Raw genomic sequence first — 57,671 nt, forward strand, 5'->3', positions numbered from 1 at the left:
GTCTTGACGGCATTAAAACAGGCATAACCCCACCGCCGCCATGCGATAGGAATATTTATGAGATGACCAAAACCGAACGTGAGGAATTTGGTATTGGTAGTCTGCCCGGCAGTTTAGAAGAGGCCCTGGCGGAACTGGCCGCCGACGATGTAGTAAAAGACGCTTTGGGCCCGCACATTTTTAGTAAATATGTTGAAGCAAAAACCACCGAGTGGGAGCAGTACCGTGTTCAAGTGCACCACTGGGAAATTGAAGAATACCTTACTCGTTTTTAATGCAAATTTTTATAAATTTAACATGTTTGTTTCCATCCTCCGCCCTGATCCCATGTTGGAACAGGGCCATTTTTTTCGTTTGTTGCTGTCTAAAGCCGTCATAGCTAAAAAATACTAGCTTTTTGTTACGTATGTGTTATACTAAATTATAAAAATAACAGAGTACGAGGAAGTGCTCGTTACCGGGGCAAAGGAGCCTTCATGGCAGTAAGCGATAGCTACTGCCTTGTAAAGGCTTTTTTTGTAATTAGCCCCGGGTGTTATAGCTCAACTCAAAGGAGAGGTGTGGCATTCAGTGACTGAACTTACCAAGGATGATGTGCGCAATCTTGTAAAGGAATATAACGTCAAATTTGTAAGACTTCAATTCACTGATATCTTCGGTGTGTTGAAAAATGTTTCCATTCCTGTGGAACAACTAGACAAAGCTCTTAATGATGAACTAATGTTTGATGGTTCTTCCATTGAAGGTTTTGTCCGCATTGAAGAATCGGATATGTATTTGAGGCCTGACCCGTCCACTTTTGTGGTATTCCCCTGGAAACCCAGAGAAGGTTCGGTTGCGCGCTTAATATGTGATATATACAATTCCGACGGTACTCCGTTTATCGGTGACCCGCGTAATGTACTGCGCAGAGCAGTGGCAGAAGCGGAGGCAATGGGCTATTCAATGAACGTGGGGCCGGAAGCGGAATTTTTCCTTTTTCACGTTAATGAGGAAGGACAACCAACAACAATTACCCACGACAGAGCCGGTTATTTTGATATGACACCGGTGGACCTGGGGGAAAACGCGCGCAGGGATATGGTGATGACCCTGCAGCAAATGGGCTTTGAAATTGAGGCTTCGCATCACGAAGTGGCTCCGGGCCAGCATGAAATTGACTTCAAGTATTCCGATGCTTTAGATATTGCCGATAAAGTTGTAACTTTTAAGTTTGTCGTGCGGACTATCGCCCAAAGACACGGATTGCACGCAACTTTCATGCCCAAGCCCATATTCGGCATAGCCGGATCCGGCATGCACCTAAACCAGTCTTTGATGAAAAACAATAGTAACGCTTTTTATGATCCCGATGCGCCAAACCAGCTTAACGAAGATTGTTTGCACTATATTGGAGGTTTGATTAAACACATACCTGCCATTACGGCTATTACCAATCCAACAATTAACTCCTATAAAAGACTTGTTTCAGGCTATGAAGCACCTGTTTACATCGCCTGGTCTTATAGAAACAGAAGCCCGTTAATCAGGGTGCCTGCCAAACGAGGGCAGTCCACCCGCATTGAGTTGCGCAGTCCCGACCCATCCTGTAACCCATATCTGGCTCTGGCAGTATGCCTGAAAGCAGGACTGGACGGTATCAAAAATAAAATTAAGTGTCCCAATCCCTGTGACAGAAACATTTACGAACTTACCCGGCAGGAACGCAAGGAACTGGGGATTAATACTCTGCCCGATAGTCTTTATGACGCCATGGCCAATCTAGCAGCTGATGATATTGTTAAGGAAGCTTTGGGACCGCACGTGCTGCAGCGTTTCCTGGAAGCTAAAAAAATTGAATGGGATAATTACCGCATGCAGGTTCACCCCTGGGAGCTAGACCTATATTTAACAAAATTTTAACGCGGAGGTGTATTATGACTCACACACTGGCTGTACTCGTGTTAAACAAACCGGGTGTTCTGGCACGTATTGCCGGCCTGCTCAGCAGACGCGTATTCAATATTGAAAGCATCGCTGCCGGCTATACAGAAGAGCCTGACATTACCAGAATAACAATCGCTGTAAATGGTGATGACCGCGTGCTGGAACAGGTTATTAACCAACTGTCCAAATTGGTAGATGTAATTAATATCACCAAAATGGAAGATCGTGATTCAATTGAAAGGGAATTAGCCCTGATCAAAGTTCAGGCTGACCCTGAAAAGCGCCGGGACATTGTTGACATTGTCCAGATCTTCAGAGCCAATATTGTTGACGTGGGCAAAGAAACCATGGTAATTCAGATTATTGGGGACGAGCAGAAGATTACCGCCTTTACGCACGTACTGGAACAACAGGGTATCGTTGAAATGGTACGTACCGGTAAAATAGCCCTTTCACGCCAGCCGGAACCAGCTAAGTGTAAATAAGGGTAGTATTGACACGAATATATAAAGTATGTATATAATAGTGTGATATAACTGGTTTTACGGGGGGTTTGCTGTGGCACAGGTGAAGCGGGTAATGATCAGCCTACCGGAGTATTTGCTTACCGAAATAGATTGTATAGCGGCTTCCGAAAATCGTAATCGCAGTGAATTTGTAAGGGAAGCTATGAAATTGTACATTGCTGAACGCAAGCGCAGTTTATTAAGGGAAGAAATGAAAAAAGGATATCTTGAAATGGCAAGAATAAATCTTGCCCTGGCCATTGAACAATACAGGCTGGAATCAGAGGTTTCCATGGTTTTTGATGGGGCGGTAGCGGGAGGCAAACGTTAATGCAAATACGCCGCGGTGAAATTTATTACGCCGACCTTAGCCCTGTGGTTGGTTCGGAGCAGGGAGGTACCCGCCCAGTTTTAATTTTACAAAATGATATTGGCAATCAGTATAGCCCAACTACCATTGTTGCCGCGATAACCTCTCAAATTGCCAAGGCTAAGCTGCCTACACACGTAGAACTGCCGGCAGGACAAGCAGGATTAGGCAAAAATTCCGTTATACTATTGGAACAGGTTCGTACTATAGATAAAAGCAGGCTAATGGAAAAGGTAGCACTGCTGCAAAATGAAATGATGGTTAAGGTTAACCAGGCCGTTGAAATTAGCCTTGGACTTGTCGATATATAAATTGAAGCACTTTAAACCGTTGCCAGGTGCAGCGGTTTTTTGCGTTTAAAGCATATAATAAATGAGTAACTATAAAAGATATAAGGAAAATTGCGAAGCGCACGGAGGGAAGCACCGGAGCGCCAGATACAAGTAACTTAAAAACTTTTTCAGGATAGGATGGTTATTTAAAAAACATATGGAAAGGAAGTGTGAGGATTGCGTCGTCCTGTAATAGGCATAACCTGTTCTTTTGACTATAACATAAACAAATTTCAACTGGGCGGTGATTATGTGGAAGCGGTGCGGGCCGCGGGGGGAACACCACTAATCCTACCTCATGAAGAGCACTCAATTGACGGGATAATCAACGTAATCGGCGGTTTGCTGCTTTCAGGCGGGGGTGATATTGATCCCTGTTACATAGGCAAAGAGCCCTGGCCACAAAGCGGGAACATTGATCCCCTCCGCGATGTTTTTGAATTAACCATCACATCCAGAGCCATAGCGGAAGGAATTCCGGTATTCGGCATTTGCCGGGGTATGCAAGTGATGAACGTTGCGGCAGGCGGCGACATTTGCCAGGATATTTATCGCAGCCTGCCTGAAGCCCATAAACACACTCAGGAAGCGCCCCGCTGGTATCCAACCCACAATATAAAAATAATCGAAAATACACTGTTGAGAAAAATAATTGGTTTAGACGAACTGCGTGTCAACTCATATCATCATCAAGCAATTAACCTTGCTGCACCGGGATTTCGTATCTCAGCCTGCTCCAGTGATGGTGTAGCCGAGGCCATTGAAGGATTGGGACATGATTATATACTGGGTGTGCAGTTTCACCCGGAGAATATGTTTAAACGTTATCCTATAATGCTCAACCTGTTTAAATGTCATATTGACGCATCAGCACGTTATTTGTCGACGAGAAGTCAGAATCGTTAAAAGGGAAAAGCACTGTTTCTACCGAAATACTTTTTAAATGACAAAACAGGTGATATAAAATGCATGCAATTATCGGCGGTACTGTATTTACAATGAGAGGACCCGTTTTAACCCGGGGTACGATATTAATTGAAAAAGGCAAAATACTTGCTGTTGGTAACGATATTAAAATACCAAAGCAGGCCGATATATATGACGCGACGGGCATGGTAGTCATGCCCGGTTTTATTGACGCTCATACCCATCTGGGGATAGTTGAGGAAATATACAGGATTGAGGGCGATGATGTCAACGAGAACACTGACCCGGTAACCCCGCACCTCAGGGCGATTGACGCTGTTAACCCTGCTGACCTTGGATTTAAAGATGCCCTGGCAGCAGGAATAACCACCGTTGTTACCGGGCCGGGAAGTTCCAACATTATTGGTGGTGAAATGGCAGTAATCAAAACCTGCGGCACCGTAATTGACGACATGATCGTACGCTTCCCGGTTGGGTTAAAGGCGGCACTTGGTGAGAACCCAAAACGCAATTATGGAGAAAATAAAAAGTCACCCGCAACCAGAATGGCTTCAGCCGCTATACTGCGGGAAACCCTGGTTAAGGGATTGGAATATTTAAAGAAAATTAACCAGCCGGAACAAGCAGAGCGGGATTTAAAAATGGAAGCTATTGCCCGCGTGCTGCGCCGAGAAATTCCACTGCGAGTGCATGCCCACCGGGCTGACGATATTATGACGGCATTGCGGATTGGTGCGGAATTCAACCTTTTATTGATTATCGAGCACTGCACGGAAGGCCAACTAATTGCCGATAGGCTGGCATCAGCCGGTATACCTGCCGTTGTAGGTCCTGTAATGGTAAACAGGGCTAAGGTGGAGTTAAAGGAGCGCAGTCTTGAAACAGCTGCAGCATTAGCCCAAAAAGGCGTAAATTTTGCTATCATGACTGATCATCCCGTGGTGCCTATACAATACCTGACCATATCAGCGGGACTTACCGTTCGGGGCGGATTAAGCGAGGAGCAGGCACTAAAGTCCATAACTATAAATGCAGCCAGATTGATTGGGCTGGATAATCGCATCGGGAGCATAGCTCAAGGCATGGATGGGGATATAGTTATTTTAAGTGGTCATCCTTTTGATCTCAGAACCATAATAAAAAGAGTTTATGTTAACGGCAAAGTTTCTTATCAAGATTATTTATAAAAAGCAGGAATCATTTAAGAATATGTAGTACAATATATAGTGACAGCATAATACATTAGCACAACATAGTGTCAAATAATGTAGAAATTTACAACAATCAAAGGGGTGCTGTTTCCTTGAATGAAAAAGTAATGAATGTATTAGTTGTTGATGACCAGCCTGGTGTTAGGTATCTGTTGGATATAGTAGTAAAAGAGTTGGGGCACGATGTATTTACCGCTCAAAACGGTTTGGAGGCGGTTGATCTGGCCAGGTCCAAAAGATTTGATCTGATATTTATGGATGTTCGAATGCCCCTTATGGGTGGATTAGAGGCATTAACGAGAATAAAAGCTATGTCACCGAAAACAGATGTTGTAATAATGACTGCCTATGGATCTGATGATACTATTGAATGTGCTAATAATAACGGCGCATTATGCTGTATAGCGAAACCCTTTGATGTTGAAGATATAAAGAATTTCCTCGATGACTATACAGGTGAAAAATTTAGTAACGATAATTATTATGCTCCTCAAGCAGGATAAAAGATGGTAACCCATCTTTTGTTTTTTGGACACTTTTGGAAAATATACCGGCCATTTGCGGTTAGGGGACACACCTGCTGATTAAACGCGCTTTTCATGTTGCCAAAAATAATATCGTTGTTTATACTTTACGCAATGCAGCTCTCAAACGTCAATGGGTTATAATATAAGAATAAAGCGATTTATTTTGGAGGTCAGTATTGTTTAGTATAAAACTCAAATCCTCCCTGGAAACAAAACATTTAGGCGAATTGTTGGGCAGTTTATTGCAACCGGGTGATATTGTTACTTTGAACGGCGAACTTGGAGCCGGCAAAACCTGTATGGCCAAAGGCATTGCCGTTGGGCTGGGAATATCTGATCATATTACAAGCCCAACGTTCACATTGATTAATGAATATACCGGCAAAACCCCTCTGTTCCACATGGACGTTTACAGGCTTGGGACCCCTGATGAATTGGAAGATCTGGGTTACGAAGAGTATTTCTACGGACAGGGTGTCACTTTAATTGAATGGGCCGGCTTGATAGAAGAGTATTTACCGCCGGACCGGCTGGACATATTCATTAATAAACCCGAAGGAAAAGACGAGTACAGACAGGTGTATTTTGTTGCCTATGGCAGTCGTTTCGCGCACATTGTTAAGGAGTTGAAGCAGTTTGTTCATTCTGGGGATTGAAGCAGCCACACCCGTAGCTTCTGTAGCAGTGGCTGCGGAAGGTAAAATACTGGCGGAAAGAATGGTCAATAATCAACGTACGCATTCTGTAAATCTTTTGCCTATGATCAGAGATACACTACTTGACTGCGGAGTAAACAAAAAAGACCTTTCCGGCATAGCCGTATCTATAGGCCCCGGCTCATTTACAGGTTTGCGTATTGGTATGAGCACTGCAAAGACACTTGCCCAAGTGTTAAATCTAAAGGTTGCCGGAATTCCCACTCTGGATGTTCTGGCTTATCCGTTAAGCGGCCTTGCGGGCTTGATTTGCCCGGTGCTAAACGCCCGCAAATCAGAACTTTACGCAGCCTTATACGGCTGGGATAATGGACAGCAGGTATGCCTTAAACCGGCTTTTGCATCAGGCGTGAAACAATTGGCAGAATTACTGCTGTCATATAATCAACAAGTAACTTTTTTGGGAGATGGATTGACAGAATATCAGAGCGAATTAAACAGTCTGATGGGTGATCTGGCCAGGTTTGCCCCGAAATGCGCATCTTTCCCCAGAGGCGCTGTAGTTGCGGAAATTGGGCTGGCTAGATTCACAGCCGGTCAGTGCGAGAGCCCAATGCACCTGCTGCCAAAGTATGTACGAAAATCGGAGGCTGAAATAAAGTGGCAGGAAAGGTGCCGTTCCGGTCATGGACAATGTTAAATTTGAAAAAATGATGTTTGAACATCTTGATCAAGTGATTTTAATAGAAAATATTTCTTTTCCCACACCCTGGTCAAAAAATGCATTCGATTATGAATTAACCTATAATGATTTTGCTCACTATATTGTTGCTCTAAATGATGATAATCAGGTTATTGGGTATGCGGGGGTATGGATAATTCTGGACGAAGGCCATATCACCAACATTGCCATACACCCCGGCTGGCGCAGCACCGGATTAGGCTTTACCCTAATGCAAGAGTTGATTTCCAGAGCTGCTTTATTGGGTGTTGAACGTTTTACCCTGGAAGTTCGGCCATCCAATAAACCTGCCCGGGCCCTTTATCAGAAGCTGGGTTTTGTGGAAAAAGGTTTGCGTAAACAATATTATACCGACACCAAAGAAGACGCCATTATTATGTGGATGGATTTATCTTCGCACAGCCTGTAAGACCCCGCCCTCTTAGGTCGGGGATTAACAGGCTGTAAGCTCGATATAAGTGCGACTAAGGTTCAGATGGGGTCAAAACCCAACCTGAACCAAGTCTTCTTTATTATCTCAAAAGGATGATTAGAAAGGATTTTAAAATGTTTGGAAAATACAGGTGGCTATTGCGCTTAATTGGTTTGGCCATAATTGCGGTTGCACTTCTAGGCAATTTGCCGGGTGCCTGGCCCATAGGCATAGGGATAGTTGGTTTGGTTGTTTTTTTCCTGGCCGGGCCTACCTGAGGAAGCTGCTAAACCGCGTGACGGTTTGTTAGTAGTTAGTAGACAGGAGTTAGAATGAGCAGTTTATGGATACCGGGGACCCACCCCGGTTTTTTGTACTAGATATTTTATTCTAATGAAATTTATTGCATTGTCACTTCTGGTTAAGTAGGTGTGTTATATATGCGAAAGAAAAGCTTGAAGCTTCCGTCAGCTTCAACTTACAATCAGCCGGCTGAAGGTGAGATAAACATGACGGTTTACCAGGAAGTTTTTAACCGGTATTATCCGTTCGTTTGCCGTCAATTAACTTATTTATTGGGAAACCGGACAGAGGCGGAAGATATAACCCAGGAAACTTTTATCAAGTTATATCATAGCCCTCCGCCGGATTTCCAGAACATCGGGGGGTGGCTGGCCAGAGTGGCAACAAATTTGGCGTATAATTACATGCGCAGTGAAAAAAGCCGCAAACGCAGGGAAGAAAAGGTTAACCATAAGTTCATTTCAGACACGCCCGAGGAACATGCCATAAAAGGTGAAGAAACAGATTATATTAAGAGGGCGCTGGCTAGCCTGGATGACCGAAGCAGGCTTTGCCTGATTATGAAACACTCTGGTTTTTCGTATGAAGAGATAGCATCAGCCACGGGGTTAAAAAAATCATCCGTTGGTACCATCATCGCCCGATCACAGTTAAAATTTAAAAAATTTTACATGCAGACGAAAGGAAGTGATGCCTGATGTGTTATACAGAAGGTATCCTGCAGGCTTATATTGACGGCGAACTGGACGGAGAACAGTTGCGGGAGGTTGATTATCACCTTCAGCAATGTGCGATGTGCCGCCAAAAGGTTGAGGAATTAAAAGCTATTGATAGTTTTATCAGTTTGAAGATGCGTGCATACATTAATGCTGATCCTCAAACCAACGGCAGCAGTACCTGGCACGAAATTAAAAAAACAAAGGGAGATAACGGAATGTCGAAAAATTCATCCGGGTTTTTTAACAGGTCCAGGAGAATGATTGCAGTTGCGGCAGCATGCCTGGCTTTGATTGCTACATTTAGCTTCCCTGGTGTTCGCAGCATGGCAGGCGAATTTTTAACCATATTCAGAGTTGAAAGAGTACAGACAATTACCATTGACCCCAGGGATATGCAGCAAATAGAACTGGCGCTGCGCGAAGGAGCCAGTCAAGTTGACGTTAAAAACTTTGGCAATGTTGAGGTTGCAGAAAAAATTGAAACCACCAGTGTAAGTGCGGCAGAAGCAGCCGAAGCGGTAGATTTCGAGCTTAAGTTACCGAAAATTAAACAATACGGAGACCCTGAGCTGCAAAAGACCAGCGGCTCAACCATGACGATGACACTGAATGTTGGTAATGTCAACAAACTGTTGCAAGCGCTGAACAGCACTAAACTGTTGCCTGAAGACCTTGATGGAAAAACTTTTACCCTGAGTATGCCGGCAGCAATTATCGCAACTTATAACACAGGTGGCGACAAAATTATAGTTGCACAATCCAGAAGCCCGGAATTAAAAGCACCCAATGGAATTGATGTTTTAGCCGTTAGAGATGCACTGTTAAGCATTCCTGCCCTTCCTGCCAGTATTAAAAATCAATTAGAGGCTATCAATGACTGGCAGCATACTGTACTGATACCAAACGTCAACGGCACATCAAAAGAAGTTATGGTAAACGGAAACCAGGGGGTATTTATTGATTCAGCTTCCGGGAATTCAGAAGCCAAATTTAAAACCCTTGTGTGGAATAATAACGGGGTAGTCTATACCATCATGGGCAACAACATTACTGCCGAATCAGCCATTGCTATGGCAGAACAAATGAAATAAAGGTGTGTTCACAGTTGGAGCTAGCTATTGAAACGATAAACTTAACTAAAATATACGGCAACAAAATAGGTTGCACCGATGTTTGCCTCCGGGTTCCCCGGGGGCAAATCTTCGGCTTTTTAGGACCAAACGGAGCGGGGAAAAGTACCCTGGTAAAAATGCTGGTAGGACTGTTATACCCAACCTCAGGCCAAGCCAGACTGCTTGGCTATCCTTTAAACAACATTGAAATAAAAGGTAAAATTGGATTTTTACCGGAAAATTTCCGTTATCACGACTGGTTAACCCTGCGCGAGCTACTGGAATTTCACTCTAAGCTATACAAGTTAAGTAGTTCAAAAAGAAGCAAGCAGATCAATGCTGTTATTGATACAGTAGGCTTGACTGGAAAAGAGCATCAAAAAATACGCACTTTCAGTAAGGGTATGCAACAAAGAGCCGGTTTGGCTTGTGCCCTGCTGTCCGATCCCGAACTAATTTTTCTGGACGAGCCGACATCTGCCTTAGATCCTTTAGGGCGCATGGAAGTGCGCAGGATCTTATTACAGCTAAAAGATACGGGAACTACTGTTTTTTTAAACAGCCATTTGTTGAGTGAAGTTGAAATGGTTTGTGATACGGTGGCTTTCATTAAAGGAGGCAGGATCCTCAGGCAGGATTCCCTGGAACAGCTGCAAAGTGGTGAAATAGCAGTGGAATTGATGCTAAGCGGCATCAACGACATCGTTAAACTGGCGTTATCCAATATCGCTCTTTCATTAACTATCGACGGCGATATCGTTACCGCTTTTGTAAATAATGAGGACGATATTCCTCGACTGGCGGAGGCGGTAATTAAAAGCGGAGCGCATTTATATGAAATGACCAGGAAACGGTCTTCCCTGGAGGAGACCTTTATAGAACTGACGGGCGGGGTTGATCATTAATGCTGACGATTTTAAAATTCACTTTTAAAGAGCACTTTAGTAGAAAACTACTTATATTTTCATTAATTCTGGCAGGAATTTTTTTGGGACTTTATGGTTTAGGGGTGCACTATACCGCTAAAGATTTAGCCCAAAACCAAAACCCTATGATCGTAGATATTGTTTTCCCACAAATTTTATCATTGGGCTTGTATTTTGGTGGTTTTATTGTATCTTTTCTGGCTATATTCTCCACAGTCGGGACCGTTTCATCGGAAATCGAAAACGGCATCATTCAAACAATAATTATTAAGCCGGTACGCCGCTGCGATATAATTTTAGGCAAATTTTTGGGTACCGGCGTATTTCTGGCACTATATGCCTTTTTGTTTTTCTTAGCACTGTATTTTATCATCCGTTTAGAAACTGGGCTGGAACTTACGGGATTGTGGAAGGCTGCAGCCCTGTTTGCTCTGCAGCCTATCATATTATTAGCGGTTACGCTTTTGGGTTCTACCATTATCTCTACCATTGCCAATGGCGTTGTTGCTTTCACCGTTTACATGATTGGCATAATAGGCGGTATGGTTGAACAAATAGCCTGGTTAATCAACAACGTCACTCTGCAAAAAGCAGGCATTATTGCCAGCTTAATCATGCCTGTCGATGCACTTTACCGCAAAATCGTAAACAGCCTGCTGAACCCCACCGGCAACCCGATGACGGCGCTTCAGCAGTTGGGACCGTTTGGCAGCATGGTTGAACCCAGTGTATGGATGGTGGTTTATGCTATTTTCTACGTTCTGCTGTTGGTCGGTCTGGCTGTTTACAGCTTTAATAAAAGAAATATCTAAGATCTTAACATCTATTGCACCAGTTCAAATTCACTACTCGGTGCCCCGCATACCGGGCATGTTTCAGGTGGTTCTTCACCGGTATGTATATAGCCGCAAACCTTGCACCGCCATTGCTTTGCTGCTGGAGTTTTAGCCGGCTTGTTTTTATTCTGTCTGTAAAAGGCATAAGTCATAGGCTCGCTTTCGTTTTTCACATTACCTTCTATGACTTCACCCACGAACATAGTGTGAGTTCCTACGTCAATTGTCAACTCAGAATCGACCCGGCACTCCAGGTAGGCAATGCACTGGTCAATAATGGGGGCTCCGGTTACGCCAATGGAGTACTTAACATTTTCAAATTTATTTATTTCCCGGCCGGAGCGGTAGCCAAACTGACCTACCATTTGCCTGTCTTCCTGTCCCAAAATGCAGACGGTAAAAACCCCGCTCTTCTTGATGTAGTCATTAGTTAAGTTGTTTTTATTGACGCCAACTACAACCCTCATTGGGGTACTGGTAATTTGAAATACTGTGTTACAGGTTTGGGCATTAATCTTATCGCCGTCTTTGGAGCCTACAATAAACAACCCGTAAGAAATTCTGTATAAGGCCGGCTGTATCCGGTTTTTATCAGCTTCCGTTAACTCTTTAACTACTGGAGCGGCAGCTTCTTCATCAGCAAGATCATATTCGGCCATATCAACAAGTTCAAATTTTTCAGCAGGAGCCCCACATCTGGGACAGTGTTCCGGAGGATTGTCTCCTTCATGCAGCCATCCGCAAACAGTACATCTCCAAAATTTCAATTATATTCACCTTCCTAATTTTTTTAGACAAATTAATTCTAAAGGTGTAAAATTAAAAAAACATTACATTAAAATTAATTAAAGCTTAATTTGCTTTGTCATCACCTATACTATTCAATTTGTATTATTTGCGTAAGTTAAGCAACAGCAAAAAACCTGACGTTACCTTGGACATTTTGGTCTGTGTTTGATGATATTTCACTTGCAATATTATTTATTTGTGATACAATGTTCTATGTAGCATTTTTGGCATGCGCCTGTAGCTCAGGGGATAGAGCGCCGGCCTCCGGAGCCGGGTGCACAGGTTCGATTCCTGTCAGGCGCACCAGTAAAAATTTTTAAAACCCGTGAATCCTTGAATTTTAAGGATTTGCGGGTTTTAATTTTGGGGTCTTGTTCTATGTTATTTTTGGTTTGTGATGAATTGGATGGCGGTATAACTCCGGATTTAATTAACCCGGGTGATAATATGTTTTTCCTGATTTCAAGTTTGTGCTATGCTAAGAAGAAAAAGGTGATAATACATGGAAAAAGATGCTTTAGCAGAACACCTGGGAATCAAGTTGCTTAAAGTAAAACCTGGCTACGCCAAGGCTACCGTGAAGGTAACCAAAGAATTACTTAACGGAGCCGGTGTTACTCATGGTGGCGCAATTTTTAGCTTAGCGGATGTTGTATTCGCTGCAGCCAGTAATTCTCACGGACCACTTGCATTAGCATTAGACGTAACAATTCATTTTGTAAAAACCACCCGGGAAGGAGCAACTCTAACTGCAATAGCAGCTGAAGACAATCTAACTAAAAAAACAGGGCTTTATCGTATGGAAGTAAAGGACGACAACGACACACTTATCGCAATCGCGGAAGGCTTGGTTTACCGAATAGATTAAGTAAGCTTAACTTGGGATGTAAAGAAGCCGTTTATTTTGAAAATGTTAAAGACAGAAATCATCCTGTTTAACAGATCCATACTGGAATAGAAGTGGAGGTAAAAGCCAATGAAAATAAAATTTGCCCATACAAATATCATTTCATGTAACTGGGAAAAACTTGCCCAGTTTTATATTAATGTTTTTGGGTGTGAGCTTGTGTATCCGGAACGGAATCTCCAGGGTGAATGGATAGACAAAGTTACCAATTTATCAAATGTTCACATAAGGGGTATTCATCTTCGTCTGCCAGGATATGCAGACGGTCCAACATTAGAGATTTTTACCTATAACAAGCAGGATGAAAACAATGGACCTCCTGCCATAAACAAGCCTGGATTTGCCCATATTGCGTTCTTGGTAGATGATGTCCAGTACTATTTCGACAAAGTTATAGAACATGGCGGCAGCGCACTGGGTGCATTAGCGGAGCAAGAAGTAGCAGACGCTGGCATTTTAACAATTGCTTATATGAGAGACCCCGAAGGCAATCTTGTTGAAATTTTAAATTGGAGATAATTCTAAACATAATAATAAGGCGGGATCACTTATATGATCCTGCCTTATTAATGTGCTTTATTATTATGCAATTACTTTTGTACATTTGCGGCTTGGGGGCCACGATTGCCTTCGACGATGTCAAATGTTACACTTTGACCTTCTTCAAGGGTTTTAAAGCCTTCGCCCTGGATTGCCGAAAAGTGAACAAATACATCATTGCCTTCACTTGTTTCAATAAAACCAAATCCTTTATCGGCATTGAACCATTTAACTTTACCTTCCATTATGAAACCTCCTTTTCTAAGAATTGATCAAAAAGCTAAAACTCAAAACCTTGACCAATCACAACAAAAAAGGTCCAAAATGGTTTATGTTCTATACTTTTTAACACATGCAATACTCTACCATAGTTTAATTAAAATAGCAAATCCTATTATTCGGATCCTGCCTTTTTCGCATATGCATAGCTTAGTAATTGTGTCTCTAAGTTTAGTCCTTCCATTTTGGTTCCCTTTTTTCTATAAAAGCTCCAATGCCTTCCCGTGCATCCCGGGTAGTACTGTTTAAGCTGATAACTTCACTGGCATAATTCAGTGCCTGAAAATCATCCATATTGAGTTGTTGGTAAAATGCCCTTTTCCCCACGGCAATAGCGCTGGCACTTAAGCCGGCAATTTTTTCTGCCATGCTAAATGTTTCGCTGTCCAGGTTTTCCAGAGGTACCACTTTGTTTACAAGGCCATGTAAAAGCGCTTCACTTGCGGAAATCAAGTCACCTGTTAAAAGCATTTCCATGGCCTTTTTCCTGCCCACGTTTCTGCTTAAAAATACCGCCGGGGTGGTGCAAAAAATACCTATTTTAACCCCCGGTGTCCCAAATAAAGCGTCTTCTGCAGCTACTGCAAGGTCACAGGCGGCAACTAATTGGCAGCCGGCAGCCGTTGCAACCCCGTGTACCTGCGCAATAACGGGCTTGGAAATTTCTCGTATGGCTTGCATTGTTTGGTAGCAGGTTTGAAACAATTTTAAGACTTCTTGTGGATCGGACTCATAAATTTCTTTCAGGTCGTGCCCTGCAGAAAAGGTTTTCCCAAGACCTTTGATAATTATTACATTAACCTTTTTATCCAGGGCCAATTCATTTATAAAACCAGTCAACTCCATAAGCAACCCGCGGGAAAGTGCGTTACGTTTTTCGGGACGATTTAAGCTAATTACGCCAACATTGCCCTTTGGTTCATATAACAAATTTTCTAATCCCATATCATTTACCGGCACCTTTTTTGAAATATCAAAATTTACCGACATTTTAGAATACCGGCTACCCACCTCCTTTAAATTTTAAAATTAAACATACCTTAATAAACTCCTGCTTCCAATTGTAAACACAATATTGAATAATAGCTGATATCCGGTATCGGCCCATGCCGTTAAGGCAGGTTTGCTATTGCAATAATTCCTGGTATAATTATGATAATTTTGGCAATGCTTTATCCAATACTGCTTAACACAGGATTTTTGATGAGGAGGTATTTATTATGAGTAAAAAAACCATGGATAATTTAATGGCTTCTTTTGCCGGAGAATCGCAAGCCAACCGGAAATACCTGGCTTTTGCCCAGAAAGCGGAAAAGGAAGGAAACGAAAAAATCGCCCGGCTGTTCAGAACGATAGCAGAAGCAGAGACGATCCATGCCTTAAAACATCTTCAAACAGCAGGCAAAGTAGGTACAACAATTGATAATTTAAAGGCGGCCATTGAAGGGGAAACCTACGAATTTGATATTATGTACCCGGATTTTATCGCCACTGCCCAAGAGGAAGGCGAGAAGGCTGCGGCAAAAAGCTTCGACCTTGCCAATGAAGCTGAGAAAGTTCATGCCGAGTTGTATAAAAAGGCGCTGGCGGCGCTGGAAGCAGGCGGCGACATGCCGGCGGAGTCTTTTTACCTTTGCCCGGTGTGCGGTTATGTTGCAGTTGATCACGCACCTGAACGCTGCCCTATATGCAACGCCCCGGCAAGCTCCTTTAAAAAATATTAGTTGATCTCAAATTACCTGAACAAAGCCTCATATTCAGCAAGGGAAGGACTAACCATGCGAATATTAGTAGTTACGGCAGCGATAATTTTTGTGGGAGACAAGGTACTGATCACCCAGCGTAATGAAAATGTGCATCAGGCTTTAAAATGGGAGTTTCCCGGCGGTAAAATAGAACCGGGAGAATCACCGGAAGAATGCCTGGCCAGAGAAATAGATGAAGAGCTGGGCTTGAAAATCAATGTCGGAGATATATTCCATGTCGTATCCCATGTATATGAGGAAAGACAGGTGATTTTGCTATGTTACTATTGCCGGTGTCAACCAAGCAAAATCAATATGAGCAACATCCAGGCCAGGGACTGCCATGATTTTAGGTGGGTCAGCATTGCTGAACTTGATGACGGGTATGATTTTTCACCTGCAGACATACCTGTAGTTGAAAAGCTTAAATCCGAATTTCAAGTACCTTAGTGTTATCTTGCCTGTTTGCACAACTAAGATTAAGTGCAAAGCTTCACATAATTATTAATAAATATTTATTTTCGTTTCAGCCTGCTTTAATTTTTATTTGCCAAAATGTAACTAGGCAAATAAAAATTTCAGGAGGCTGGTTAAAATGTTTAAAGATAATCCCCGCAGAGCTTTGATCTTGGCTGTCATAGCCGCTGTGGTTATTGAGATTGCACTTCTGGGAGGAATTTTTAGCTACTTCAACAACGATAGGCCGGCAATGGCCGCAGAATCAACTAGCACAACGCAACCCCTAATCAATTCTTCACCAATAGGAACAAATGTTGTTGCTAATGTAGTAGAACAGACCAGTAAATCAGTCGTGAAGATTGAAACAACTGAACAAGTGCAAAGTCAAAGGAGCGACCCGTTTTTTAACGACCCGTTCTTCAGGCAGTTTTTTGGCAACCAGGGTCCTATGTATTCACAGCCCAATATCCAAAAAGGTATGGGATCGGGCTTTATTATCAGCGATGACGGCTATATTCTAACTAATGAGCACGTTATAGACGGAGCCACTGATATTAAAGTATATCTCTCGGACAGTGAAAATCCCTTAAGTGCCAAAGTAATCGGTTCAGACTCCGAACTGGATCTGGCCGTGCTAAAAATTGATGCCGGTAAAAAATTACCGTATATTTCATTAGGCGACTCTGATGCCGCCCGTGTTGGTGAGTGGGTTATTGCCATAGGCAACCCCTACGGTTTGGACCATACAGTAACAACCGGTGTTATCAGTGCAAAGAGCAGGCCGGTACAAGTAGAAGACAGACAATATAAAAACCTGCTGCAAACTGATGCTTCCATTAATCCCGGTAATAGTGGCGGGCCGCTATTAAATTTAGCCGGCCAGGTAATTGGGATCAACACGGCAGTTAATGCACAGGCCCAGGGGATTGGCTTTGCCATTCCGTCCAGTACTGTAAAATCCGTATTAGACACACTTATTCAAAAAGGTAAGATTTCCAGACCGTATATGGGTGTTTATATCCAAACCTTAACAGCCGATTTAGCCAGTCAGTTAAATCTAAACAGCAAACAGGGAGCAATTATTGCCGGGATAGTTCCTGATTCACCGGCGGATAAAGCGGGATTAAAACAAGGAGATATTGTCCTGGAAATAAACAAACAAAAGGTCACTGATGCCGCCAATATTACAGACCTGATTCAAAAAAGCAAAGTCGGCAGCAAAGTTACACTACTTATTGAATCAAACGGATCCCAGAGGTATGTAACTGTCACTTTAGTGGAAAAATAAATAAAAAAAATACCCGCTTAAATGCGGGTATTTTTTTATTCAGCGCAATAGTGAGTAGGATTTGTTATATTAATGAAGAAATATGTCATTAATTTGCAATTTATCAAGGAGTGTTGTGATTGCGCATATTGTTTATAGACGATGACGAAAAAATTTCATCCATGATGCACAGGGTGCTTACCTTCGAAGGTCATGAGGTTTTTCTGGCGTCAAACGGGCGTGAAGGTTTGCGAGAAGCCGAAAGGATTAAACCGGATTTGGTTATTTTAGATATTATGATGCCGGGTATGAGCGGCTGGGAAGTGTGCGGACAAATCAGGCTAATTAGCGATGTACCCATTCTCATGCTTACTGCCAAGGATGAAGTAGCAGATAAAGTACGTGGCTTGGATGTTGGGGCTGACGATTACTTAGTTAAACCGTTTGCCCTGGAAGAGCTTTTAGCCAGGGTAAGGGCATTACTGCGCAGGACGGCTAGAACCAAAACATCTGATAAACGAATATTGAGCTGTGGCAATTTGACGCTTGATGTTGAAAAAAGGGAAGCCAGACGTAATAATCACGTAATAGTATTAACCACGAAGGAATTCGAACTGCTTAAAATATTTTTAGAATACCCGCGCCAGGTTTTAACTCGCGATTCGTTGATGGAACAAGTTTGGGGGTTGGATTTTTCCGGAGAATCAAATGTATTGGAGGTATTTATAGGAAACCTGCGCCACAAACTTGAACACGGCGGCATGAGTAGATTAATCCACACCGTACGCGGGGTCGGTTATACCTTAAAGGAGTGAAGAAGGAATGTCATTACGGGTAAAGCTGATACTGCTTTATTCCGGTGTACTCAGCCTGGTTCTGTTAATTGTGACCTCCATTATTTTTATTGCCACTTCTCATTTTATTTACAAGGAAATCGATCAGGGCATTGCCGCCAAAGCATCTTCAGTAATAAAATCGATAAAAATTGAGAATTCCTCGTTGTTTCTCAAAGAAGTTGTACTTCCTGATATTGACGTATTTGCCTCGCCAGACACTTATCTGCAAATAGTGGATGTGAGAGGAAAAGTTCTCTCAAAATCAAGCAATCTGGGCAAGCAAGATCTTCCTCTTAGTGAATATACCCTTCGTTCCGCTTTAAGGGGAGATAGATTTTATGAAACAGTCCGAGCCGGCAACCAGGATATTCGGGTTTATAACGTGCCAATGATTTTTGCAGGGCAGGTAATCGGATTACTGCAAGTAGGCAGAACTTTATCCACTATCAATTTGCTTCTGACTCAATTACGTTTTTTTGTAACCATTGGATCAATTGCCGCGGTCATTCTTGCTGGTATTGTGGGATGGTTTTTGGCCAGAACAGCCCTGAGGCCGGTCGAGCGGATGATTAGAACAGCCGCCTCCATTGAAAGCAGCGGTGACCTGAGTAAGCGTATTGATTATTACCATTCCGGTGATGAGCTCGGCCGCCTTGCTGATACGCTTAATGCTATGTTTGAACGTTTGGAGAATACTTACCACCGTTTACATGAAAGCTATGAAATGCAGCGTCGATTCGTATCAGATGCTTCACACGAACTTCGTACACCGCTCACCACAATCAGGGGTAATGCGGAATTACTTTTAAAAATTGTGGATGAGGGGCCAACTCCGGCCAGGGCAGCCATTAATGATATTGTTGACGAAGCCCGCAGGCTTACTAGGCTTGTAGAAGATTTGCTGGCCCTTGCGCGTGCCGATGCAGGCTATGAGTTCGAAAAAGAGGATGTTCTATTAGAAGAGCTTATTCAGTCAGTAACAAGGAAAGCACGTTTTATCACCAGCGATAAAACCTTAAACGTAAAAAACGATTGTCCTTCGGAAATTCATATCTGGGGTAATTATGTTTATTTAAGCCAGCTTCTGTTTATTCTGCTGGAAAACGCATTCAAGTATTCTCTCGCTGGATCGGAAGTAACGCTAGCATTAACCAGGAAGCAAAACCAGCTGTTGGAAATTGCTGTCGCGGACACCGGACCCGGTTTACCGCCAGGTGAAGAAGGCAGGATTTTCGACAGGTTTTACAGAGGGGAGCATACCAGGGGCAAAGAAGGTTCCGGACTTGGCCTCGCCATCGCCCGTTGGGTAGTAGAGCAGCACAACGGTACGATTACAGCCGCGAACAGGCAGGGCGGTGGATGTATTTTTACCGTCAGTTTGCCCATGTGTAAACAAATCAGCGGGGGGTTATTGAATGGCCAGGGACACCTTAGTTAATAAAAGAGAAATTATTGTATTATTAATCATATTTAATATTTTGATCATTACATTTCTCTATTTACTGAAGTCAGGTAATATATATAACTATAATATTACTATACAGCCGTCAAAACCATCGTTGCCGCCCTTAATGAAACAAGAACCCGCTATTAAGCCCGTTTTATACAATGCAGCTGCTTTACCGGATAAAAGTGATAAACAAGTACTATCTATTAATATGACCGGAGACATTATGCTGGCCTCAAACCTGGGTGAAGCTATAAAATCCCGGGGTACAGATTTTCCCTGGCTTGATGTACGGGATATCCTGGCAGCGGCTGATTTTACCATTGGCAACCTGGAGTGCGCAGTGGGCAGCGGAGATTACCAGCCAGTCCCGAACAAACAATACACTTTTTTAGCTGCGCCCGATGCACTTGCCGGTCTGCAAAAGGCCGGGTTTGACGTGCTTACACTGGCTAATAATCATATTCTTGACTTTGGCACAGATGCCCTAGCGGAAACATTAGTCAATCTTGACAATTGCGGAATATTACATGCCGGAGCGGGGATATCCAAAAATGAAGCCATCAAACCAACAATCCTGGAGAAAAACGGCATTAAGATAGGGATAATAGCATTTTCTCGCATTTTCCCCGAAGGCTGGTGGGTAGCCGGCACGGATAACCCCGGCATAGCAAGCGGACATGATTATCAAATGCTGCTGCATACCATCAACGAACTGAGCAAACAGGTTGATATTGTAATAATATCTATGCACTGGGGTGAAGAAATGTCTGATATGCCAACAATAATCCAGCAAAATTTGGCTCATAAATTGATTGAAAGCGGAGCCGATTGCATCTTGGGTCATCACCCACATGTACTTCAGGGAGTGGAAAGTTATAACAACGGCCTGATATTTTATAGTGCGGGTAATTTTATTTTTACTCTGTCCAGGGATACCAGGGGACGTCAGAGCGTTATTATAAATATTGATGTTGACAAGTCGGGAATTTGTGGAGCAAGGCTTATACCTGCCTGGATCGAACCTGGACGCACCATACTGGCTGACGAGAAAACGAGTGCAGCAATTATTAAAAGATTGCAGAATTTATCTGGCTCAATGGGTACAACAATTGACGCAAACGGTGAAATAGAGCTGGAATGAGGTTAATTTAATGGCTGATAAATACAGTTCTTTTGAAGAATTGAAAAGCAATGAAGTTTTAGGCTTAGATTATGAGATTATTTATGGTCAGGCAGAATCACCAATTTTGATGCTAGCGCCGCACGGAGGCAGGATTGAACCTGGAACCACAGAACTTGCTGCAGCTATAGCGGGCGGAACCTGGGGCTATTATAGTTTTTGCGGCCTAAAGGATAACGCCTACCGTGATCTGCATATCACCAGCACTAAATTTGATGAACCAATAGCGCTAAAACTAGTCACCAATTCAAAGAGAACCATCGCCATTCATGGCTGTAAGGATATGACCAGAAAGAAAATATATATTGGCGGCCTGGATTCTGAGCTAAGGCAACTCATCAAGACTACGTTAACATCGGCAGGTTTTGATGTTTCTGAGCACCCTAAATTTCCAGGTATCGGTAAAACTAATATTTGCAATAGGAATTCTCAGGGCAAAGGAGTACAACTTGAACTAACCGGCGGGCTCAGGTTAATGCTGTTTCCTGATTTCCCAATGAGAAAGCGTACAACTCCCTGCTTTATAACCTTTATTACAGCTATGCGGAGTGTCTTACATTTTTGCAGCAACATGTGAAGAGAGATATTTTTTATTTCATTTAAAGGAGTCAGGTGGAATTGATTGAATTTTTATACAAGAGGGGGAGTTTTAATGAAAGCTGTGGCAGTTTACGGTTTCACCACAGGTTCCGGGAAAACCACCGCTGCCAAAGAACTGGCAGGTTACCGGCAGCGTCAGGGCTATAATACCCTTCTTGTTGATATGGACTTGAGTCAAGGCAAGTTAACTGAAATATTGGATCTCAAAAAAACACCTAATATCGGAGATTGGCTTGACGATATATTTAATAGAATGGAAACGGCCCCCTGTTGGAAAATAATCTACCAGCCCAATGAAATAACTAAGTTTTATCAAGATCACCCTTCAGGCTTAAAGGTTTTAACAACCAATTTTGACCAAAGTCATTGTAATTCACCTTTACTTCTTAACGGTATGGATATTGTTGTGCGCAGTATTCAAGCAACTGCTTTTGACACTGTTATCTTCGATACCAATAATGCGATGAGAGATTATACTTTGGATCTGATGTTTCGCATGGATAAGGTTTTAATGGTTGCTGATTTTCTTAATTTTAACCAGCGAAACGCTGAGATGCTTTTACGTTTGTTGGTTGATGAAGGTTTTAATCAGGATTGTTTAGGCTTTGTTTTAAATCGTTTTCCAACCTTTGCAGATGAAAACCCGGAGCAAATTAGCATTGCAATGGGAATACCGCTCGATGGTGTCTTACCCAATTTCCCGGATCTGGCAGGGAAAAAAAAGCAGGGTAAAATTTTCAGCACCGTTCGCAGTTCACGCTTTACTGAAGAAATTGGACGTATCGCTAATCGGCTTGAATAACATTTCCACTAACCCGCTCTGCGGGATTTTTTTATTTAAACTTACATCAATAACATATTATTGCTCTGCCTGAGCAAAATAGTATTAGCTAGATCAAGGAGGCATGGCTATGCAGTTAAAAAAAGGCGAACGTGCGTTATTAGCTTATTTTCCAACTTCCAATGACGCCCGAAAAGCAGCAGAAGAATTAAAAAGAGCTGGCATAGAGGAAGTTCAGGTTGACCGCATCAGCAGGTTTGGAGTAAACAATGACGCTGAAATTAATAACCCAATAGCCGGACGAGCTGAAACTATAACCGGTCTCACACTATATTCTGCCGGCACGGACAGCATGATCGACGATGATACAAGGGTACTTAAAGCGGCAGATCCATCAGTAAGCGGTATCGGCGATCACAATTATGGGGTAGCCGGTGGGACGGCTTTTATGGTTACCGCAGTTACCACTGATGATTTGTTTAACAGCGCCAAGGCAATAATAAAAGATAGCGGCGGTAAAATGTAATTCTTTGGAGGGTGGATTATTATGAGCAATATCAGTTCGGATACAAATTATAAGACTACCAACAAGGATGTGAATTTCTCAGTACTTTCAAACGCTGAGATTAATGTGTTAAAGTCAGATTATGTTGACGCATTTGACGAAGCGCTGGAAATACTTGAGCGAGCCCAACAAATAAATCCCGATAACATAATTAAAAAATAGCCGCTTGCTAATTGATCTTCATCGCCTATTTCTGTCATTGCGGGCGCAGCGTGGCAATCTCAGACCCCAAAGCCTAAACCCACAGGTGCGGTAGTGTCCCCTTTCCTGATACGCATTGATTGTCGCGTCGCTTCGCTCCTCGCCATGACATTAGAACGATATAGATTTACATAGTAACTAATTATCTAATCAGCTCCTGGCGTTGCCTGGCTTGTATTTTTAGTGTAATTTGGTTACAATGGTAAAGGATGTTGAGGTTATTTTGAATGGAGGTCTATGTTTTGAAGCGCGTGGTCAGTGTTAGTTTAGGCACGTCCCGGCGTGATCACAAGGTAATCGTTGAACTACTGGGAGAGCAATTTGAGATTAGTCGTATCGGAGTGGATGGTGATTTTGATCGCGCCTTGGCCAAGCTCCGAGAACTTGATGGACAGGTTGACGCCATAGGTCTTGGTGGTATTGATGTTTTTGTTTATGCCGGAAATAAACGATATGCTTTTCAAGACGGCCTGAAAATGATGGAATCTGTTAAAACAACTCCGGTGGTGGACGGAAGTGGCCTTAAAAACACCCTGGAAAGGGAAACAGTTAAATATTTACTAAGAGAAACTGATCTGGTTAAAAAAGGCTCCAGGGTACTTATGGTCAGCGCAGTTGACCGGTTCGGGATGGCTGAGACTTTTGATGAGGCTGAATGCGATGTAACTTTTGGTGATTTGATCTTTGCTGCGGGAATCCCCTATCCCATCAAAACCCTGGAGGAACTTAAAGAAATTGCCCAAAAACTTTTACCTGAAATGACCAAGCTTCCATTTCATATGCTTTATCCCACAGGGAAAAAACAAGAGGCACGCGATGATGAAAAAACTAAAAAATTCGCCCAATATTATGAGGAAGCAGAAATCATTGCAGGTGATTTTCATCTTATAAAGCGCTACTTGCCTGACGAACTGGGCGGGCAGATAATTATAACCAATACAACGACGACTGACGATATCGAATATCTCAAAGGCAAAGGGATCAGCAAAATTGTTACGACAACCCCTGTTTTTGAAGGGCGGTCCTTCGGCACTAACGTAATGGAAGGGGTATTGGTTGCACTGCTTGGTAAGCCCTGGGCGGATATTTCAACAGATGAATATCTGGATCTGCTTAATAAGCTTCAATTTAAACCCAGAATTATTGAATTAAAAAGTTAACACTAAAACCTCAAAGACTAGTGGAGGATAATATGGCGACACATCGTGAAATTACAGAAAGCTTAAACGCATTTCAGGAGGGCTACAGCAATAATAAGAAGCTGAAGATTATGAACCATGACTGGAATAGGGTCATTCTGATTGAGGCAACAGATGTGGATTCAAAGCATACAATTATTCTGCAGGACGGGGAAATATCGGTAGTCGAAGGGATATCCGCAACTCCAAATTTGGTTGTCACTTCAGACAGCGAAACCCTGGCCGACTTGTTTTATGGGGATATTACGCCAACCGAGCCATATATGAACGGTACTTTGGTTCTAAAGGGGTCTGAAGACGATATCGTGAGATTGGATTTTATATCTTTAATGATTTGGGGTGAGTAGCCTTGGAGCTTAAAAAAGTACTCACCTTACGTACTGTAATTGCCACCAGCGCCGGATTGACCCTTTCTAGCTCAACTTTTGTCGCAGCAGTGCAGGTTGCTGGTTTTCTCGCCGGCGAATCCGCGTGGCTGGCCATACTTACCGGTGGGCTGCTGTGTATAACAGCCGCCTTTTGTTTTAATGAGCTAAACGGGATGATGCCGTCGGCGGCCGGTATTCGCCTATATTTTAGCAGAGCTTTTAACGACCGCCTGGCGCTGATCATATCTTTGCTTTATATGGCTGTTATTTTGGGTGTAATTGGTGCAGAAAGCTATGTTTTATCTGAAATTTTACATCAAGCTTTCCCCGTACTGCCTTCCATATTTTGGATCATTGCCATGTTTACCCTGGTAACCATAATGAATATTGTTGGTATTAAAATAGCAGGTTGGTTTCAAGATGCCATAACTTATGGATTAATTATTTCATTGGCAGCACTGGCGATAGTAGCTTTAAATCAAGTTAACTTCCACATAAATGCACCCTTTAGTACCGGTGGCGGCTTGAATTTTATAAACGCAGTAGCGGTGGGGGTATTTCTTTTTGTGGGGTTCGAATGGGTTACCCCCCTTGCAGAAGAGGTAACCCACAGTCGCCTGATTTCCCGCGGCATGCTGCTGGCTATTGGTATCCTCAGTGTTACCTACGCATTGTTTACTGTAGCCATGACGGCAACAGTACCCAAAGACATCCTTGTTAATTCAGCCATTCCGCAGATGATTTTTGCCCGAACCTTACTTGGCGGTTCCGGTGCTGCAATAATGGTGCTGATTACATTAGCCGCATCAATCACCACGTTTAATGCCGGCTTAATCAGCATTTCGCGATTTGTTTATGCTTCAGCCCGGGAAAATGTATTGCCAACTATATTTAGCAAAATCAGCATGCGTTATTTTACCCCCTGGGTGGCCATTGTTTGTGTGTTTATTATTGGGGTTATTATTTCATCTATTGTTTTAATCACCGAACGCTATCTGACCCTGGTCAATATGGCGGCCGCCATGGAAAGCATTATCTATGTACTGGCGGGAGTAGCAGTAATTGTACTGCGTAAAAAGCTGCCCGATATGAAACGTCCCTATCAAATTCCCGGAGGATATTGGATTCCCGGAATTTGCGCCGGTGTATTTTCCCTTTTAACGCTGGCAATATTTTTTTCATTTCCCGGAGTTTTTATCTATCTTTGTATCGGTGTTGTGCTCAGCGTAATTTATGTTAATCAGGTCGTTCCGGAGCTAAAAAGACGCAATCGCGTCAAAAAATCGGCCAACCGCCGCAGACGTCCCGCTGTACAAGCGGAAAAAACCGGGGATTAACGTTCCCGGTTATTTTAGTTACAGGCCCAGTTCAGCATATACCTTTGAATCCACCGAATTATCGAAGGGTAATCCCTGTGCCTTCCTAAACTCAATTACCGCTTTTTCCATTCCACCGCCCCAGATACCGTCAATAGGCCCGTTATAAAAACCGAGTCTTTTTAGCCTTATTTGTACCTCAAGCACGTCTCCGCCCCGTTCATCCCGCCTCATTGTGCGATACCTGCTTGGCTGGTAGTGCAAAGGATTTCCGAGGATTACAACCCTTGTATCCGGCTTAATCCAGGGATAAATCTCCTCCACATTTACGTTATTCATTCGAATACACCCGTGACTGGCATAACTTCCAATGGAATAGGGCTTATTGGTGCCATGTATTCCGTATATGCCCCAGGGGGCCGTAAGACCTATCCAGCGGGTGCCAAAGCCGGTTCCCCAGTTCATAGCCTTGCGTAAAACCTTAAAATTGCCGATTGGTGTAGGGGTATCATGTTTACCTACAGCTACGGCATACTGCTTATAGGGTTCCCCGTCGGCCATAATTGTCAGCTTGCGCTGCCTGGTATCAATCAAAATACTAACTTCGCCCGGTGGTGGAGGAACATCACTTTTTGCCATCGAGAGGCAGTAGGCATCATCCAAAGCCTGACGAGTTTTTTCGGTGAAGATGCCATCAGGAATTATTCCCCGGGCTTCCTGAAAATTGTTAACCGCCAGGGCGGTAGCTTTTTCATAAACGCCGTTTATAGGCCCATGGTAATAATCCAATTCCCTAAGCATACGCTGCAGTAATTCAATGTCCGGCCCGCACATGCTGGGTTGCTGAATTTTAAATACACGGTTGTGGCCTTGGATATTACGACAGAATTCGCATTCCGGTACCGCTTCCGCCGGTTCTGTAAGAAAAAAGATTACGCAAAAAAAAGATATAACGATAATAATACAAGTGTTTTTTGATTTTTGCATTTACTATCCCCCTGTAATAACGCCTAAAAAATATTTTTCCCTCACTTTTGTTATGTATTCAAAAGAGCTTAATTGTCATAAACCTGCACCTCCGTTCATACATTATTGTAAAAAACATGGACAACCATCGGGGGGATTTATGTGAAAGCAACGGTAAAATTTTTTATTTATATGGGATTGATTATTATCGCCTTATACACATCTGGCTGTTCAGACAACAAAGCTAAGCAAAATTCCGCAGAAAAAAATGTTATAGCATTACAGCAACAAGAAGCCGGTAATCAGCAGCTGGCATCTGTGAATAATAATGACAGTTTATCGGCTGACACGACTGAAGTAGTTCTTTATTTTTCCGACGGTAATGGAAAACTGGCACCAGAGCGGCGAAAAATAAGAAAAGTTCCCGGGATTGCCAGAGAAACCATTAATGAATTATGCCGTGGACCGCAAGTAAACGGGTTGGAGGCAACTATCCCTCCCAATACAAGCCTTTTGGATATTAATATTCAGGATGGTTTATGTACTATCAACCTGAGTGAGGAATTAATAACCGAGCACAGCGGAGGGTCCGCAGCGGAAAATATGACTGTTTATTCCCTAGTTAATACCCTGTCTCAGTTTCAGTCAATTGAATCTGTTCAAATACTGGTTGAAGGCAAAATAGTACCAACTATTGCTGGGCATCTGGATGTCAGCAGCCCACTGGAAAGAGATCCGGAGATTGTCAGTTCCATCTAAAATATACTACTGTCGCGATTCTTCAACGTCCAATATGGGCCAGGCTAAAGAAAAAATATTAAAAAGCGCGCTAAAGGAACTGATTTAGCGCGCTTTTCTTGTTAATGCCAGCCGGTTTGGTGAAACTCAAATTGTGCTGTTGCATTTCCGTATTGATAAGTGGGAATATAGTTTTCCGTCAGATCCACCGACACAATTTTATTTTCCCTGATGGACCGCAACATATCCAGAATAGTTTTGGCGTCACCGAATTCCATTTCCGGGGTCACAGCTATTGTTTCCTTGCCAAACATGGCATTATACAGGTTTAATAACTCGTTATAATACCCTCTTTGTGGCCGGTATGGTATCTGCTCTCTATTGCCATCATCATGCACCACATTTATTACACCGCAATCCCGCTCCTCCAGGTAAATCATCCCGCCTGTGCCAAAAATACGCATTCCAATCAGCGGGCGCTGCATTTCCTTGCCGGAACAGTAAAAAGAAAACTGTCCAATTGTCCCGCTCTTAAACTGCATATTAACAGTAACTATAGCATAAGGTGCAAAATCATCATTTTGGGGGACCCCAAATGCTTGCAATCTATCAATTGCGCCAAAAATATGCCTGATTCCCGCAACGTCATGCACACCTGTATCCATTATCACCCCGCCATGAAAAACCGGATGTTGGCGCCATTCAGTCCTGGCAAATTTGTTCTTTAGCATGTCATGCGGGAAGTTAACTACCTTGTTTTGAATGAAATAGACAACATCGCCAACTTTTTTCTGTCTGATCACGTCTCTGATAATATTAATATCTTCATTGTAGCGATAATTCTCAGCGATCATTATGGGAATACCATACTTACGGGGCAATTCTGCATGGGCTCGTGCCTGTTCGTAATTTGACGCCAGTGGTTTTTCACAGATTATAGCTTTACCGGGCTGATGTGCCAATGTCCTGGCAATGTCTTCAGTGACACGATAATTGTGTTCAATGGGGACCATAACATCGAAAATATTAATGTCATTTCGCCATAACATCGGCCTGTAATCGGTATAAATACTGTCGCCTCTGATACCAAGTCTGTCAACCCACTGTCTTGTTTTATCAGGTTCAGGATCGCAAAGTGCTACGATCTCGTATTTATCTGACAATTCCTGATAAGCGGGATAATGAAGCCGCTCAAATGCTAAACCCGTTCCAATAATCCCAACTTTTAGTTTATCCAAGTCTCATCCCTCCATATATTGAATAATGTTTTATCTTCGCACAGCCTGTAAGGCCCCGCCATCTTAGGTCGGGGACTAACAGGCTGTGAGCTTGAAATAAGTGCGACTAAGGTTCAGATGGGGTCAGAACCCCACTTGAACCAAGTCTTCTATATTATGTAACTGGAAAAGACATTATATCCATTAAAATGCCTTTTCAGGGAACTTTTCGCTAGCATAAAACGTCATAATGGTAGTATTGTCAATTATTATTTTGTATTTTTTTACATTTAAGAAGGCCAGCAGGCTTTTTAGTAAAATTGTCGAATTATTTCCAGGAATAATATCAAAAAGGAGAGGAAATGAGGTAATGAGTCCATGACCCCCCGTTGGAAAAAAAATATCAAAAAGATATTAACGGGCTTTGCACTTTTTACAGCTAGTTGTTTGGTGTTACCCGGCAATGTATTTGCGGCAACCCGTTTAACCGTTACCGGCAGCACCGTAAATGTGCGCAGCGGACCTGATACTGTGTCCGCCATTGTTGCAAAAGTGAATAAAAATGAACAATACAACGTAGTGGACAAGCGTGGTGATTGGTTTAAAATCAATGCGAACGGAGCTGATGGATGGATTGCCGGCTGGCTGGTTAAAGCCGAGTCCGTACCGGACGAAGCTGTCAGTCATGCTGTTGTAAAAACCGATGGATTAAATGTTAGAAGTGGACCCGGTACAACCTATAATGTTGTCAATCAGATAAAAGCAGGCAGTGTGCTTGAAGTTATCTCAAACTCCAACGACTGGTATAAAGTTAAGCTGCCGGACGGCAATACGGGATGGGTAGCAGGATGGCTGGTGACAATAGAAAAAACGGTGAATCAAGAGCCTGCGCAGCAGCCAGCTGAGCAACCGCCTGCAGCAATTCCACAACAATCTCAGTCACAACAGCCAACTGTAATTAAGCAGGCTACTTTGACAGCATCTAATGTAAATGTCCGGGAAGGACCGGGAACCAGCTACAAAGCTGTTGCCAAGGTTAACAGTGGAGAAAAATACAATGTGGCTGCTGTAAATGGACAATGGCTAAAAATAAGTCTACCGGGAGGCAAGTCCGGCTGGATTGCCGGTTGGCTGGCCAGTGTAACCAATATAACGGCAGAACAGCCTTCATCAACACCACAACAGCCGTCACAATCACCATCACAGCAACAGCAGCCGCCGCAGGGTGATTCTATGCTGGCTGTGGTTAACGGCAGCAATGTAAACGTGCGCGGCGGACCGGGCACAACCCACGGAGTGATCAGCCAGGTAAGCCGGGGCCAGAAACTTGGTGTCATAGAAAGCACCGGTGACTGGTACAAAGTTAAGCTTGACGGGGGAGTAGTTGGTTGGATAGCCGGTTGGTTGGTAAATACGGAAAAAGCCGAAGCCTCACCAGCGCCGGGCGATCCACCCGTAGTAACGGAAGATACCGATCAAAGTGGTAATACTGATGGTTCGGGACAGACTAACAACGGGCAGCCAACAGAGGCGTCCAAGCTGGAGAAAATTGAAGCTAATGAAGATGATGGACATACCCTTGTATCAATAAGTGCAACAGGCCCATTAAATTACGATATGTTTTTAATTAAAAACCCCGACCGTCTGGTGTTGGATTTGAAAAACATTGACCCGGGAGACCTGCCTGAAAAAATATCCATAGGCACTGAGGTAGTTCCTCAAATTAGGACAGGTTGGTTCAGTAAAGAGCAACCGGTATTCCGGGTGGTATTTGATTTAAACGGCGCCGTTGTATCTCTGGACAAGCTGTCCGAAGACCGCAAGCAATTGAATTTAGACATTTCCATCCCCACAGAAGGTAATTTCTTGCAAGGCAGGGTTATTGCCATTGATCCCGGGCACGGAGGCAAAGACCCCGGCGCCAAAGGTCCGACAGGTTTACTGGAAAAAGACGTAAATCTTGATATAGGATTAAAACTTGCCGAAATACTAAAGGAAAAAGGCGCCAAAGTAGTGATGACAAGGTCTGATGACTCTTACGTGGATCTCTACGAAATATCAGAGATTGCCAAACGTAACGGCGCAGAAGTATTTTTAAGCATTCATAGCAACGCCAGTGCTAATCCGAGTATAAACGGGACGAGTACCTATTATCGCAGGGATACGGGAGAACTGGCACCTGGCGTTAATCAAGCCGATAACCGCCGGCTGGCTGGAGCAATCCAGTCCGAGTTGCTTAGATCACTGGAAAGACGTAGTCTCGGTGTACTTCAGGCCAATTTTGTGGTTTTGCGCACATCATCGGTACCGGCGGCACTGGCGGAGGTAGCATTCATTTCCAACAGTGAAGAGGAACAGATGCTGCGCCAGGATGCAACCAGGCAAAAAATCGCTGAAGCACTGGCTGACGCACTGAATAATTACTTCTCTCCAACAACGCAGTAAAAAAACTGCGCCGGATAACCGGCGCAGTTTTTTTCAGCCTGTACATCAGCCGTATTTGCTTCTTTTAGTGTTAATAGGGGTCTAATTAGGGACATTCCTTGAAGAGGTGTGTCCACTTTCCTTTAAAATTACTATTTTAAATGATACAATATTCCAAGGCTAAAACGATTGTATTTGATGATCCGTTAGCATTGAAAGGATTATAAACACATGAAAATTGGCATAACAACTACAGTTCCCATGGAAATTATTTTTGCCGCCGGTCATACGCCCGTAGACCTTAATAATGTTTTTATTACCGGAGACAATCCCGGTTATCTGGTAGAGGAAGCCGAACTTGCCGGTTACCCCCGCAATGTCTGTTCATGGATCAAAGGGCTATACAGCACAGTGCTAAAGAGCAAAGACATTCGTACCGTCATAGCCGTTACCCAGGGTGACTGCAGCAATACCCACGCACTTATGGAAACTCTTGAGTTAGCCGGCATAGAGATCATTGCTTTTGCTTTTCCCTTTGACCGGGATCCTGATTTGCTGCGCCTGCAGATGGAAAAACTTATGGAGCATTTAGGTACCGACTATGAAACAGTATATGCTACTAAAACTAAGCTTGATCAGATTCGCCAGCTAGTATGGCAGATTGATCAATTAACCTGGCGTGAAAACGTGGTACACGGATGGGAAAACCACCTGTTTCAAGTCAATTGCAGTGACTTTATGGGCGACCCTGATACCTTTGCCAGAGAAGCGGATGAATTTATTGCCGAAGCCAAAACGAGAGAGCCAGACCGAAAAAGCCTTCGTATCGGCTATATCGGCGTTCCGCCAATTATGGGAGATCTATATGACTACCTGGAATCCAAAGGGGGCCGGGTCGTCTTTAATGAAACACAGCGTCAATTTTCAATGCCTTATCATACAAAAGACATGGTGGAGCAATACAGGCTTTATACCTATCCTTACGGCATTTTTTTCCGTCTTAATGATATATGCAATGAAATATCCCGCCGCAAAATCGATGGCATTATCCATTATGCCCAGAGTTTTTGCTACCGGCAGATAGAAGATCTGATCATCAGGCAAAAAATAAAAATGCCGGTATTAACTATAGAGGGCGATAAACCCAATCAGCTTGATGCCAGGACCAAGATGAGAATTGATTCGTTTCTTGAAATGCTGAGGTGATTTAATTGTGGTGCGGAATAGATTTGGGCAGCCGTAGCGTAAAGGTTTCCCTCATAGATGAAGAAGGCCAAACCAGTTATTATATTTTTGACACCATAAAATTTTACCGGGAACACGGTAAGCTTACACAGGGCAAATTACAGGTCAACCTGGATAAACTATTAAAAGTAAGTCATATTAATAATGTTGTCGCCACCGGTTATGGCAGGCAAACCATAGATCTCGCCAATGCTTTGAATATACCGGAAATAAAGGCTCATGTTACTGGAGCCGCATATTCCACAGGTCTGGAGGATTTTACCTTGCTGGATCTCGGAGGTCAGGACAGCAAGGTGGCGCTGGTTCGGGGCGGCCGGATGATTGATTTTCAGACCAATGATAAGTGTGCGGCCAGCACCGGGCGTTACCTGGAAAACATGGCCGGGGTTCTTGACATGACGTTGCCTGAACTAGCAAAGCACTACGCAAACCCTGTTGACCTTACCTCAACCTGTGCCATTTTTGGGGAGAGCGAGCTCATCGGCCGTATCGTGGAAGGCTATGACCCCACCGGTCTTGCCGCCGGGGTCAACCATTCCATCTTCAAGCGAATTAGGCCCATGCTGCAGCAGCTATTAAGTCCGGTGATAGTATTTACAGGCGGGGTTGCTGCCAGCCCTGCTTTAAAAAAAATCATCAGCAGTGAACTTGGGGTTAAAGTGCTTGTCCCGGCAATGCACCAGTACACCGGCGCAATTGGCTGTAGTGTAATTGCCCGCGCCAATTCTTTAAAAACGGGGTATGATTCGTGCAATTAACGGTTTTAGGATGCTGGGCGCCTTATCCGCGCCCGGGAGAAGCCTGTTCGGGCTATTTGCTGCAAAGCAATACCACCAATTTGCTGCTGGAAGCAGGTAACGGCAGTTTTGCCGAGCTTACCCGTCATATAGAGTATACTTCCCTGTCAGGCCAGATTATTACCCACTTCCATCCGGATCATTACGCCGACATTTACTGTCTGCGGCATGCGATTGAAGGGGCAAGGCGTGAGGGGAGAATGAACTCAAAAATTAGCTTGTTTATCCCGCGCGATCCAGTTGAAATATCATCAAAAATAGCAGGTTATACACAGGCGTTTAATACAACTATCATTGATGACCTACCTGATGTGGAAGAGATCAACGGTCTGAAACTGAAGACATCTGTCGCCGGCGCTTTAAAGCTGTATTTTATACCAATCACGCACTCTTTACCAGGTTATGCGGTGCTGGTTAAAGGCCAGGGTAAAAATTTTTTCTATTCCGGCGACACCGGCGCAACAGACATGATTAAAAAAGCAGCCCGGGATGTTGATCTTTTTCTTTGCGAGGCCAGTGGCCTGGATAAAGACGCCGATTACCTGAAGAGTATCCATCTTACGGCCAGACAGGCCGGCGAACTGGCTAAAGCAGCAAAGGCCAGAAGGTTACTAATCACTCATTTTTGGCCGGAATATGATCCACGGGAACTGCTTGATCAAGCCCGGTCGGGCTTTGGCCAAGAGGTTGAAACTGCTGTTCAGGGAAAAAAATATACTGTCTAAAAATCTTTATAAATAACCGGGAGGAGAACATGACGAGAACTGATGGTAGAAATAATCACCAAATGAGGCCGGTTACAATCACCCGGGGAATAAATAAGCATGCCGAAGGGTCGGTGCTAATCGAAGTTGGTGATACCAAAGTAATATGTACGGCTACCGTAGAAGACAGACTGCCGGGGTGGCGAAAAATTGAAGGTGGAGGCGGCTGGGTTACAGCTGAATACGGCATGCTGCCCAGAAGCACAGGTTCCAGGATGATCAGGGAGTCCGTCAGGGGCAAGCCCAATGGACGCAGCCTGGAAATCCAAAGGTTGATTGGCCGCGCTCTGCGTTCTGTAACGGACCTGGCCGCACTGGGCGAAAAGTCTATAACCCTGGACTGTGATGTCATCCAGGCGGATGGCGGCACCCGTACGGCTTCAATAACAGGCGCCTTTATCGCACTTGTTGACGCTTTGCAGTGGTTGATTGAGCATAAACGCCTTGACCATATACCACTCCGCGACTTTGTTGCTGCCACAAGTGTTGGCAGGGTAAATGGTGAAATTGTCCTTGATTTGAACTATACAGAGGATTCCCAGGCGGAAGTAGACATGAATATAGTAATGACCGGTAATGGTGAATTCGTGGAAATACAGGGCACCGGAGAAGAAGCATCTTTCTCCAGGGTTGAAGCCAACGGTATGCTGGACCTGGCTCAGCAAGGTATTAAAGATTTAATTGAATACCAAAAACAGGTGTTGGGACAAATAGCCAACAATATTGGGAGGTAGGCATATGAAAATTGTGCTGGCCACCCATAATGAGGGAAAATTACGGGAACTGCGCCAGTTACTGTCTGGATCAGGTTTTGATGTTGTTTCCCTTGCCAATTATCCTGACGTCCCCGAAGTTATTGAAGACGGAGATACTTTTGAGGCCAATGCTATTAAAAAGGGAGTTGAAACAGCCGCTGCCACAGGCGAAATTGCCCTGGCAGATGACTCGGGGCTGGAAGTTGACTATCTCAACAACGCACCCGGGGTTCATTCCGCCCGTTTTGCCGGCCCGGAACGGGATGACAACGCCAACAATCAAAAATTGCTGCAGTTATTGAAAGGCGTGCCCCCGGAAAAGAGAACCGCAAGGTTTCGGTGTGTTATTGCGGTTGCCACCCCGGGAGGCAAAGTCGCCACGGTAGACGGTTCATGTGAGGGGATAATTGAAACGCAGCCCAGTGGCAGCGGGGGCTTTGGCTATGACCCTTTGTTTTTAGTCCCGGAATACGGAAAAACATTTGCTGAATTGGATGCGGAAAACAAAAATGCTGTCAGCCACCGCGGCCGTGCATTAAAAAAAGTAAATTCCATACTTAAAGATATAATCGGAGATTGATTTTATTTAAGAGGCTGGAGGAAATATATTTGAAAATTGGAGTGATAAGTGACACACATGGCTTAACCAGTGCAGCAATTAAAGCCGTTAACAAAATGGGGGCAATTGATGCACTGGTTCATGCGGGAGACCATTATAGCGACGCAAAACAATTGGAATCATTTGTAAAAATACCGGTTTATGCCGTGCGGGGCAATTGCGATCCCTACAGCGCCGGGCAAGAGGATTTAACAGTAACTATCGGCGGTTATAGAATTTTTATTACCCACGGACATTTATACCAGGCTAAAAGCACGCTGCAGCTGTTGTTTTATCGAGCCCGGGTGCTTGGAGTAAATATAGTCATTTTTGGTCATACTCATATTCCTCTGGTAACCAGTGAAAACAATATATTAATGTTTAACCCCGGCAGTACAACCAAACCCCAGCCAGGTTATAAAGCAAGTTTTGGCCTGATTAATATAACATCCCAGGGAGTAACAGGAGAAACCTTTGAGCTGGGATGAATGCCAAAGTCAATAGTTTGGTCTGATATACTCAAACTGAATAAACAGTTTATAAAAACAAAAAACTGTTGCAGAATAAAAGACAAATTTTAATAAAATGGTTGTAAATATAAAAGATTGCAAAGAGACCTTCCTGAACCGGAAGGTCTCTTTGCAATCTTTGGTGCGGGCGAGAGGATTTGAACCTCCACGAGTTGCCCCACTGGATCCTAAGTCCAGCGCGTCTGCCGTTCCGCCACGCCCGCAAGTACAATTTGGTTTAATTTACGCTTTACATTTTAACATGCCAGTTCTCAGCTGGTCAAGAAAAAAACCCGCAATTACTTGGGGTTATTGGCCTCCCGGGAGGGATTCGAACCCCCGACCCACGGATTAGAAGTCCGTTGCTCTGTCCAGCTGAGCTACCGGGAGATAAATATGGAGCGGGTGATGGGAATCGAACCCACGCGACTGGCTTGGAAGGCCAGGGCTCTACCATTGAGCTACACCCGCCCAGTAACTAAGAGTATTGAATTAAAGCGAACAATAGTATTATACAAGAAAAAGACACCGGAGTCAAAAAGAATTTTTTGGATTTCGCATTATTCATGTTACCACATAAAAGTGTCTATTAGTATAACATTTTAACGGCATAAATCAAGCCCTTGGCCAGCTTAACAATAAATTAACAAAACTATAAAAGCATTAAATTACTTAATAAGTATGCTAATTATACCTTTTAATACCATTTCATTTGTTGATTTGGAGGAATATTTTTGCTTTATTTTTTAACTTTTGTTCGATATAATGAAGGTATTACGCTGTTGATAATTATACTAGCAAAGAATAACAGCGAAACAAACATTTAGTATTAGCGAAAAGTATATGCATTTTTTTACATTTATAAAAAGTATTTTTACAGGAAGGTATACTATTTTATAAATGTATTCTATAATTTAGTCAACTAGATTCGAGCTTTTATTATATATTTTACGGGGGAGGGTAAGTGGGTGAGTTTTATCAATACCGAAAAAAAGAATTTTTTTAATGAAGTTAAAGAGAAAAGTGGCCAACCTATTGAACTATGCTATCAATGCCAAAAATGCGCATCTGGTTGCATTGCCACTGAGTACGCCGACTATTATCCCAACGAAATATTGCGCATGGTGCAATTTGGACAAAAAGACCGTGTTTTAGGCTGCTCCAGCATCTGGATCTGCTCCAGCTGTGAAACCTGCGGCGCACGATGTCCAAATGGTATTAACATTGCTGAAGTAATGGACACGCTAAAAGAGATATCCATACGTGAAGGCAAGGTAAAAGAAAAAAACATTAACCTGTTCCATAATGTTTTTCTAGGTTCGGTAAAATCCTTCGGGCGAGTACATGAAGGAAGCATGATGGCGATTTATAAGATTAAGAGCGGGGACCTAATGTCAGATCTTGATATTGGCTTAAAAATGTTTAGAAAAGGTAAAATGCCCTTATTGCCGCATAGAGTGAAAGCCAAGGGTAAAATTAAAAGTATTTTTGAAAAAACAGTTTGATATTTACTAGCTAAAAAATATAACCATTTGGTTAATTATTTAATATTCAAGGGAAAGGGGTATACTCAAATTGAAACTTTCCTATTTTCCAGGATGCTCTTTAGGTTCCACCGCCAAAGAGTATGACATGTCAGCCAGGGCTATTTGCCAAGCTTTGGGAATTGATTTGGTAGAATTAAAGGATTGGGTATGCTGCGGGGCTACTTCAGCTCACAGCACCAACCATTTATTATCAATCGCTCTGCCTTCCCGCAATCTGGCTTTAGCTCAGGAAGCCGGAGTGGACCTGGCCGTTCCCTGTTCCGCTTGTTACAGCCGGGTTAAAAAAGCCGATTATGCTATGCGGAACAATGATGATATGCGCAATGAAGTGGAGAAGATCGTTGATTTTAAGTATAACGGCAAAGTAAATGTTTACTCATTAATTGAAGCTTTGGTAAGTACGGTAGGAGTGGATACCATAGCCAAAAGCGTCAAGAAACCCCTCAAAGGCTTGAAAGTTGTTTGTTTCTATGGTTGCTTACTGGTAAGGCCGCACGAGGTTACTTGTTTTGACAATAAGGAAAATCCAGTCTCGCTAGACAATGTGATGAAAGCTCTTGGTGCAGAAGTTATGCCTTGGTCCTATAAAACTGATTGCTGTGGCGCAAACCTGGGTTTGACTTCCAGCAGTGTGGTACAGGGAATGGTCGGACGGTTGCTGGATGCTGCCAAAGAGGCAGGCGCTATGGCAATAGTTACAGCTTGTCCACTGTGCCAATCCAACCTCGAAATGCGAAGGAAGGAATACAGCACCGAATTACCTGCGTTTTATTTCACTGAACTAATAGGCATGGCCATGGATTTGCCTGATTGCAACAAATGGTTTAACCTGCATTTAATCGACCCGAAACCATTATTGCAATCGCTTTCTCTGGCAGGCTAATTTTGGATAATGGAGGTCTGGTGTAACATTGAAAAAGAACAATTCCAATAAAAACGTTGTTGGTTCTGTGTTGATTATTGGAGCTGGGATAAGTGGAATGCAGTCCGCCCTGGACCTGGCAGAAGTGGGGTACAAGGTTTACATTGTCGAGAAAACTCCGGCAATAGGTGGACGTATGCCCATGCTTGACAAGACTTTCCCCACCAATGACTGTTCCATGTGTATTCTTTCTCCAAAATTAGTCGAGTGTGGCCGCCACCGTAATATTGACATCCTTACCTGCTCCGATATTACCGGTCTCAAAGGACAAGCAGGAAATTACACTGTTACGGTAAATAAACGGCCCCGTTACGTGGACCCCGAAAAGTGTCTGGGTTGCGGTTCCTGCACGGAAGCATGTCCGGTAAAGGTACCCAATGAATTTAACCAGCTTTTAAACAATCGTAAAGCTATTTACAAGCTTTACCCCCAGGCATATCCCAATGCTTATATCATAGATGCAACAAAATGTTTAAAACACAAAAACCCCAAGGCTTGCGGCAAATGTATCAAGGCTTGTCCCGTAGGTGCCATTGACCATAACATGCAACCTGAAACTGTAGAGCTAAACATTGGGGCCATTATACTTTGCCCGGGCTATGAGCTGTTTGACGCTGAGCTGCGCGGTGAATACGGCTACGGCGTTTACGATAATGTGGTGACCAGTTTGCAGTTCGAGCGCATGTTGAGCGCGTCGGGACCTTACGAAGGCCATGTTCAGACGGCCAACGGCACCGAACCTAAAAAAATAGCTTTTATTCAGTGTGTTGGTTCCCGTGACGTTTCATTATGTAATGGCTACTGTTCATCAGTATGCTGCATGTATGCAACCAAAGAGGCTGTTATTGCCAAGGAACACGTTCATGGTTTGGAAACCACCATTTTTAATATGGATATACGGGCCTTTGGTAAAGATTATGAAAAATATTATAATCGCGCCAAAGATGAATATGGTGTCCGATATGTCAAATGCATGATATCTTCTGTCAAAGAATTACAGCAAACCAAGGAATTACGGGTAAGATACCGTAATCCCGAAGGTAAAATGACGGAAGAAGACTTTGATATGCTTGTGTTATCGGTGGGCTTGAAGCCTACCAGCGACACTCTTGAACTGGCCAAGACCCTGGGCGTGGAATTAAATCAGTATAATTTCTGCCAGTTAAAAGACCTTACCGGAGTTGAGACGTCACGCGAAGGTATTTATGTAGCTGGCGTATTCAGTGGTCCCAAAGATATTCCTGAAACCGTAATGCAAGCCAGCGCCGCTGCAGGTGACACTGCTGCATTTTTAGCATCTGCCCGCAACACGCTGGTTTCTGAGAGGGAGTTTCCGGAAGAGAAAGATGTTGGCAGCGAGGAACCAAGGCTGGGCGTATTTGTATGCCACTGTGGGATTAACATTGCCGGTGTAGTAGATGTTCCATCGGTTGTCGAGCATGTAAAAACTTTACCCCATGTGGTTTATGCCACCAACAATTTATACGCTTGCTCACAGGACAGCCAGGCGGCCATGAAGGAATTGATCGAAGAACACAAGCTGAACCGAATTGTGGTAGCCTCCTGCAGTCCCCGTACGCACAAACCATTATTCCAGGAAACCTTACGGGAGGCTGGATTAAATCCAAACCTGTTTGAAATGGCTAATATTAGAGACCAATGTTCATGGGTGCATATGCATGAACCCGAAAAAGCAACCCAAAAAGCCAAAGACCTGGTTAGTATGGCCGTGTCCAAGGCTGCCTTGCTGCAGCCAGTGCATAGTGTCAAGGTAAGTGTAACCAACAACGCACTGGTAATCGGCGGCGGGATTTCCGGCATGGTTGCCGCCACCAGTCTGTCTAAACAAGGTTACAAAGTTAGCTTACTGGAAAAAAGCGACCAACTGGGAGGAACAGCACGTAGAATTAATGAAGGTTTTAACGGCGAAGACATTCAGGGATACATGCAAAGTTTAATCAATACTGTCAAGAATGACCAGCTAATTGAAGTATATACCGGTAGTGATATTGTTGAAGTGTCGGGCTATGCCGGCAATTTTAGCACCAAACTTGCTTCAGGCATGGAGATTAAACATGGTGCCACTATTATTGCCACCGGAGCGGAAGAAGCCAAGCCTGACGAGTATATGTACGGTCAGGACCAGCGGGTGTTAACCCAGTTGGAGCTTGACGAGGCCATTGCCGCCCAAGATCCAAAAGTTAAAAATGCCCAAAATATTGTTATGATTCAATGTGTTGGCTCACGTGAAGAAGGCAGGCCTTATTGCAGCCGCATATGCTGCACCAAAACAATGAAACTTGCTCTAAAGGTTAAAGAGCTTAACCCTGACGCTACTATCTTTGTCTTATACCGGGATATTAGAACCTATAGCTTTAATGAGGATTATTACCGGGAAGCCAGGTCCAAAGGTGTACTCTTTATCCGTTATGAAGTTGACAAAAAGCCGTCGGTGGAACTGGTTGGCGGCAATGGCAACAGTATCTTGCAGGTTTCTTTTAAGGATCATATTTTGGGTGAAGATATCAACCTTGATACCGACTTATTGGTGTTGGCGGCACCTATTACACCTTCTGAGTCAAACCCGAAACTTTCACAGCTGTTCAAATTACCGCTCAACCCTGATCAATTTTTCCAGGAAGCGCACATGAAACTGCGCCCTGTTGATTTTGCGTCAGATGGCGTTTACATGTGCGGCCTGGCCCATGGCCCCAAAAATATTGAGGAGAGCATCGCCCAGGCCAAAGCCGCAGCAGGTCGCGCAACCAGCATATTAAGCCACGAATCGCTGGAATCCAAAGGTGTTGTGGCAGTTGTTGATCCGGACAAATGCGCGGCATGTCTTACCTGTGTCCGGTTATGCCCCTTTAAAGCCCCAAGAATTAACGATAAGCATGTGGCCGAAATAGAGGCTGTCATTTGTCAGGGCTGCGGGACCTGTGCCGGTGAGTGCCCCAATAAGGCAATTACCCTGCAGTGTTATAGCGATAAGCAATTGACTGCGGCTGTAGACGGTTTGTTCCAGCTAGCGCAGAACGTTTAAAAAAGAACCGGGTTTAAACCCCGGTTCTTTTTTTCTTTACTGTTACTGTTATTATGTATTTAGTCGGAGGTTTCGCTCCCAGGCTTGCTGGTAAACTTGTAGATCCCTGTCACTAAACAAAACAAATCTTATCTCTTGTGGAATTCGGTTCTCCTTTACAAATTCCAACAGTGTTTTTACCGCTATTTGAGCAGCCTCCGCAATGGGAAATCTGTAGGCCCCCGTACTAATGGAAGGGAAAGCTATGCTGCCAATACCATTTTCCCTGGCCAGGTTAAGGCTATTCCCATAAGCATTTTGCAATAATCCGGCTTCACCATTACTCCCTCCGTACCATATCGGGCCGACGGTGTGGATTACATATCGGGCAGCTAAATTTCCACCTGAAGTTATAACAGCTTCTCCCGTGGGACACCCTCCCCGTTTGGCCCTGATCTGCTTACACTCTTCAAGTATTTGAGGACCTCCGGCCCTGTGTATGGCTCCGTCCACACCTCCTCCGCCAAGCAAGCCGGAATTGGCGGCATTTACAATTGCCTCAGTATCCTGTTCAGTGATATCTCCCTGCAAAACCATAATACAGGTTGCATTAACTGTAAATTTCAACAAAAGCACCTCCAGAGAAATTATATTAAGTGTTACTTCCCGTACTTGACTTAAGCAAATACTCAGTTATATTAAAAGAAAAATGAGGTAGAAAGCAGGTGTTTTAATATGGCAGAAATCAAAGGAGTTTTATATCATCAAGATACCGGTGAGGTTCACGTAACGAACCACTTTAATATTCCCATTTTGGTGAAGGAGTGGGCCTGAATCTGCAACACCAAGAAGGCCCAGGGCTGGGCTTTTTATCCTGTAACAGATGTAAATAAGGACTTGAAAAAAGTCAATGACAAGTGGTATGTGCCTGACGAAGTATTGAAAAAGAACCATAACCGCTAGTCTTTATTACTGTCATTACGCTTTTTATCTGAGATTCTTTTCAATATGCCGCTGCATAATATGGCTACTAAAACTCCTGCGGCCATGCTCTTATTCTCGGATACGCTTGCCCAAGTTGATAAGAGATAATAAGTAAAAACAGATAAAAATACGGTAATAAACATGGGCAAAAACGTTTTGCTTCTCATATTTGGCACATTCCTTTAAAGAGGTTTTTAAGATAAATGTAGTCGGTGGAGAAAACCTATCAGTTTGTCCCACCGACTATATTTAAAGCTATCAAGAAACCTATTATTTATTTTTTATAAATGACAGGACTGCCTGCTTCATATTATTTTTTTCCACAACCTGACGATGAAGGACGGGCCGCTGATCAAGCTCTCTAAGCCCGGTAGGGACGGGCATTTGACTAAATTCGGATAGCATCCCCAGTAAATCGAACTCACTTCTGCCAAAAGTCTTTTCTTCGCCAAGCAGCGCCCGGGCAACACTGGCGTTAAACTTAAACGGGCTGGCGGTGGATACAATTACCGTATAACTGGGATCGGCAGTGGCAGCCAGATACTTGGCATAAACATTTAGTCCTACAGCCGTATGAGTATCTATAACATAATTATAGCGTTGATAGGCATTACGTATAGTTTGCATCGTTTCTTTATCTGTGGCAAAGTTTGACCAGAAAATGCCCCGTATCCTTTCCCTGATTGCTCCCTCGACTTCATAACTGCCGGATTGCTTTAATTTTGACATCCATTTGCGCACCGGTTCTGCATCATGACCTGTTAATTCAAACAATAGCCGCTCCAGGTTACTGGATATTAAAATATCCATAGAGGGAGAGAGGGTTTTTTTAAATTCACGCATCCGGTTATATACGCCGGTTTTAATGAATTCATCCAGCACATCATTGGCATTGGAAGCGCAAATCAACTTATTAACCGGTAACCCCATTTCCCGCGCGTAATATCCCGCCAGGATATTGCCAAAATTTCCAGTGGGAACAACGAAATTGATTTTTTCTCCTAATTGTATCCTACCTTGTTTAATTAATTCCGCATAGGCTGAAAAATAGTAGGCAACCTGTGGCACTAATCTTCCCCAGTTGATGGAGTTGGCGGATGAAAACTTGAAATTATACCTTGAAATAATATCAGCTGTAGCTATGTCCCCAAATATCTCTTTAACCCCGCTTTGCGCGTCATCAAAGTTGCCCCGCACCGCAAAAACACCTACATTATCACCCTCCTGGGTAATCATTTGCAACTTTTGAACCTCACTGACCCCTTGTTCGGGATAAAACACAACGATAGCAGTGTGCGGTACATCCTTAAACCCTTCCAGCGCCGCTTTACCAGTATCTCCGGAAGTGGCTACCAGGATTAAAATGTTACCGGCTTCCCCGGTTTTCTCCATGGACTTCACCAACAATCGCGGTAAAATCTGCAGAGCCATATCCTTAAAAGCGCAAGTAGGACCATGCCATAGTTCAAGTACACTCAATCCCCGGTCCAGGTTGGCAAGAGGTGCTATGTCCGGGTGGTCAAAGCTATGGATATTATAGGCGCTGTTAACGCATTGAATAATTTCATCGTTGGTGAAATCAGATAAGTAATGTTTTAGTATCTCCGCACATCTTTCGCTATAGGATTTTTCTACAAGTAAATTTATTACATCCAGTTTAATTATTGGTTTTTCTTCGGGAACAAATAATCCGCCGTCAGGGGATATGCCCTGTTGAATAGCTTCAGCCGAGGTAATTAATTTACCGTCACCCCTGGTGCTTTCGTAAAACATTTTAATTCCTCCCAATGCATTGCTTATTACATTAAACAACACCTTTTCTATGCAGTCAATAAATTAAAGAAAAAGCAGCCTTGCTGCTTAATTTAAAAATAGCTCCCACTTTCCAAAAACCGATCCACACTTACAGCCGTAAGTTACAAAATGTTTTTTGGGAAGCTCCTGAATGCCCAATATTCTAACAGTGCTTTTAAAATTATAGATATTAATTCCACACCCGGGACAAACCTGCCCCTCAATTATTTTCTTAGCTCTGATCACCGACCATTTAGGTTCGTTTGTAACATAAACATAGTAATCAGCAAAACCAAATTTAGTAATCCTATAACGGTCAAGAACAGCACGGATTGTTTTTAGCATTAATTCCCTGGTTCTTCCGGTTTGGGTTAACAGAAAAGTTTGTACTGCAGTCTGAATTACTTGTTGGTCCTCCACTGAAGGGAAGTCTAAAACGTTTGCCGTCTGCACAATGATTGCCCCCGTATAAATTAATATTGATAGGAGTCAAAAGTCAGGAGTCAGAATAAGAAAACGGCTTGGGGCATTCTGACTACTGTATTCTGAATTCCCAATATTGAATAGCTCATTTTTATTATAATTGACATTTTATCAAATTTTGATACCAAATGTATTGCAGAATTCAGTAGTCAGAATTAATTAGAGATTTGTTGCCCAAAATTATTCTGACTTCTGACTCCTGGCTTCTGAGTGCTATAATTGTTTTATAAACTACTCAGAAGTCAGGAGTCAGAATGAAAGAACGGTTTATCGTCATGAAATATTCTGAATTCTGACTCCTGACTTCTGAATTCTGTAGAAAACAGATAAACGGAGGTTGCCATGGAGAACAACAAGCTGCGCCCAATGAACCAGGTACTTTTATATGATTTAATCCGCACAGCAAAGGGTGAAATTGGCTGTGACACTTATATTCAAGGTGGAACAGTGATTAACGTATATTCAGGTGAATACATCAAAACCAACATTGCTATAAAAGGCAAGCATATTGCTTATGTTGGTGATTCCCAATCCATGGTTGATGACAGGACAAGAATCATACCGGCGGATAATTTCTATCTCTGCCCTGGTTATATTGAGCCTCACGCGCATCCCTTCCAAACTTACAATCCGGTAACCCTTGTCGAAAAGGTAATGACGCTGGGTACAACTACTTTGATTTGTGATAATTTATTTTTTTTCATGAGCATGGATGTTGAAACCCTGTTGGATTTATGGAAGGAATTTTTTGACTTACCGGTAAAATTCCTCTGGAGCGTGCGTCTGGACCCTCAAACCCAATCTGAGAAAAGGGCGGCCCGCTTTGCGCCGGACCAAATAGAAACATTATTAAATACCCCTCTGGCCAGGCAAGTAGGCGAACTTACTGACTGGCCCTCCCTGATTGCCGGAAAAGAGCAAATGCTGCAAAATATACTACTGGCTTTAAGGTTGGGCAAAAGGGTAGAAGGACACGCGCCCGGGGCCTCTTGGCACACTTTAAACACCCTTGCAGCCGGAGGAGTTTCGGACTGCCATGAAAGCATCACCGGAGAGGAGGCGCTAAACCGGCTGCGACTGGGCATGTATGCAACACTTAGACATAGCTCATTACGTCCGGACCTGCCTGCGATAATAAAAGATTTGATCAATTTAAATAGTGATCTTCGCCGGTGTATGATTACTACAGATGGTGTTACTCCCCCAAGTATGAAGAACGGTTTTACCGATTATATTCTGCGCCTGGCAATTGAAACAGGCGTTCCCGCCATCGAAGCGTATAGAATGGCTACCCTAACCCCGGCGACATATTATGGTTTGGATGACGAATTAGGCGGAATCGCTCCCGGCAAGCTGGCCGATATTTTATTCCTCGAGCAACCGCTAAACCCTACTCCGATAAAAGTAATGGCCGAGGGAAAAATTGTGGCTGAAGACAGCAGGCCTCTGATTAAGCTGCCGAAACCAAGCTGGTCCAGGTATGGAATATCACCTATGAGTTCACAAGCTCCGGCTATGAAACCGGAAAACATGGCCCCGCCTGCAGTGGAAGATAAATACCCGGTTATGACACTGGTTAATCCCGTCATAACCAAGAGAAAGGACCGCAAGCTGCCAATCAAGCATGGAATGATTGATATCGCCCAAGAAAAAGGTTTAATTTATGCCACTTTGTTAAACAAAGAAGGGAATTGGGTCTGTAATGGTATATTAGAGGGATTTGCCGATAATCTAGCCGGAATGGCCTGCTCTAATACTATTACGGGAGATATAATTGTACTTGGCCGTGACCCCCTGGAAATGCTTCATGCTACCAAAAGGATGTTTGAGATAGGAGGCGGGGTTGTCTTAACAGAAAACGACGACGTTATTTATGAGCTGCCTCTTCCGTTAAGCGGTATCATGAGCAATAAGCCGGTCGATGAATTAATAGTCCATTGTTCTCAATTATATAAGCTTTTGGCGGAACGAGGTCACCCGCACTATGACCTGTTATACACAATTTTATTCCTTTCAGCAACCCATTTACCTGAACTACGTCTTTCGCCCGACGGAATACTCTCCGTAAAAGATAAAAAGATTATTATTCCGGTAAGGGAAATTTAATTTTGAAAAAATCTAAAATACTGTTATACTAACCTGAAAAATTTTGGTTTTCTTCAGGAGGACTCGCAGTTGATTTCAGAAAAAGGCAAAACATTTTCTAATAGTTATGACACCAATATAGCTGTTGGGAATCCAGTTATATTCCCAGGTGGTTCTTTAATACCTATCGTTAATGTAACCAGCATTTATAGCGGGACAACCAAACATTTTTGCACAGGGGGGGGCTGTATAATTCTTGACCCTTTGGCAATATTTGTTATTCAAGAAAGTAACCTGGAGATATGTTTAATCAAACAAACAAACTTAACTGATAACTTATCTAATTTAATCAGCCTGGCAACCGAGCTTTTTAATTGATATAAAGAGGAGAGTGTATTTTATGTCAAGCATTATGGAACCGGAGGAACTGGAAAAAGTTTTACGTGAACTGTACCACGCCCAAAAATGTACTTTTTTTCTAGAGGATGCAATGGGTAAAGTTATTGACAACTTGGGCTTATCGGAGCAGCAAGCCATTGATATTACTAAACTACTAATAGAAAAGAAGCTGATTACCACTAATTCCTTTTTACCTGCCACTTTTCTTAGACCAAAGTATATTCGCATGTTTCCCGTGGTCCTTAGCACTAAAGCTATTACCATGATGAAGGAAAGCGACAATTAAATTTACTGCATTACTTCTTTTTTGGCTCACAAGCATTAAGATCATTATTTACATAAACTTCAGCAGGTGTGATCTTATACGGTTTGGAAAACCTTTTATTTGCAACGTTATTGGCTTGTTTTTTACCTGCCATGCTTATTTTCCTCTTTTCTTTGTTATAATTTAGAAAAGTGCATCATACCATATATTCCTGTCATATATATGGTATGATGCTAAAGATTAAGTATTAAACGCGGACGCAAATGGAATTTATGTGGAGACATTCCTCGAAGAGATGTGCCACCCACTTTTCCTATAAGTTCACGTTTTTTATTTAATGCGGGATAAGTGAAAATGATTATGCTGGATTTTAACTGAGTGTGTCACCCCACACTCCGGGCATACCTTGGTTTGACCATCTTCAAATCTAATTTCTCCGATATGCTTACCGCAGCAGGTTATTTCAACGCTAAGAATTTTACCGTTCTCGCGAAAGTTTACCCTGTAATCAGCTTCTTTATTAAAGCTCATTAGATCACCTCAATTTACCGTATTTTACCTCATGAGATAAATTTTAAACAAAAAATTTTTGTTAAATTATACCACCTCCCGATTCAACAATTTTACTAGATACCACTCCATCGTTAACCATATCAATTAAATGAACGCAACCATTACCCATGCCCAGTAATTTAGCAATTTGCTTTTTATCAAGCTGGGTGATAAATTGTCCTTCCAAATTCTCAATTAATTGTGTCGCCTCAAAACATATAAGATCCGGAGCCCTTAAAATAGACCCTGCCGCATGAACTATTTTATACTGCAAGTCCAACTCCAGGTCAAGATTCATTTCATGAAAGGAATCACTTAACTTTACATTAATCCCATAACCCTTTCCGGTTATAAAGTCAACTGACTGTTGTTTAAAGCGATTGAACAAATTTGTTGAGCGGGGGTACGCTACATACTCATCCCACTTTTGAGAAATTTTATCCAGGTTACTATAATAGCGACAAGAACCTAAATAAAATTTTTCCCAAAAATCACTGTATGCTGCTGATGAAGCATAACCACGTTTTTCCCAGATAAATGTTTCTGCTTGGATAATCCCACGTACTGTTTCAGCAAACAGTGACCGCGGCAGTTCCCCAAGGCCGCCAACTGCTCTTTTTAAAACAGGGCCACAGTTGAAATATGCCTCTTCCCCTAATAAGCCATCTATTCTGGATACCTGAGCCGGAGGGGAATAGCTTTCAAGTAGGGCATCAATAATCTTAAAGCTCCCTGCCTCAACTGTTAGCATAGCACCGGATTCACCATCAGTTCCGCAATAAATGGTTTGAGCTTCAAGTACATCACCTGTTACCTGCCTAACATGGGTCTGCCAGTGACGCTGTAGGATGTTTGGCATGTGTTTCACCCCTTTGACCTATTATACTTGAAAAAGGCTTATTTTTTGTGAAAAATATTCATAAATATAATCAAGTACACAAGGGTTTTAGATAATCTCGCTGAATTAATTATTTTTAACCGGAGGTGATTATATGCCATTCATTCAAAAAATTGCTGAAAGTGCCAAGCAATTTGGCAGTAGAGCCAAGGATTTTAGCGGTAAAGCGGGCGACAAGGCCAGGGATTTAACTAAAAAATCATCTGAGCTATTGGAAGTAACCAAAATGAAACACGAATTAAGAAAAATGGAAAAAGAAATGGAAAATAACCTTGCGGGTATTGGGGCATTGTACTACCAACAGCAAACCGGACGGGACAGCGTAGAAGAAGAACTTAAACGCTTAATTGAATCAACAAAAGAGCTTGAAATTGAAATGAAAGACCTTGAAGATCAGATTAGCTCCATGCAACCAGTACCGCCCAACTGTACCGATTGCGGTAAAGAACTGCCTGAGGGTGGTAAATACTGTAGTTACTGCGGCAAAAAGATAACTGAATAAATTAAACTCCCAAAAAAATATAATTAAATTGCTGGAAAGGTGAACCTATGAGTCAGGATAAGGAAATTGAACTTAATTTTTCTGAAAATGTTATGACGCTGATCGAAGAGCTTGCAAAAAAAACTGGTTGGAGCGAAGATCAGGTTGTAGAACATGTCATTCATGAGTACCTGATGAATCAGATCAGGATAATTGAAAAAAGAGCAGCCGAAACGAACACAGACATAAATGATTTAGTAAATATGCAATTTGAAAGATTATTGGAATTTCTGCTTAGTAAGTATAACCAGTAAAAAAACGCGTATAATCAGTTCCCTTAACACGCGCTTTTTATATTTAAAGAGAGGTCCGGATGGTAACCGGACCTCTTGTTTCACTTTACAAGGAAATTAGTCCTTGCCATATATATGGCAAGGATTAAGGTATAAAGTATTAGAACGCGCGCGCTGAGGGAACTATTAAGCGCGTGTTTCTTATTAGTTTTGCAAATCCGGTATATTTTTGTACAGTTCAAGTGCTTCAGGATTGGCAAGAGCGTCTCTATTTTCAACAGCTTCATTGTGGATAATATTACGTACGGCAAGTTCCACTTTTTTACCGCTGATAGTGTACGGAATATCATCAATGGGAATGATTTTTGAAGGAACATGCCTAGGTGTTGCGTTTTCCCGAATTACTTTTTTAATTCTGGCAACAAGCTCATCGTTAAATGCCAAGCCATCGCTTAATTTAATAAACAGTACCACCCTTACGTCATTATCCCAGTTTTGCCCCACTACCAGACTGTCTTTAACTTCTTCAAGAGATTCCACCTGCCGGTAGATTTCCGCAGTTCCTATACGCACGCCACCTGGATTCAAGGTTGCATCAGAGCGGCCATAAATGATAACTCCACCTGTATCTGTTACCTCAATGTAGTCTCCGTGGTGCCAGGTATTTTCAAATACGCTAAAGTACGCTTTTTGGTATCTTTTGTCTCCCTCATCATTCCAGAAATAAATTGGCATGGAGGGAAAGGACGATTTACAAACAAGTTCACCCTTGTGGTTTAGCAAGGAATTGCCCTGGTAATCAAATGCATCAACAGCCATTCCCAATCCCCGGCACTGCAGTTCCCCCGCATAAACCGGGCCAATAGGGTTACCCAGAGCAAAACAGGAGATAATATCAGTCCCCCCGGAAATAGAGGAAAGGCAAACATCTTCTTTGATATCACGATAGACATATTCGAAACTCTCTACGGAGAGCGGAGATCCTGTTGACAGAATTGCTTTTAATGCTGCCAGATCAAATAACTGCGCCGGTTTTACGCCTTCCTTTTCAACTGCGGCCAGGTACTTTGCGCTTGTGCCAAATACGCTGATTTTCTCATCCTGAGCCATTTTAAACAATGTTTCCGGGCCAGGATAAAAAGGAGACCCGTCATAGAGTAATACTGTTGCTCCAACAGCCAGTGAACTGATCAACCAATTCCACATCATCCAACCGCAGGTAGTAAAATAAAATATCGTGTCTTCACGTTTTAGGTCTGTGTGCAGCATAAGCTCCTTTAGATGCTGTATCAGCGTCCCACCGGCGCCGTGAACAATACACTTGGGAACTCCCGTAGTACCGGAGGAATACATGATATACAGCGGGTGATCAAACGGAAGCTGCTCATAGGCAATTTCCAAATTATCCACTGGTGACAGAAAATCTGAAAATATAGCAGCACCAGGCAGGCCGGAAATATCAGGATCAGCTTCTGTATATGGAACTACAACAACTTTTTCAATAGAAGGTATTTCTTTGATGATACTGGCAACTCTATTTAAAGAATCGATTTTTTTACCATTATAAAAGTATCCATTGGCTGTAAACAAAATTTTGGGTTGAATCTGGCCAAAACGATCTAAAACGCCCTTAATTCCGAAATCCGGGGAACAGGACGACCAAATAGCCCCTATGCTGCTTGCAGCAAGCATGGCTATAACCGTTTCGATCATGTTGGGCATAAATCCAGCCACCCGGTCGCCGGCTTGAATACCCATCTCACGCATTGCCGCAGCTAGCCGGGCTACTTGGTCATAAAGCTCAATATAAGTAATTCGCCTTGGTTCTTGTCCCTCGCCTTTAAAAACCAGTGCAGTCTTATCATCACGATAGCGCATTAAATTTTGGGCAAAATTTAACCTGGCCCCCTGGAACCAACGGGACACCAGCATATCATCCCGGTTAATGACAACACTATCCCATTTACATGAAGCGGTTATTCCACTAAATTCCCAAACAGCGTACCAAAAATCGGCTGGCTGGTCAATTGACCACTTGTATAATTGAGTAAAGTCCGAAATATTATTTGTAAACATATTATTTACAAACGCCATAAATTTAGTCATATTAGCGTTGTTGACCCTTTCCTGTGAGGGAACCCATAATGGCTGTTTCATGCTTGTTTCCCACCTCCGTTATTATATATTTGATAAAGGCAAATCAATTATTTTAATTAACGCAATAAATATGCAATAAATATGCCAATATGTGCAAACTTTTAAAAATATTTAAATTTTCAAATAAATACAATCAAATTTAATCTAACGCTAAATAATTATATATCACTTTTGCTGGTTTTTATGTAATGATTATTTACACTTTTAATCATCATGATAAACATGGCGACATATAACACTACCTTGTAAATTGTGCTTCGTGGACTGGTGTTGCGTAATTTTCATTAATGCTGCGTTTAGCGGCATGGGGTTTACCCAGTTCATAATTGACATATAAAAACAATTTTAAGATAATGAAATAAACATTAAGAATAATAATTATTGGAGGGTAGCCAGTGCAATATGGTGAGAAAATTAGTTTAATTGCGCGGCTGATTAAAGAATCCACAAAAACAATAGCACTTACAGGTGCCGGCATTAGCACAGAAAGCGGCATCCCCGATTATCGCAGCCCGGGTACCGGCCTTTGGGAAAAACAAGATCCGGCTAAAACCGCCAGCCTAACTGCTTTACGCAGAGACCCGGCCGGTTTTTATTCAACTAATTTAAAACGATGGACGGAATTTAACAACGCTAAACCCAATATAGCGCACTACGCGCTGGCACATTTGGAGAAAAACAATTTATTGCTTGGTATCATAACCCAAAACATTGACAGCCTTCACGTGCGCGCTGGTTCAACCAGGGTGTGGGAAGTTCATGGTCATTTACGCACATGTCATTGTACAGAGTGCAAAGAAAGATATCCGTTCGAGGAACTTACCAGGCTTTTTATTGAAGGTGAAAACCCACCGTTATGCCCATTATGTTCAGGTGTTTTACGCCCGGATGTGGTACTTTTTGAGGATAAAATGAGTGAAGCTTTTTACCAGGCGTCACAAGCGATTTCCGGATGCCAACTGCTGCTTGTTGTTGGAAGCAGCCTAACTGTTTACCCGGTGGCAGGGCTTCCGGGCGTGGCGAGGCAATTGGTTATTATTAACCAAACGCAGACCCAATGGGATGAAGAAGCTACTGTTGTAGTTAATGAAAGCGCCGGTAAAGTAATGAGAGACGTTTTAGCCGAACTTGGTGAACAAATCTGACTAATTTTAATAATTTAGCTCAAATTCAGCCCCCAAAGGCAAGTGGTCTGAAGCCTGACTATTAATCAAGAATGGCTTAATCAGCTTCCAGTGAGCAGAATAAAAAATATAATCAATTTTATGCTCAGGCTTGTTGGCAGGAAAAGTAGGCCAAAGTCCTTCCGGGTCAACCGGTCGGAACAAGGTCTTTATTTTTTTAATTTCATCTGAATCAGGCCTGGCATTAAAATCTCCGACTAAAATTAGGGGGCCGGGTTCCTCCCAGGCATATTCAATTATCTTGTTGACTTGTTTTATCCTTTCTAGCTGATTAAGGCCAAGATGAACGCAAAAAAAAGCTATATCTTTATTTTCTGCTTTAATTTTAACTTTTAATAAACATCTTTTTTCCCACTTGCTGGGCAGCTGATAATTAACCCATCCACTGACAGGAAATTTAGAAAGAATCGCATTACCGAATCGCGGTAAACCGAAGCATTTTATGGTTGGACCGAAAACTGATTGCATACTCAGCATTTGACCAAGTTTGCGGGATTGTATCATAAACCCGCTTCTTGGGCGCAAATAATCAACCTCTTGCAAGCCGGCAATATCAGCTCCTGTACTTGCAATAGTAGAAGCTATAGTTTTTAATGAAACCTTGCCGCCAATTCCCAGGCCATGTTTTATATTATAGGAAACAACACTTAGCTTCATAATCGGCCCTCCGTGAACAGAGATCAATATTATTCTATGCCAGCTTTTGGGGTTATAATAAATAAGAAAACCTACCGATAACCGGATCATTAAATTAACTTTTATGCTCTCAAGCGACACCAATAGGCTGGAAAAAGGTTGTAGGGGCGGACGATCCTGTCCGCCCGCCATTGTGCTTGTGGTTACTCTGGGGTCCGAGATTGCCACGTCGCTTCGCTCCTCGCAATGACAATTTACGGACCACGGGCTGTTGAACCACAATTTTTCAGTACAGATATTAAGTGAGGAGACTTTATTATGTGCATTACCATTTTAGGAATTGAAACTTCCTGTGACGAAACATCAGTTGCTGTGGTGGAAGATGGAGCTAAAATCAAATCTAATATTATTTCATCACAAATCGAAGTACATCAAAAATACGGTGGGGTAGTACCTGAGATTGCTTCCCGTAAGCACCTGGAATTAATAAACAGTGTTATAGAACAAGCTTTAGATGAAGCAGTTATAGATTTTAGCCAAATTAACGCTGTAGCCGTAACCTACGGGCCCGGGCTTGTTGGGGCACTCCTGGTTGGTGTGGCGGCCGGCAAGGCTATTGCTTTTGGTCTGGATATACCGCTGATAGGGATAAATCACATGGAAGGTCATGTTTATGCCAATATGCTGGACCATCCCAGCCCCCAATTTCCAATTATTTGTCTGGTGGTTTCTGGTGGCCACACTGACTTAGTCTTAATACCAAGCCACGGCAATTACCAATTACTCGGCAGCACCAGAGACGATGCCGCAGGTGAGGCATTTGACAAGGTTGCCAGAGTGCTTGGTTTAGGTTACCCGGGCGGGCCGCAAATTGACGGATTGGCAGCTTTGGGTAATGATAAAGCAATTGCTTTCCCTCGCGCATATCTGGAAGAAAAAAGTCTGGATTTTAGTTTTAGCGGCGTTAAAACAGCAGTTATCAATTACCTTAACCGGTGTAAACAAAAAGGGATTCCTGTTAACAAACCTGACGTTGCGGCCAGTTTTCGCCGGGCTGTGGTAGATGTATTAGTGGATAAAGCACTGCAGGCAGCTGAATTATTTGATACAAATACGATTATGCTGGCAGGCGGGGTAGCTGCAAATAAGCTTTTGAGAGATGAACTAAGTTACCGTTCCGCCATTTTGGGCCTGGATTTAATAACCCCTCCGCCAATTCTTTGCACAGATAATGCTGCCATGATTGCTTGTGCCGCTTATTTCAAGTATTTACGTCATGATTTTGCTCCACTGACATTAAACGCTGTGCCTGGACTAAAACTGGGTGAGGACAGATATTAAATCTATAGACTTTTCCACAAAATAAACAGCAGTTTAACACTGCTTGTTATGAAATTATGACCTATATATATCTCCAAACTGTCAAAGTCCTTGTTATTCAAAGTTTATTATTTTATCTTAATATAGGTATTTTGCTAAGCAAAGTAGAATTTTTATTTAAACTAGCTTACGCCTGCTGTGGATAATGTGGATAAGTCTGTTAATAACTTGACATATCAGAGGTTAACTTGTGGGTGATCTATTGAATAATTTTTTATCAAATTATGTCGAAAGACTAATTTACTGGGCTGCCGGGCATAGCAATATTCTGCCGATAACTTCTCAGTGCAATGTGAGATGTGTATTTTGCAGCAATATGCAAAATCCACCCGGCGTTGAAGCGTTCAACCTTAAACCGCTAAAAACTGAACAATTATCTGATATAGTAACTTTACTGGATCCCCAAAAACCTGTCATAATAGGGGAATCGGTAACAAGAATAAATGAAGGAGAGCCTTTTACCCACCCTAAAATTAAAGAAGTTTTATCAATAATACGCAAAGCTCTGCCGCATAATACCATTCAGATTACCACTAACGGATCGTTACTGGACGCCGAACAGCTGGCTTTTTTACAGTCAATTGCACCGGTAACCATTTATCTTTCGCTTAATAGCGTCAACTTGCGCCATCAGTTGATGGGCGACGCACGGTCAGAAAAAGCGGTGGCAGCAGCAGCCTTGCTCGGCAAATACGGATTAACCTGGCACGGCAGTGTTGTAGCTATGCCGCACCTGACTGGTTGGGCGGATTTTAAAGAAACAATAACGTACCTTGATAACTGCGGAGCACAAACCATTCGCATATTTATTCCCGGTTATACCCGCCTGGTGCAAGGAAATTTGTGTTATCGGGAAAATATGCCGCAGCAGCTTCGTCAGACAGTAAGCGAACTTGCCCAACAAGTCAGAACGCCTTTAACTGTTGAGCCACCTTTGCTGACTAATCTCCAGCCTGAAGTTGCCGGTGTTATTCTAAACTCACCTGCTTATATGGCCGGAATCAAACGGGGGCACATAATACAAACTGTTAATGGAAAAGAAGCTTTTTCCCGTGCTCATGCCTTTTATATGGTAAAAAAGGCGGCAAATCCAATTTTGCTGATCCAAAATACTACTAAAGCCAGTAAAGTAGTTATCAATAAAGCCGCAGGGGAAAGCTCCGGCCTGGTAATGGAATATGATATAGATCTTTCTTTAATCGAGGATATCGTTCAAATCGCGTCAAGGCGTTCGGCTAAAAATACCGTGCTGCTTGCCTCGGAGATGGCAGCAAATGTTTTAACAATGGCCCTCAATAAATATGATATTGATCATTCACTTACGGTTATACCTGTTCCCAATCTTTTTTTCGGAGGTTCAATTAAAACAGCCGGGCTATTGGTATTACGTGATATAATTAATGCCATTAGAAACTATCTGGATCAGCACCCCTGCCCGGACCTTGTTATTCTGCCGCAGATTGCCTTTGACCCTAACGGACGAGATCTTTTGGGAAGTCACTGGTCCGAGGTGGAGTCAATTTTCTCAATCCCGGTGGAAGTTTTATAGTTTTGCTTGCGCACAGATAAAAATACTCTTTTTTTTGATGACAAGTTATGCTATCTTTTTAATAATTGGTGAAGGGAGGTTTAAAGTTGTACTGGCAAAAGGAATATGAAACCATGCCGCGGGAACAGCTGGAAGATTTACAAATAGAACGGTTGAAGCAGACAGCTCAACGTGTTTACGATAATGTTCCTTTTTATCGTAACAGCTTTGATAATTTAGGCTTAATACCAGGTGATATTAAATCTTTAGATGATCTACAAAAGTTACCTTTTACAACCAAACAAGATTTGAGGGACAATTATCCCTTTGGATTATTTGCCGTACCAATGGACGAGGTAGTCAGGATTCATGCTTCCTCGGGCACCACCGGCAAACCTACTGTAGTAGGTTACACCCGGGACGACATCACCAACTGGTCGGATTTAATGGCGCGGGCACTGGTTATAACTGGAGGGACTACCTGTGACGTAGTGCAAAACGCTTATGGCTATGGATTGTTTACGGGTGGCATGGGAGTTCATTACGGTGCGGAGCGGCTGGGGGCCACAGTGGTCCCCATTTCAGGAGGTAATACTGCCAGACAGATCATGTTAATGCGTGACTTCGGCACCACAATTCTTACCTGCACACCGTCTTACGCTTTGTTCCTGGGCGAGGAAATTATCAACGCAGGACTGGACCCCAGGGATCTGAAATTAAAAGCCGGCATCTTTGGCGCTGAACCGTGGAGCGAACGCATGCGGGCCCAACTGGAAGCAAAGTTAAATATAATGGCGCTGGATATATACGGGTTAAGCGAGGTTATGGGTCCCGGCGTTTCAATGGAATGCCCAGAAAAGAAGGGCATGCATATTTTTGAAGATCATTTTATTGCTGAAATTATCGACCCGGAAACAGCTAAACCGTTGCCATACGGAGAACCGGGCGAACTTGTGCTAACATCTTTAACCAAACAAGCTCTTCCCATTATCCGCTACCGTACCAGGGATATAACGGTTCTTCATGAGGATAAATGCGGCTGCGGACGAACCTTTGTACGT

At 43.0% G+C, this 57,671-nt stretch carries 63 protein-coding genes and 4 tRNA genes (2 of these 67 running past the window's edge); 51 read left to right on the forward strand and 16 right to left on the reverse strand.

Translation table 11 applies throughout. The features are described from left to right. The 15 genes from glnA (BM056_RS01710) to BM056_RS01780 form a co-directional block, all read left to right on the forward strand. Positions 1-275 carry the end of a type I glutamate--ammonia ligase gene (gene glnA, locus BM056_RS01710; protein ID WP_092468093.1) on the forward strand. Its footprint begins 1,063 nt before the window's first position, so only the last 275 of its 1,338 coding nucleotides appear in the window; the start codon falls outside the window, past its left edge; its stop codon occupies positions 273-275. A 295-nt stretch (positions 276-570) separates the two neighbouring features. Then, positions 571-1,902 carry a type I glutamate--ammonia ligase gene (gene glnA / locus BM056_RS01715; protein ID WP_092468095.1) on the forward strand — a complete coding sequence of 444 codons (1,332 nt, stop codon included), beginning with the start codon at positions 571-573 and terminating at the stop codon, positions 1,900-1,902. Positions 1,903-1,916: 14 nt separating this feature from the next. Then, positions 1,917-2,411: an acetolactate synthase small subunit gene (gene ilvN / locus BM056_RS01720; RefSeq protein ID WP_092468097.1), complete on the forward strand. Its 495-nt coding sequence runs from the start codon at positions 1,917-1,919 to the stop codon at positions 2,409-2,411. Positions 2,412-2,484: 73 nt separating this feature from the next. Continuing rightward, complete coding sequence (locus BM056_RS01725; protein ID WP_092468099.1) at positions 2,485-2,763, forward strand: CopG family ribbon-helix-helix protein; 279 nt, start codon at positions 2,485-2,487, stop codon at positions 2,761-2,763. Next, entirely contained in the window at positions 2,763-3,113 is a 351-nt protein-coding gene (locus tag BM056_RS01730) for a type II toxin-antitoxin system PemK/MazF family toxin (RefSeq protein ID WP_092468101.1), read from the forward strand. Before BM056_RS01725 ends, BM056_RS01730 begins: the two co-directional genes overlap by 1 nt. Positions 3,114-3,311: 198 nt before the next feature. Further along, positions 3,312-4,040 (forward strand): gamma-glutamyl-gamma-aminobutyrate hydrolase family protein, encoded by a 729-nt coding sequence (locus BM056_RS01735; protein WP_092468103.1) that lies wholly within the window; start codon positions 3,312-3,314, stop codon positions 4,038-4,040. Positions 4,041-4,099: 59 nt separating this feature from the next. Next, a complete protein-coding gene (locus BM056_RS01740) occupies positions 4,100-5,248 on the forward strand; it encodes an amidohydrolase (protein ID WP_092468105.1) in 1,149 nt (382 codons plus the stop codon). A gap of 131 nt (positions 5,249-5,379) precedes the next feature. Beyond that, positions 5,380-5,775, forward strand: coding sequence for a response regulator (locus tag BM056_RS01745; RefSeq protein ID WP_092468414.1), 396 nt, complete (start codon positions 5,380-5,382; stop codon positions 5,773-5,775). A gap of 200 nt (positions 5,776-5,975) precedes the next feature. Then, positions 5,976-6,455, forward strand: coding sequence for a tRNA (adenosine(37)-N6)-threonylcarbamoyltransferase complex ATPase subunit type 1 TsaE (tsaE, locus tag BM056_RS01750; RefSeq protein WP_092468107.1), 480 nt, complete (start codon positions 5,976-5,978; stop codon positions 6,453-6,455). Continuing rightward, entirely contained in the window at positions 6,436-7,155 is a 720-nt protein-coding gene (gene tsaB, locus BM056_RS01755) for a tRNA (adenosine(37)-N6)-threonylcarbamoyltransferase complex dimerization subunit type 1 TsaB (RefSeq protein ID WP_092468109.1), read from the forward strand. The genes tsaE and tsaB overlap by 20 nt, the downstream gene beginning before the upstream one ends. After that, complete coding sequence (gene rimI / locus BM056_RS01760) at positions 7,142-7,606, forward strand: ribosomal protein S18-alanine N-acetyltransferase (protein ID WP_092468111.1); 465 nt, start codon at positions 7,142-7,144, stop codon at positions 7,604-7,606. The genes tsaB and rimI overlap by 14 nt, the downstream gene beginning before the upstream one ends. Positions 7,607-8,049: 443 nt before the next feature. Next, positions 8,050-8,610: an RNA polymerase sigma factor SigX gene (locus tag BM056_RS01765; RefSeq protein ID WP_238456264.1), complete on the forward strand. Its 561-nt coding sequence runs from the start codon at positions 8,050-8,052 to the stop codon at positions 8,608-8,610. Continuing rightward, positions 8,610-9,722: a DUF4367 domain-containing protein gene (locus tag BM056_RS01770; RefSeq protein ID WP_092468418.1), complete on the forward strand. Its 1,113-nt coding sequence runs from the start codon at positions 8,610-8,612 to the stop codon at positions 9,720-9,722. The genes BM056_RS01765 and BM056_RS01770 overlap by 1 nt, the downstream gene beginning before the upstream one ends. A gap of 14 nt (positions 9,723-9,736) precedes the next feature. Further along, positions 9,737-10,648: an ABC transporter ATP-binding protein gene (locus BM056_RS01775; protein WP_092468113.1), complete on the forward strand. Its 912-nt coding sequence runs from the start codon at positions 9,737-9,739 to the stop codon at positions 10,646-10,648. After that, on the forward strand, positions 10,648-11,481 hold the full coding sequence (locus tag BM056_RS01780; RefSeq protein WP_092468115.1) for an ABC transporter permease: 834 nt from the start codon (positions 10,648-10,650) through the stop codon (positions 11,479-11,481). The genes BM056_RS01775 and BM056_RS01780 overlap by 1 nt, the downstream gene beginning before the upstream one ends. A gap of 11 nt (positions 11,482-11,492) precedes the next feature. Here the strand turns inward: BM056_RS01780 and BM056_RS01785 are convergent, their stop codons facing one another. Further along, complete coding sequence (locus BM056_RS01785) at positions 11,493-12,272, reverse strand: flavin reductase (protein WP_092468117.1); 780 nt, start codon at positions 12,270-12,272, stop codon at positions 11,493-11,495. Between the two features lie 253 nt (positions 12,273-12,525). On the opposite strand from BM056_RS01785, the gene BM056_RS01790 reads away from it, so the two are divergent. From BM056_RS01790 to BM056_RS01800, 3 genes are all read left to right on the forward strand, one after another. After that, positions 12,526-12,600: transfer RNA gene (locus BM056_RS01790), tRNA-Arg, on the forward strand. A gap of 196 nt (positions 12,601-12,796) precedes the next feature. After that, the gene (locus BM056_RS01795; RefSeq protein WP_092468119.1) at positions 12,797-13,162 is read left to right on the forward strand and encodes a PaaI family thioesterase; all 366 of its coding nucleotides are present in this window, start codon (positions 12,797-12,799) and stop codon (positions 13,160-13,162) included. Positions 13,163-13,270: 108 nt separating this feature from the next. After that, positions 13,271-13,720: a VOC family protein gene (locus BM056_RS01800; RefSeq protein ID WP_092468121.1), complete on the forward strand. Its 450-nt coding sequence runs from the start codon at positions 13,271-13,273 to the stop codon at positions 13,718-13,720. 71 nt (positions 13,721-13,791) lie between these two features. On the opposite strand, the gene BM056_RS01805 is transcribed toward BM056_RS01800, so the two are convergent. Together BM056_RS01805 and BM056_RS01810 are read right to left on the reverse strand one after the other, a co-directional pair. Beyond that, positions 13,792-13,989 (reverse strand): cold-shock protein, encoded by a 198-nt coding sequence (locus BM056_RS01805; RefSeq protein ID WP_092468123.1) that lies wholly within the window; start codon positions 13,987-13,989, stop codon positions 13,792-13,794. 202 nt (positions 13,990-14,191) lie between these two features. Continuing rightward, positions 14,192-15,010: an enoyl-CoA hydratase gene (locus BM056_RS01810; RefSeq protein WP_207648112.1), complete on the reverse strand. Its 819-nt coding sequence runs from the start codon at positions 15,008-15,010 to the stop codon at positions 14,192-14,194. A gap of 230 nt (positions 15,011-15,240) precedes the next feature. Here BM056_RS01810 and BM056_RS01815 point away from each other — a divergent pair, with 230 nt between their 5' ends. The 13 genes from BM056_RS01815 to BM056_RS01875 all read left to right on the forward strand — a co-directional run bounded on the left by BM056_RS01815 (position 15,241) and on the right by BM056_RS01875 (position 26,008). After that, on the forward strand, positions 15,241-15,744 hold the full coding sequence (locus tag BM056_RS01815; RefSeq protein ID WP_092468125.1) for a rubrerythrin family protein: 504 nt from the start codon (positions 15,241-15,243) through the stop codon (positions 15,742-15,744). Positions 15,745-15,798: 54 nt separating this feature from the next. Continuing rightward, positions 15,799-16,215, forward strand: coding sequence for a (deoxy)nucleoside triphosphate pyrophosphohydrolase (locus BM056_RS01820; RefSeq protein WP_092468127.1), 417 nt, complete (start codon positions 15,799-15,801; stop codon positions 16,213-16,215). Between the two features lie 145 nt (positions 16,216-16,360). Then, positions 16,361-17,512, forward strand: coding sequence for a trypsin-like peptidase domain-containing protein (locus tag BM056_RS01825; RefSeq protein ID WP_092468129.1), 1,152 nt, complete (start codon positions 16,361-16,363; stop codon positions 17,510-17,512). Positions 17,513-17,631: 119 nt separating this feature from the next. Then, the gene (locus tag BM056_RS01830; RefSeq protein WP_274377496.1) at positions 17,632-18,306 is read left to right on the forward strand and encodes a response regulator transcription factor; all 675 of its coding nucleotides are present in this window, start codon (positions 17,632-17,634) and stop codon (positions 18,304-18,306) included. A gap of 7 nt (positions 18,307-18,313) precedes the next feature. After that, the gene (locus BM056_RS01835) at positions 18,314-19,765 is read left to right on the forward strand and encodes a HAMP domain-containing sensor histidine kinase (protein ID WP_092468131.1); all 1,452 of its coding nucleotides are present in this window, start codon (positions 18,314-18,316) and stop codon (positions 19,763-19,765) included. Then, on the forward strand, positions 19,743-20,918 hold the full coding sequence (locus BM056_RS01840; protein WP_092468133.1) for a CapA family protein: 1,176 nt from the start codon (positions 19,743-19,745) through the stop codon (positions 20,916-20,918). The genes BM056_RS01835 and BM056_RS01840 overlap by 23 nt, the downstream gene beginning before the upstream one ends. A gap of 10 nt (positions 20,919-20,928) precedes the next feature. Beyond that, positions 20,929-21,534: a poly-gamma-glutamate hydrolase family protein gene (locus BM056_RS01845; RefSeq protein WP_092468135.1), complete on the forward strand. Its 606-nt coding sequence runs from the start codon at positions 20,929-20,931 to the stop codon at positions 21,532-21,534. Between the two features lie 75 nt (positions 21,535-21,609). Next, on the forward strand, positions 21,610-22,359 hold the full coding sequence (locus BM056_RS01850) for a CpaE/TadZ family protein (protein WP_092468137.1): 750 nt from the start codon (positions 21,610-21,612) through the stop codon (positions 22,357-22,359). A gap of 109 nt (positions 22,360-22,468) precedes the next feature. Beyond that, on the forward strand, positions 22,469-22,864 hold the full coding sequence (locus BM056_RS01855) for a hypothetical protein (RefSeq protein WP_092468139.1): 396 nt from the start codon (positions 22,469-22,471) through the stop codon (positions 22,862-22,864). 21 nt (positions 22,865-22,885) lie between these two features. After that, entirely contained in the window at positions 22,886-23,065 is a 180-nt protein-coding gene (locus tag BM056_RS01860; RefSeq protein WP_092468141.1) for a hypothetical protein, read from the forward strand. A 281-nt stretch (positions 23,066-23,346) separates the two neighbouring features. Beyond that, positions 23,347-24,264, forward strand: a complete 918-nt coding sequence (locus BM056_RS01865) for a DUF8754 domain-containing protein (protein ID WP_092468143.1) — start codon at positions 23,347-23,349, stop codon at positions 24,262-24,264. A 32-nt stretch (positions 24,265-24,296) separates the two neighbouring features. Next, complete coding sequence (locus tag BM056_RS01870; protein WP_092468145.1) at positions 24,297-24,650, forward strand: SCP2 sterol-binding domain-containing protein; 354 nt, start codon at positions 24,297-24,299, stop codon at positions 24,648-24,650. Between the two features lie 2 nt (positions 24,651-24,652). Beyond that, positions 24,653-26,008 (forward strand): APC family permease, encoded by a 1,356-nt coding sequence (locus BM056_RS01875; protein ID WP_092468147.1) that lies wholly within the window; start codon positions 24,653-24,655, stop codon positions 26,006-26,008. Between the two features lie 18 nt (positions 26,009-26,026). Here BM056_RS01875 and BM056_RS01880 read toward each other — a convergent pair whose 3' ends face one another. Continuing rightward, positions 26,027-26,974: a L,D-transpeptidase family protein gene (locus BM056_RS01880; RefSeq protein WP_092468149.1), complete on the reverse strand. Its 948-nt coding sequence runs from the start codon at positions 26,972-26,974 to the stop codon at positions 26,027-26,029. A 141-nt stretch (positions 26,975-27,115) separates the two neighbouring features. Here BM056_RS01880 and BM056_RS01885 point away from each other — a divergent pair, with 141 nt between their 5' ends. After that, the gene (locus BM056_RS01885; protein WP_092468151.1) at positions 27,116-27,712 is read left to right on the forward strand and encodes a GerMN domain-containing protein; all 597 of its coding nucleotides are present in this window, start codon (positions 27,116-27,118) and stop codon (positions 27,710-27,712) included. A gap of 101 nt (positions 27,713-27,813) precedes the next feature. Here the strand turns inward: BM056_RS01885 and BM056_RS01890 are convergent, their stop codons facing one another. Further along, entirely contained in the window at positions 27,814-28,929 is a 1,116-nt protein-coding gene (locus BM056_RS01890) for a Gfo/Idh/MocA family protein (RefSeq protein ID WP_092468152.1), read from the reverse strand. A gap of 429 nt (positions 28,930-29,358) precedes the next feature. Between BM056_RS01890 and BM056_RS01895 the strand changes: the two genes are divergently transcribed. The 7 genes from BM056_RS01895 (at position 29,359) to BM056_RS01925 (ending at position 35,979) form a co-directional block, all read left to right on the forward strand. Continuing rightward, the gene (locus BM056_RS01895; RefSeq protein WP_165613319.1) at positions 29,359-31,353 is read left to right on the forward strand and encodes an SH3 domain-containing protein; all 1,995 of its coding nucleotides are present in this window, start codon (positions 29,359-29,361) and stop codon (positions 31,351-31,353) included. A gap of 210 nt (positions 31,354-31,563) precedes the next feature. Next, positions 31,564-32,538: a 2-hydroxyacyl-CoA dehydratase family protein gene (locus BM056_RS01900; protein WP_092468156.1), complete on the forward strand. Its 975-nt coding sequence runs from the start codon at positions 31,564-31,566 to the stop codon at positions 32,536-32,538. Positions 32,539-32,561: 23 nt separating this feature from the next. Further along, complete coding sequence (locus tag BM056_RS01905) at positions 32,562-33,335, forward strand: acyl-CoA dehydratase activase (RefSeq protein WP_337833476.1); 774 nt, start codon at positions 32,562-32,564, stop codon at positions 33,333-33,335. After that, on the forward strand, positions 33,326-34,099 hold the full coding sequence (locus BM056_RS01910) for an MBL fold metallo-hydrolase (protein WP_092468160.1): 774 nt from the start codon (positions 33,326-33,328) through the stop codon (positions 34,097-34,099). The genes BM056_RS01905 and BM056_RS01910 overlap by 10 nt, the downstream gene beginning before the upstream one ends. Positions 34,100-34,128: 29 nt before the next feature. Further along, entirely contained in the window at positions 34,129-34,872 is a 744-nt protein-coding gene (rph, locus tag BM056_RS01915) for a ribonuclease PH (protein WP_092468166.1), read from the forward strand. 4 nt (positions 34,873-34,876) lie between these two features. Further along, the gene (locus BM056_RS01920) at positions 34,877-35,473 is read left to right on the forward strand and encodes an XTP/dITP diphosphatase (protein ID WP_092468168.1); all 597 of its coding nucleotides are present in this window, start codon (positions 34,877-34,879) and stop codon (positions 35,471-35,473) included. A gap of 29 nt (positions 35,474-35,502) precedes the next feature. After that, positions 35,503-35,979: a metallophosphoesterase gene (locus tag BM056_RS01925; protein WP_165613320.1), complete on the forward strand. Its 477-nt coding sequence runs from the start codon at positions 35,503-35,505 to the stop codon at positions 35,977-35,979. Between the two features lie 161 nt (positions 35,980-36,140). On the opposite strand, the gene BM056_RS01930 is transcribed toward BM056_RS01925, so the two are convergent. The 3 genes from BM056_RS01930 to BM056_RS01940 all read right to left on the reverse strand — a co-directional run bounded on the left by BM056_RS01930 (position 36,141) and on the right by BM056_RS01940 (position 36,471). Next, positions 36,141-36,224: transfer RNA gene (locus tag BM056_RS01930), tRNA-Leu, on the reverse strand. A gap of 89 nt (positions 36,225-36,313) precedes the next feature. Continuing rightward, positions 36,314-36,390 (reverse strand) — tRNA-Arg (locus BM056_RS01935). A 7-nt stretch (positions 36,391-36,397) separates the two neighbouring features. Beyond that, positions 36,398-36,471: transfer RNA gene (locus tag BM056_RS01940), tRNA-Gly, on the reverse strand. Positions 36,472-36,968: 497 nt separating this feature from the next. Between BM056_RS01940 and BM056_RS01945 the strand changes: the two genes are divergently transcribed. The 3 genes from BM056_RS01945 (at position 36,969) to BM056_RS01955 (ending at position 41,512) form a co-directional block, all read left to right on the forward strand. Then, on the forward strand, positions 36,969-37,505 hold the full coding sequence (locus BM056_RS01945) for a 4Fe-4S dicluster domain-containing protein (RefSeq protein WP_092468173.1): 537 nt from the start codon (positions 36,969-36,971) through the stop codon (positions 37,503-37,505). 70 nt (positions 37,506-37,575) lie between these two features. Next, complete coding sequence (locus tag BM056_RS01950) at positions 37,576-38,430, forward strand: CoB--CoM heterodisulfide reductase iron-sulfur subunit B family protein (protein WP_092468175.1); 855 nt, start codon at positions 37,576-37,578, stop codon at positions 38,428-38,430. A 28-nt stretch (positions 38,431-38,458) separates the two neighbouring features. Next, complete coding sequence (locus BM056_RS01955; protein ID WP_274377498.1) at positions 38,459-41,512, forward strand: FAD-dependent oxidoreductase; 3,054 nt, start codon at positions 38,459-38,461, stop codon at positions 41,510-41,512. A gap of 51 nt (positions 41,513-41,563) precedes the next feature. Here the strand turns inward: BM056_RS01955 and BM056_RS01960 are convergent, their stop codons facing one another. From BM056_RS01960 to BM056_RS01975, 3 genes are all read right to left on the reverse strand, one after another. Further along, complete coding sequence (locus tag BM056_RS01960; protein ID WP_092468424.1) at positions 41,564-42,088, reverse strand: O-acetyl-ADP-ribose deacetylase; 525 nt, start codon at positions 42,086-42,088, stop codon at positions 41,564-41,566. Between the two features lie 657 nt (positions 42,089-42,745). Next, a complete protein-coding gene (thrC, locus tag BM056_RS01970) occupies positions 42,746-44,248 on the reverse strand; it encodes a threonine synthase (RefSeq protein ID WP_092468179.1) in 1,503 nt (500 codons plus the stop codon). A gap of 87 nt (positions 44,249-44,335) precedes the next feature. Continuing rightward, positions 44,336-44,722: a hypothetical protein gene (locus BM056_RS01975; protein WP_092468181.1), complete on the reverse strand. Its 387-nt coding sequence runs from the start codon at positions 44,720-44,722 to the stop codon at positions 44,336-44,338. Between the two features lie 372 nt (positions 44,723-45,094). Between BM056_RS01975 and BM056_RS01980 the strand changes: the two genes are divergently transcribed. The 3 genes from BM056_RS01980 (at position 45,095) to BM056_RS01990 (ending at position 47,522) form a co-directional block, all read left to right on the forward strand. Beyond that, the gene (locus tag BM056_RS01980; RefSeq protein ID WP_092468183.1) at positions 45,095-46,858 is read left to right on the forward strand and encodes an adenine deaminase C-terminal domain-containing protein; all 1,764 of its coding nucleotides are present in this window, start codon (positions 45,095-45,097) and stop codon (positions 46,856-46,858) included. A 69-nt stretch (positions 46,859-46,927) separates the two neighbouring features. Continuing rightward, positions 46,928-47,215: a hypothetical protein gene (locus BM056_RS01985; protein WP_092468185.1), complete on the forward strand. Its 288-nt coding sequence runs from the start codon at positions 46,928-46,930 to the stop codon at positions 47,213-47,215. 22 nt (positions 47,216-47,237) lie between these two features. Continuing rightward, positions 47,238-47,522: a hypothetical protein gene (locus tag BM056_RS01990; protein ID WP_092468187.1), complete on the forward strand. Its 285-nt coding sequence runs from the start codon at positions 47,238-47,240 to the stop codon at positions 47,520-47,522. Between the two features lie 10 nt (positions 47,523-47,532). Here the strand turns inward: BM056_RS01990 and BM056_RS27110 are convergent, their stop codons facing one another. The 3 genes from BM056_RS27110 to BM056_RS02000 form a co-directional block, all read right to left on the reverse strand. Then, positions 47,533-47,655 carry a hypothetical protein gene (locus tag BM056_RS27110; protein ID WP_274377499.1) on the reverse strand — a complete coding sequence of 41 codons (123 nt, stop codon included), beginning with the start codon at positions 47,653-47,655 and terminating at the stop codon, positions 47,533-47,535. A gap of 176 nt (positions 47,656-47,831) precedes the next feature. Next, positions 47,832-48,032: a hypothetical protein gene (locus BM056_RS01995; RefSeq protein WP_092468189.1), complete on the reverse strand. Its 201-nt coding sequence runs from the start codon at positions 48,030-48,032 to the stop codon at positions 47,832-47,834. 61 nt (positions 48,033-48,093) lie between these two features. After that, complete coding sequence (locus BM056_RS02000) at positions 48,094-48,912, reverse strand: DUF2889 domain-containing protein (RefSeq protein WP_092468191.1); 819 nt, start codon at positions 48,910-48,912, stop codon at positions 48,094-48,096. 133 nt (positions 48,913-49,045) lie between these two features. On the opposite strand from BM056_RS02000, the gene BM056_RS02005 reads away from it, so the two are divergent. Both BM056_RS02005 and BM056_RS02010 read left to right on the forward strand, forming a co-directional pair. Then, entirely contained in the window at positions 49,046-49,453 is a 408-nt protein-coding gene (locus BM056_RS02005) for a zinc ribbon domain-containing protein (RefSeq protein ID WP_092468193.1), read from the forward strand. 47 nt (positions 49,454-49,500) lie between these two features. Next, positions 49,501-49,746 (forward strand): hypothetical protein, encoded by a 246-nt coding sequence (locus BM056_RS02010; RefSeq protein WP_092468195.1) that lies wholly within the window; start codon positions 49,501-49,503, stop codon positions 49,744-49,746. 183 nt (positions 49,747-49,929) lie between these two features. Here BM056_RS02010 and BM056_RS02015 read toward each other — a convergent pair whose 3' ends face one another. After that, positions 49,930-51,882, reverse strand: coding sequence for an acetoacetate--CoA ligase (locus BM056_RS02015; RefSeq protein WP_092468197.1), 1,953 nt, complete (start codon positions 51,880-51,882; stop codon positions 49,930-49,932). A gap of 395 nt (positions 51,883-52,277) precedes the next feature. Here BM056_RS02015 and BM056_RS02020 point away from each other — a divergent pair, with 395 nt between their 5' ends. Next, positions 52,278-53,027: an SIR2 family NAD-dependent protein deacylase gene (locus BM056_RS02020; protein WP_092468199.1), complete on the forward strand. Its 750-nt coding sequence runs from the start codon at positions 52,278-52,280 to the stop codon at positions 53,025-53,027. Between the two features lie 6 nt (positions 53,028-53,033). Here BM056_RS02020 and BM056_RS02025 read toward each other — a convergent pair whose 3' ends face one another. After that, entirely contained in the window at positions 53,034-53,894 is an 861-nt protein-coding gene (locus BM056_RS02025) for an endonuclease/exonuclease/phosphatase family protein (RefSeq protein WP_337833479.1), read from the reverse strand. A gap of 126 nt (positions 53,895-54,020) precedes the next feature. On the opposite strand from BM056_RS02025, the gene tsaD reads away from it, so the two are divergent. The 3 genes from tsaD to BM056_RS02040 form a co-directional block, all read left to right on the forward strand. Then, positions 54,021-55,043 carry a tRNA (adenosine(37)-N6)-threonylcarbamoyltransferase complex transferase subunit TsaD gene (tsaD, locus tag BM056_RS02030; RefSeq protein WP_092468203.1) on the forward strand — a complete coding sequence of 341 codons (1,023 nt, stop codon included), beginning with the start codon at positions 54,021-54,023 and terminating at the stop codon, positions 55,041-55,043. Between the two features lie 229 nt (positions 55,044-55,272). Continuing rightward, positions 55,273-56,631, forward strand: a complete 1,359-nt coding sequence (locus BM056_RS02035; RefSeq protein WP_092468205.1) for a DUF512 domain-containing protein — start codon at positions 55,273-55,275, stop codon at positions 56,629-56,631. Between the two features lie 86 nt (positions 56,632-56,717). After that, a protein-coding gene (locus BM056_RS02040) for a phenylacetate--CoA ligase family protein (protein ID WP_238456265.1) crosses the window boundary here: on the forward strand, positions 56,718-57,671 show its 5' portion. It continues 345 nt past the right edge of the window; the window shows 954 of its 1,299 coding nt (coding positions 1-954); the start codon lies at positions 56,718-56,720; the stop codon falls past the right edge of the window.

It is taken from the genome of Desulfotruncus arcticus DSM 17038, assembly GCF_900113335.1.
Taxonomy (GTDB): domain Bacteria; phylum Bacillota; class Desulfotomaculia; order Desulfotomaculales; family Desulfallaceae; genus Desulfotruncus; species Desulfotruncus arcticus.

What these genes read in the sequence shown, in the direction of transcription:
- ilvN (WP_092468097.1), top strand. Translation starts at nt 1,917, where the DNA reads ATGACTCACACACTGGCTGTACTCGTGTTAAACAAACCGGGTGTTCTG.
- BM056_RS01730 (WP_092468101.1), top strand. Translation starts at nt 2,763, where the DNA reads ATGCAAATACGCCGCGGTGAAATTTATTACGCCGACCTTAGCCCTGTG.
- BM056_RS01740 (WP_092468105.1), top strand. Translation starts at nt 4,100, where the DNA reads ATGCATGCAATTATCGGCGGTACTGTATTTACAATGAGAGGACCCGTT.
- BM056_RS01745 (WP_092468414.1), top strand. Translation starts at nt 5,380, where the DNA reads ATGAATGTATTAGTTGTTGATGACCAGCCTGGTGTTAGGTATCTGTTG.
- rimI (WP_092468111.1), top strand. Translation starts at nt 7,142, where the DNA reads ATGGACAATGTTAAATTTGAAAAAATGATGTTTGAACATCTTGATCAA.
- BM056_RS01765 (WP_238456264.1), top strand. Translation starts at nt 8,050, where the DNA reads ATGCGAAAGAAAAGCTTGAAGCTTCCGTCAGCTTCAACTTACAATCAG.
- BM056_RS01770 (WP_092468418.1), top strand. Translation starts at nt 8,610, where the DNA reads ATGTGTTATACAGAAGGTATCCTGCAGGCTTATATTGACGGCGAACTG.
- BM056_RS01780 (WP_092468115.1), top strand. Translation starts at nt 10,648, where the DNA reads ATGCTGACGATTTTAAAATTCACTTTTAAAGAGCACTTTAGTAGAAAA.
- BM056_RS01795 (WP_092468119.1), top strand. Translation starts at nt 12,797, where the DNA reads ATGGAAAAAGATGCTTTAGCAGAACACCTGGGAATCAAGTTGCTTAAA.
- BM056_RS01800 (WP_092468121.1), top strand. Translation starts at nt 13,271, where the DNA reads ATGAAAATAAAATTTGCCCATACAAATATCATTTCATGTAACTGGGAA.
- BM056_RS01810 (WP_207648112.1), bottom strand. Translation starts at nt 15,010, where the DNA reads ATGTCGGTAAATTTTGATATTTCAAAAAAGGTGCCGGTAAATGATATG.
- BM056_RS01815 (WP_092468125.1), top strand. Translation starts at nt 15,241, where the DNA reads ATGAGTAAAAAAACCATGGATAATTTAATGGCTTCTTTTGCCGGAGAA.
- BM056_RS01820 (WP_092468127.1), top strand. Translation starts at nt 15,799, where the DNA reads ATGCGAATATTAGTAGTTACGGCAGCGATAATTTTTGTGGGAGACAAG.
- BM056_RS01825 (WP_092468129.1), top strand. Translation starts at nt 16,361, where the DNA reads ATGTTTAAAGATAATCCCCGCAGAGCTTTGATCTTGGCTGTCATAGCC.
- BM056_RS01835 (WP_092468131.1), top strand. Translation starts at nt 18,314, where the DNA reads ATGTCATTACGGGTAAAGCTGATACTGCTTTATTCCGGTGTACTCAGC.
- BM056_RS01840 (WP_092468133.1), top strand. Translation starts at nt 19,743, where the DNA reads ATGGCCAGGGACACCTTAGTTAATAAAAGAGAAATTATTGTATTATTA.
- BM056_RS01845 (WP_092468135.1), top strand. Translation starts at nt 20,929, where the DNA reads ATGGCTGATAAATACAGTTCTTTTGAAGAATTGAAAAGCAATGAAGTT.
- BM056_RS01850 (WP_092468137.1), top strand. Translation starts at nt 21,610, where the DNA reads ATGAAAGCTGTGGCAGTTTACGGTTTCACCACAGGTTCCGGGAAAACC.
- BM056_RS01855 (WP_092468139.1), top strand. Translation starts at nt 22,469, where the DNA reads ATGCAGTTAAAAAAAGGCGAACGTGCGTTATTAGCTTATTTTCCAACT.
- BM056_RS01860 (WP_092468141.1), top strand. Translation starts at nt 22,886, where the DNA reads ATGAGCAATATCAGTTCGGATACAAATTATAAGACTACCAACAAGGAT.
- BM056_RS01870 (WP_092468145.1), top strand. Translation starts at nt 24,297, where the DNA reads ATGGCGACACATCGTGAAATTACAGAAAGCTTAAACGCATTTCAGGAG.
- BM056_RS01880 (WP_092468149.1), bottom strand. Translation starts at nt 26,974, where the DNA reads ATGCAAAAATCAAAAAACACTTGTATTATTATCGTTATATCTTTTTTT.
- BM056_RS01900 (WP_092468156.1), top strand. Translation starts at nt 31,564, where the DNA reads ATGAAAATTGGCATAACAACTACAGTTCCCATGGAAATTATTTTTGCC.
- rph (WP_092468166.1), top strand. Translation starts at nt 34,129, where the DNA reads ATGACGAGAACTGATGGTAGAAATAATCACCAAATGAGGCCGGTTACA.
- BM056_RS01920 (WP_092468168.1), top strand. Translation starts at nt 34,877, where the DNA reads ATGAAAATTGTGCTGGCCACCCATAATGAGGGAAAATTACGGGAACTG.
- BM056_RS01960 (WP_092468424.1), bottom strand. Translation starts at nt 42,088, where the DNA reads ATGGTTTTGCAGGGAGATATCACTGAACAGGATACTGAGGCAATTGTA.
- thrC (WP_092468179.1), bottom strand. Translation starts at nt 44,248, where the DNA reads ATGTTTTACGAAAGCACCAGGGGTGACGGTAAATTAATTACCTCGGCT.
- BM056_RS01980 (WP_092468183.1), top strand. Translation starts at nt 45,095, where the DNA reads ATGGAGAACAACAAGCTGCGCCCAATGAACCAGGTACTTTTATATGAT.
- BM056_RS01990 (WP_092468187.1), top strand. Translation starts at nt 47,238, where the DNA reads ATGTCAAGCATTATGGAACCGGAGGAACTGGAAAAAGTTTTACGTGAA.
- BM056_RS27110 (WP_274377499.1), bottom strand. Translation starts at nt 47,655, where the DNA reads ATGGCAGGTAAAAAACAAGCCAATAACGTTGCAAATAAAAGGTTTTCC.
- BM056_RS01995 (WP_092468189.1), bottom strand. Translation starts at nt 48,032, where the DNA reads ATGAGCTTTAATAAAGAAGCTGATTACAGGGTAAACTTTCGCGAGAAC.
- BM056_RS02000 (WP_092468191.1), bottom strand. Translation starts at nt 48,912, where the DNA reads ATGCCAAACATCCTACAGCGTCACTGGCAGACCCATGTTAGGCAGGTA.
- BM056_RS02005 (WP_092468193.1), top strand. Translation starts at nt 49,046, where the DNA reads ATGCCATTCATTCAAAAAATTGCTGAAAGTGCCAAGCAATTTGGCAGT.
- BM056_RS02010 (WP_092468195.1), top strand. Translation starts at nt 49,501, where the DNA reads ATGAGTCAGGATAAGGAAATTGAACTTAATTTTTCTGAAAATGTTATG.
- BM056_RS02015 (WP_092468197.1), bottom strand. Translation starts at nt 51,882, where the DNA reads ATGAAACAGCCATTATGGGTTCCCTCACAGGAAAGGGTCAACAACGCT.
- BM056_RS02025 (WP_337833479.1), bottom strand. Translation starts at nt 53,894, where the DNA reads ATGGCGGGCGGACAGGATCGTCCGCCCCTACAACCTTTTTCCAGCCTA.
- tsaD (WP_092468203.1), top strand. Translation starts at nt 54,021, where the DNA reads ATGTGCATTACCATTTTAGGAATTGAAACTTCCTGTGACGAAACATCA.